Genomic DNA, 56,796 nt, shown 5'->3' with positions numbered 1-56,796 from the left:
GGTGCCGACTTCGACGCCATCCAGCGCGGCGAGGACCGCCAGATGTTCAAGGACATCGTTGCCGCGGTGGGCGGTGAGAGCGCGCGTTCGCGCGTCTGCCACACCATGGACGAGGTCCGCGACACCGTCGCCGAACTCGGATACCCGGTCGTCGTGCGCCCGTCGTTCACGATGGGCGGGCTCGGGTCCGGAATGGCGTACGACGAGCAGGACCTCGACCGAATCGCCGGTGGCGGTCTAGCGGCGTCGCCGACCGCCAACGTCCTCATCGAGGAGTCGATCCTCGGGTGGAAGGAGTACGAACTCGAACTGATGCGGGACCACCGGGACAACGTGGTGGTCGTGTGCTCCATCGAGAATGTCGATCCGGTCGGCGTGCACACCGGCGACTCGGTGACCGTCGCCCCGGCCATGACCCTCACCGACCGCGAATACCAGCGGATGCGCGACCTGTCGATCGCGATCCTGCGCGAGGTCGGCGTCGACACCGGCGGCTGCAACATCCAGTTCGCCCAGGACCCGCGCGACGGCCGGCTCGTCGTGATCGAGATGAACCCGCGCGTATCCCGGTCGTCGGCTCTCGCCTCCAAGGCCACCGGCTTCCCGATCGCCAAGATCGCCGCCAAGCTGGCCATCGGCTACAGCCTCGACGAGATCGTCAACGACATCACCAAGGAGACCCCGGCCTGCTTCGAGCCGACTCTCGACTACGTCGTGGTGAAGGCGCCGCGGTTCGCCTTCGAGAAGTTCCCCGGGGCCGACGACACGCTGACCACGACGATGAAGTCGGTGGGCGAGGCGATGAGCCTCGGGCGCAGTTTCGCCGAGGCGTTCGGGAAGGTGTTGCGATCGCTGGAGACCAAGGCCGGCGGATTCTGGACCGAAGCCGACCGGCCCGATCCGGCCGATGTCGACGTGCCCGCGCTGCTGGATAAGGTCCGTACCCCCAAGGACGGCCGCTTCTACGACATCATGCTGGCGCTCGACGCCGGGGCCAGCATCGAACAGCTCTACGAGGCCACCGCGATCGACCCGTGGTTCCTCGCCGAGATCGCGTGGATCGGCGAGGCGGGCGCTCAGGTGCGCGACGCCGAAACCGTCGACGAGGCTCTGCTGCGGCTGGCCAAGACCACCGGTCTGTCCGACCGTCAGATCGCCGCGCTGCGCGCCGCAGCCGGCGATGCCGAATTGGGCGGGGAGGCGGCCGTCGCGGCGCTGCGGGACCGCCTGGGTGTGCACCCGGTCTACAAGACCGTGGACACCTGTGCGGCCGAGTTCGAAGCGAAGACGCCGTACCACTACTCGACATATGAGCTCGATCCGGCGGCGACCAGCGAGGTCGCGCCCCAGACCGAGCGCCCCAAGGTGCTGATCCTGGGCTCGGGTCCCAACCGCATCGGTCAGGGCATCGAATTCGACTACTCGTGCGTGCACGCCGCGATGACCCTCTCGCAGGCCGGGTACGAGACGGTGATGGTCAACTGCAACCCGGAGACGGTGTCCACCGATTACGACACCGCCGACCGGCTCTACTTCGAGCCCCTCACCTTCGAGGACGTGCTGGAGGTCTACCGCGCCGAGTCCGAGTCGGGCACCGTTGCCGGCGTCATCGTGCAGCTCGGCGGCCAGACCCCGCTCGGGTTGGCGCACCGCCTCGCCGCCGCCGGCGTGCCCATCGTCGGCACCGGCCCCGAAGCGATCGACCTCGCCGAGGATCGCGGCGAGTTCGGCAAGGTCCTCACCTCGGCCGGGCTCCCGGCCCCGGCCTTCGGCACGGCCACCAGCGTCGACGAGGCCCGCGAGGTCGCTGGACGAATCGGCTATCCCGTTCTGGTCCGGCCCTCCTACGTCCTCGGCGGGCGCGGCATGGAGATCGTCTACGACGAGGACTCGCTGCGCGACTACATCTCGCGCGCCACCGAACTGACCCCCGATCATCCGGTGCTCGTCGACCGCTTCCTGGAAGACGCGGTGGAGATCGACGTCGACGCCTTGTGCGACGGCACCGAGGTCTACCTCGGCGGGATCATGGAGCACATCGAGGAAGCCGGAATCCACTCGGGCGACTCGGCCTGCGCGCTCCCGCCCGTCACCCTCGGCCGATCCGATCTGGAGGCGGTGCGCAAGGCCACCGAGGCGTTGGCGCACGGCATCGGCGTGCGCGGCCTCATCAACGTGCAGTACGCGCTCAAGGACGACATCCTCTACGTCCTGGAGGCCAACCCCAGGGCCAGCCGGACCGTGCCCTTCGTCTCGAAGGCCACCGCGGTGCCCCTGGCCAAGGCCTGTGCCCGCGTCATGATGGGGGAGTCCATCGCCGAGTTGCGCAATACCCAGCTGCTGCCGGCCTCGGGGGATGGCGGGAACACCCCGGTCAACGCGCCGATCGCAGTGAAGGAGGCGGTGCTTCCGTTCCACCGGTTCCGTCGCGCCGACGGGACGGGGGTCGATTCGCTGCTGAGCCCGGAGATGAAGTCAACGGGCGAGGTGATGGGCATCGACGCCGATTTCGGCCGCGCGTTCGCCAAATCCCAGACCGCTGCCTACGGTTCGCTGCCGCGCGAAGGGGCGGTCTTCGTCTCGGTCGCCAACAAGGACAAGCGTGCCCTGCTGTTCCCGGTGAAGCGTCTCGCCGACCTCGGTTTCGAGATCTTCGCCACCGAGGGCACCGCAGACATGTTGCGGCGCAACGGAATCGAATGCACGCGGGTCCGCAAGCACTCCGATCCCGAGGTGGCGGCGGGCGAACGCTCGATCGTGGACCAGATCCGCGACGGCGAGGTGGCCATGGTCATCAACACCCCGTTCGGGAACTCCGGGCCGCGCGTCGACGGCTATGAGATCCGGACCGCGGCGGTGAGCGCGACGATCCCGTGCATCACCACCGTGCAGGGCGCGAGCGCGGCGATCCAGGGAATCGAGGCGATCCTCACCGGGGAGCTCGGCGTGAACTCGCTGCAGAATCTGCACGCTGCCCTGGTGAACAGCCCCCGGGTCGGGGCGCGGTGACCGGATTCGCGTCCCGCTATCGCGCGGCGGTCGCCGCGCGGGGGCGGCTGTGTGCGGGCATCGACCCCCATCCGGAGCTTCTGGCCAGTTGGGGGCTGCCCGTGTCCGCGCAGGGGCTCGCCCGCTTCGGCGACATCTGCGTGGAAGCGCTCGGCCCGACCGCGGCGGTGATCAAACCCCAGGTCGCCTTCTTCGAGGCGTTCGGGTCGGCCGGTTTCGCCGCGCTGGAGCGGGTCATCGCGGGTTGCCGCGATGCCGGAGCACTCGTGCTCGCCGACGCAAAACGGGGTGACATCGGCTCGACGATGGCCGCGTACGCCCGGGCGTGGCTCGCCGAGGAATCCCCCCTGTGCGCCGACGCGGTCACGGCGTCGCCCTATCTCGGATTCGGGTCGCTGGAACCCGCGATCGTCCAGGCGCGGACGACCGAGCGCGCGGTGATCGTTCTCGCCCGCACGTCCAACCCCGAGGGTGGGGAGATCCAACTCGCCCAGGAACGGGGGAGGAGCGTCGGACAGGCGATCGTCGATGAGGCCGCGGCGGCCAATCTCGACGGCAGTGCGACCGCGGGCGTCGTGGTGGGCGCGACTCGCGCTCATGGGCTCGACCTGACCGGCTTGGGCGGGGTGATTCTGGCGCCTGGATTGGGCGCACAGGGCGCGACCGCGGCCGAGCTGGCCGAACTGTTCGCCGGCGCCGATCAGCGCTGGCTGTTGCCCGCCAGCTCGCGAGGCGTGTTGCGCTCCGGGCCGGATGTCGCAGCGCTGCGAGCCGCGTGTGAGGCTGTCCGCGACGAGGTCGAGGCCGCGCTGAGGCCGTGAAATGAGGTTGCGCCCATGATCGACGAGACTGATCTGCACCACTTGCGTCGATGCGTCGACCTGGCCGAGGAGGCACTCGAGGCCGGTGACGAACCGTTCGGCTCGATTCTGGTCGGCGGTGATCGCCGAAGACCGCAACCGGATCGTCGGGAACGGCGACCCGACGTATCACCCGGAGTTGACCCTGGCCCAACTCGCCGCGCGCGAACTGGCTCCCGAGGAGCGGGCGGTTGCCACGGTCTACACCTCCGGCGAGCATTGCCCGATGTGTTCGGCCGCGCATGCGTGGGTGGGGTTGGGGCGCATTGTGTTCGCCAGTTCGTCGACTCAGCTGACGGCATGGCTGGCCGAGTTCGCGGCACCGCCCGCGCCGGTGGTCGCGTTGCCGATCACCACCGTCGCTCCTGGAATACCGGTCGACGGTCCTGCTCCCGAGCTGGCCGGCCGGATTCGCGAGCTGCACGCGCGATCTCGACGCTGAAGCTCCCGGACCGAGTTCCCCGCTCGTGGTCAGGCCCGGCGCTCGACGCATGATCCGGGCCGGTCAGGAGCATGTGTGAGCACGACACGCGGACTGTGACAACGAATGTGGGTGAGATGCATTCGGACGAACCTACGTCACATCTGTCACACGCGTGACGCCGACCGCGGCGGCCCGATGTGCTGCGATCTCGCTTTGACCTGCGACAATGGTCGTCGCAGCGGGACGTCATCGGCTCCTCGCACGCGGGCAAACCTGCCGCACGCTACCCCATGCCCGGTCGGGACCTAAGGTGGGGTACCCCTCGAAATGCCTGCTCAGGTTGGGTACCGTCAACGCTGCGCCGCAGGTAAACCGGCGGCCCGCCGGTCATCACCATGGCTGAGCGGCGGATACGAAAGAACGATCTACGGAGGATCACGTGGCCCTTCCCCAGTTGACCGATGAGCAGCGCGCAGCAGCGCTGGAAAAGGCTGCGGCCGCCCGCCGGGCCCGCGCCGAGCTCAAGGAGCGCCTCAAGCGAGGCGGCACCGACCTCAAGCAGGTCCTCAAGGACGCCGAGAACGACGAGATCCTCGGCAAGATGAAGGTCTCGGCGCTGCTGGAAGCCCTGCCGAAGGTGGGCAAGGTCAAGGCCGCCGAGATCATGGAAGAGCTGGAGATCGCCCCGACCCGCCGCGTGCGCGGCCTGGGCGACCGTCAGCGCAAGGCTTTGCTGGAGAAGTTTGACCTTGCCTGATCGCTCACCTGAGCTTTCGACGCCGAGGGGCCGACTGGTTGTACTGGTCGGCCCCTCGGCTGTCGGTAAGTCCACCGTCGTCAACGCTGTCCGCGAGCGCCTACCGCAGCTGTTCTTCAGCGTCTCGGCGACGACGCGCGGACCCAGGCCGGGCGAAGTCGACGGCCGCGACTACCACTTCGTCTCGCCGGAACGGTTCGCCGAGATGATCGAAGGCGGCGAGTTGCTCGAGTGGGCCGAGATCCACGGCGGGCTGCAGCGGTCGGGCACTCCCGCCGCGCCGGTGCTCGCCGCGCTCGACTCCGGAGTCCCGGTGCTGATCGAGGTGGACATCCAGGGCGCGAACAACCTCGTCGCCCGCCTCCCGGAGGCGCGCACGGTGTTCCTCGCTCCGCCGACGTGGGACGATCTCGTGTCCCGGCTCACCGGCCGCGGCACCGAATCCGCCGACGTCGTGACGCGACGACTGGAGACCGCGCGCGCCGAGATGGCGCTCGCCGACACGTTCGACCACGTGCTGGTGAACCACGAAGTCGACTCGACCGCCGATCAGTTGGTATCCTTGCTGGTCGGACCAGATCACTAGCGGCCCCGCCAAATCTTTCACCATCGATTCGTAAGCCTTTGAAGCAGGAGTTTGTGTGAGCACCCAGAACCTTGATGTCACCGAGATCGCCGACGCGCCGGCGTACGACACCCCGCTGGGCATCACCAACCCGCCGATCGACGACCTGCTCGACCGCGTGTCGTCGAAGTACGCCCTGGTGATCTTCGCCGCCAAGCGCGCACGCCAGATCAACGACTACTACAACCAGCTCGGCGACGGCATTCTCGAGTTCGTCGGTCCGCTGGTCGAGCCGGGCATGCACGAGAAGCCGCTGTCGATCGCCCTGCGCGAGATCCACTCCGACCTCCTCGAGCACACCGAGGGCGAGTAACCGCTCCCGGCCGCAGGTCATGACCTCTCCGGCGCGCAAGCGCATCCTCGTCGGCGTTGGCGGGGGGATCGCCGCCTACAAGGTGTGTTCGGTCCTCCGCCATTTCACCGAGTCGGGTCACGACGTCCACGTCGTCCCGACGCCGGCGGCCCTGAAGTTCGTCGGCGCCGCCACGTTCGAGGCGCTGTCCGGACATCCGGTGTCGACCAGCGTCTTCGAGAACGTCGACGAGGTCGCGCATGTGCGGCTCGGCCAGGAGGCCGACCTGGTCGTCATCGCTCCGGCCACCGCCGACCTCCTCTCCCGGGCAGCCGCCGGCCGCGCCGACGATCTGCTGACGGCCTCGCTGCTGACCGCCCGCTGTCCGGTGCTGTACGCGCCCGCCATGCACACGGAGATGTGGGAGCATCCGGCCACCCAGGACAACGTCGCCCTTCTGCGACGTCGCGGCGCGACCGTCATGCCGCCGGCCAGCGGCCGGCTGACGGGGCGGGACAGCGGTGCCGGCCGCCTGCCCGACCCGGGAGAGATCGGCTTGCTCGGCGACCTCCTGCTCGACGAGCCCGACGCGCTGCCCTACGACTTGGCCGGCGTCCGCATCGTGATCAGCGCCGGCGGCACACGGGAGCCGTTGGACCCTGTTCGCTATCTCGGCAACCACAGCTCGGGCAAGCAGGGTTTCGCCTTGGCCAGGGCGGCGGCGGCCCGCGGAGCCGACGTCACGCTCGTCGCCGGATCAACGTCGAATGCCGGCGATCCCGCCGGTGTGGACATCGTGCCCATTTCCAGCGCCGTCGAACTCGCCGACGAGATGACGAAGCGGGCCGCGGAGGCCGACGTGATCATCATGGCCGCGGCCGTAGCCGACTTCCGGCCCGTCGCCGTGTCCGACGCGAAGATCAAGAAGAGTTCCGCCGGGCCGGCACCGATCGAACTGGAGACCAACCCGGACATCCTCGCGGGTCTGGTGCAAGCGCGCGGACGAGGGGAGATCGGCGCCGATACCGTCATCGTGGGCTTCGCCGCGGAGACCGGAGACGAGAACGGCGGGGTATTGGAACACGGGCGAGCAAAATTCGCCCGCAAGGGGTGCGATCTGCTCGTCGTGAATCCGGTGGGCTCGGGCAAGGCGTTCGGCACCGAGGACAACACCGGCTGGTTGCTCAGCGCGGCAGGAACCGAGACGGCGCTTCCCCTCACGTCGAAGACGTTGCTGGCGAGCCGTATCCTGGACTCCCTCGCACCGCTGCTTTCGCAGCGCTGAGCGACGACCGTCACCCGCTGCGGTCCGCGCGGGCATGTAGGTTGGACTTGTTTTGAGCCGATCGGCAGGCGATCGGCGCGAGAAGGCTCGAGAGGGAACCGATGACAATCTCGTCGCGACTGTTCACCAGTGAATCCGTCACCGAGGGACACCCCGACAAGATTTGCGACGCGATCAGCGACTCCATCCTCGACGCGCTGCTCTCCAAGGATCCGAACGCGAAGGTGGCGGTCGAGACCTTGGTGACGACCGGCCAGGTGCATGTCGCCGGCGAGGTGAACACGATCGCCTACGCCGATATCCCCACCATCGTGCGCGAGCGCATCCTCGACATCGGCTACGACTCGTCGACGAAGGGTTTCGACGGCGCGTCGTGCGGGGTCAATGTCGCGATCGGCGCGCAGTCCCCGGAGATCAACCAGGGCCTCACCGATTCGCACGAGACACAGACCGGCTCCGACGGTGACGACCTGGACAAGCAGGGCGCGGGCGACCAGGGCCTGATGTTCGGTTACGCCACCGACGAGACCCCCGAGTACATGCCCGTCCCCATCGCGCTGGCCCATCGCCTTTCGCGCAAGCTGACCGAGGTCCGCAAGAGCGGCGAGCTGGACTACCTGCGGCCCGACGGCAAGACGCAGGTCACCATCGAATACGCCGGTGACAAGCCGGTCCGGCTGGACACCGTGGTGATCTCCACGCAGCACAGTGAAGGCATCGACCGCGATACCGTTCTGGCGCCCGCGCTCCGCGACAAGGTGCTGGCGCCGGTGCTGGCGGAGTTCACCGTCGACGGACTCGACACCTCCGCGCCGCGGTTGCTGGTCAACCCGACCGGCAGCTTCGTGCTGGGCGGCCCCATGGGCGACGCGGGTCTGACCGGCCGCAAGATCATCGTCGACACCTACGGCGGGATGGCCCGCCACGGGGGCGGTGCGTTCTCCGGCAAGGACCCGTCAAAGGTCGACCGCAGCGCCGCCTACGCGATGCGCTGGGTGGCCAAGAACGCGGTCGCCGCCGGATTGGCCAGCCGGATCGAGGTGCAGGTCGCCTACGCGATCGGCAAGGCCGCCCCGGTCGGTCTCTTCGTGGAGACCTTCGGCACCGAGAAGGTCGATCCCGAGCTGATCCAGAAGGCGATCACCCAGGTCTTCGACCTGCGCCCGGGTGCGATCGTGCGCGACCTGGATCTGCTGCACACGACCTACGCGCCGACGGCCGCCTACGGCCATTTCGGGCGTACCGACCTCGACCTGCCGTGGGAGCGGACGAACAAGGCCGCGGAGCTGAAGGCCGCGGCCGGGCTCTGAGCCGGGCCGAACGCCCTCGTGTGAGGCCTCGCGTGGAGTCCGGGTCGCGCACACCCGCACCGAAGCTGCCGGTCGCGCAGGTGCTCCCGATGCTCGGGCTCGCCCACCTGGACCGACCGTTCGACTACCTCGTCGACGCCGAACAGGACGCCGATGCGGTGCCCGGCGCTCGCCTGCGCGTCCGTTTCTCCGGCCGGCTCGTCGATGCCTTCCTGCTGTCGCGCCACGGGACGAGCGAACACGACGGCAAGCTCGGCTGGATCGATCGCGTCGTGTCGCCGGAGCCCGTGCTGGCCCCGGAGGTCGCGACCCTGTGCCGGGCCGTCGCCGACCGCTATGCCGGGACGATGTCGGACGTCGTGCGGCTCGCCGTACCGCCGAGGCACGCGCGGACCGAGAAGGAAGATCCGTCGTCTGCCGACCCCGCGCCCTTTCTCGACCCGTGCCCGGAGCTGCCGGACTGGGCCGACTACCGGGGAGGGCACGCCTTCGCGACCGCGGTCGCCGAGGGCCGGGCTCCGCGCGCCGCATGGCAGGCGGCACCGGGCGAGAACTGGCCCCTGCGCCTGGCCGAGATGATCGGCCACGCCGTGGCGTCCGGTCGGGGGGTGATCGCGGTCGTTCCGGATCAGCGCGACCTGGACCGGCTGGAGCTCGCGTGTGCGCCGTTGGGGGATCGCTGCGTGACGCTCGCGGCCGGGCTCGGCCCGACGGCACGGTACCGGCGCTGGCTCGCGGCGCTGCGCGGTACGGCCCGCGTCGTGCTGGGCACGCGCAGCGCGGTCTTCGCGCCGGTCCACGACCTGGGGCTGGTGATCGTCTGGGACGACGGCGACCCGAGCCTCGACGAGCCCCGCGCCCCGTACCCCCACCCCCGCGAAGTGGCCGTGCTGCGCAGCCACCAGCAGCAGTGCGGCCTGCTCCTCGGTGGCTACGGCAGGACCACCGAGGCACAGGCGCTCGTCGCCGCGGGCTGGGCGCACGGCATCACCGCCGATCGCGCCGCCGTGCGCCGCCGCGGGCCGCGCGTCCAGGGCATCGCCGACGAGAATCGGGCGATCGGCAACGATCCGCTGGTCCGGCTGGCGCGGGTGCCCGAGTTCGCCTTTCGCCTGGCGCGCACCAGCCTCGACGCGGGCCAACCCGTTCTCATCAGCGTCCCGCGTCGCGGGTACCTGCCGTCACTCGCCTGCGCGAAATGCCGCACGCACGCGCGCTGCCGGTCCTGCCACGGGCCGCTCGCCATGGCTGAAGATCGGGTCGTCGCGTGCCGCTGGTGCGGCCGAGTCGACCCGGCGCCCCGATGCGCCGCGTGCGGTTCCACCGAGATCCGCGCCCGGTCGATCGGGGCCGCCCGCACGGCCGAGGAGCTGGGCCGCGCCTTCCGCGGGGTACCGGTGGTGACCAGCGACGGCTCCAGACTCGTCGACTCGGTGTCCGACGAAGCGCGGCTCGTCGTCGCGACACCCGGTGCCGAACCCGTCGTCGCCGCGACGGGGGACGGGGCCGTCAGCGGCTACGGCACGGTGATCGCCGTCGACACCTGGGCGCATCTGGATCGCGAGGACCTGCGTGCGGACGAGGACGCGGCCCGGCACTGGTTCGCCATCGCGGCGCTGGCACGCCCAGCGGCCGACGGTGGGAACGTCGTGTTGCTGGCGGACAACGATCTCCCGCCGGTGCAGGCGCTCGTGCGCTGGGACCCGGTGACCTTCGCCGAAGAACAGTTGTCCCAGCGCGCGGAACTCGGTTTTCCGCCCGCGGTGACGATGGCCTCGGTCGACGGCACCCCGGCGGCTATCAGGCAGTTCCTCGATCTGCTCGAGCTGCCCGAGGACACCGGTGTGCTCGGCCCGGTGCCGCTCCCGCGCGGAGTCCGCGCCCCCGCCGGCGAACTCGGCGCGGGGGAGGAGGTCGAGCGGGTGCTGCTGCGCGTCGATCGGCGGCACGGCCGTGCGTTGGCCGGGGCGTTGGGCCGGGCCCAGGCCCGTCGTGCGGGCGCCCACGACGGCGGGCCGCTCAGGGTTCAAGTCGACCCGCCTACTATTGGCTGAATGCGCGTCATCTTCGCCGGCACACCAGCAGTCGCGGTGCCCTCGCTGAACGCCCTGCACGAATCTTCCGATCACGAGGTCGTCGGTGTCCTGTCCCGCCCGGACGCGGTGTCCGGCCGCGGGCGCAAGGTCGTCCGCAGCGAGGTCGCACGACGCGCGGACGAGCTGGGCATCGAGGTGCTGACACCGGAGCGATTGTCCCGCGACGGCGAAGCCGATCCCACGGTGCTGGCCGCGCTCGAACGCTGGGCGCCCGACTGCGCGGCCGTGGTGGCCTACGGCGCGCTGGTGCCGCCAGCCCTTCTGGACGTGCCGGCACACGGCTGGATCAACCTGCACTTCTCGCTGTTGCCGGCGTGGCGCGGCGCCGCGCCGGTGCAGGCGGCCGTCGCCGCGGGCGACACAACCACCGGCGCCACCACGTTCCGGCTCGAGGCCGGACTCGACACCGGGCCGGTCTACGGCACCCTGACCACCGACATCGAGCCGACCGAGACGAGCGGTGAACTGCTGGACCGCCTCGCCGAGTCCGGGTCCCGCCTACTGGTCGCCACCCTCGACGGCATCGAGGCCGGCGAGCTCTCGCCGGTGCCCCAGCCGGATCACGACGTCTCCTACGCCCCGAAGATCAGCGTCGAGGACGCCCGCATCGTGTGGGGACGACCGGCCCACATCGTCGATCGCCTGATCCGGGCCCACACGCCGGAGCCGGGAGCTTGGGCAGTCATCGACGCGCGCGACGGCGAACTGCGCCTGCGCGTCGGACCGCTGCGCCGCGGCGTGGCCGGTGAACCCGGTGCGCCGGAATCGCTGGCACCGGGGGAGCTGGCCGTCGCGAAGAAGGCCCTCTACGTCGGAACCGCCGACGACGTGGTCGCCCTGACCTGGGTGGTGCCGCCGGGCAAGAAACAGATGCCGGCGGCGGACTGGGCGCGCGGTGCGCGTCTCGCACCCGGGCAGGTGCTCCGATGACCACGGACCGCCGCGGGGGCGGGAAGCTCCGCGACAAGGCGGCCGACGCCGCCAGGGAGGCTGCCCGCGACGTGCTGCGGGCCGTGCGCGAGCGCGACGCGTACGCGAACCTCCTGCTGCCCTCCCTGCTGCGCGAGCGGGGGATCACCGGGCGCGACGCCGCGCTCGCCACCGAATTGGCCTACGGCACCGCCCGCGCGCAAGGCACGCTCGACGCCGTGATCGCCGCGGCCGCCGGCCGCCCGGTTGCCGAGATCGACGGCCGCCTGCTCGACGTGTTGCGGCTGGGCGCCTACCAGCTCCTGCGAACCAGGATCGGCTCCCACGCCGCCGTCTCGACGTCGGTCGACCTGGTCCGCGCCGAGGACGGCCAAGGTCCCGCGGGCTTCGTCAACGCCGTGCTGCGCAAGGTCTCCCAGCGGGACGAGGATCTGTGGGCCGACGAGCTCGCCCCGTCGATCGCCGAGGACCCCGTCGGGCATCTGGCCTTCCGCTACTCGCATCCGCGATGGATCGCCGACGTCTTCACCGAGGCGCTCGGCGGTTCGGTCGGCTCGCTGCAGGCAGCGCTGGCCGCGGATGACGCCCGGCCCGAGGTGCACTTGGTGGCGCGGCCCGGCCAGGTCAGCGCCGCCGAGCTGGCGGCCATGTGCGGCGGTGACGAGGGCAGATGGTCGCCCTACTGCGTCTACCTGCCAGGGGGCGATCCCGGTCAGCTGGACGCCGTGCGCGAAGGCCTCGCCGGTGTCCAGGACGAAGGCAGCCAACTCGTCGCCCTGGCCCTCACCCGTGCCGAGCTCAACGGCCCCGATCGCGGCCGTTGGCTCGACCTGTGTGCCGGACCCGGCGGCAAGGCCGCGCTCATCGGATCACTGGCACAGATCAGCGGTGCCCACCTCGATGCCGTGGAGATCTCCGAGCACCGCGCCGAGCTGATTCGTTCGCTCACCGCGGACCTGCCGGTGACGGTCATCGTCGGCGACGGCCGCGATCCCGGTCTGACGCCGGGCTACGACCGCGTGCTGGTCGACGCCCCGTGCAGCGGTCTCGGTTCGTTGCGCAGGCGGCCCGAGGCCCGGTGGCGGCGCCGGCCGTCCGACGTCGACGAGCTGGTGCCGCTGCAGCGCGCCCTGCTGACCGAAGCGTTGGCGCTGGTCCGGCCGGGCGGAGCCGTCGTCTACTCGACCTGCTCGCCGCATCCTGCGGAGACCGTCGGGGTGGTCGACGCGGTGTGCGCGACGACCGGCGCGACGGTCATCGACGCCCGCGGATTCGTCCAGACCGATGGGATGGCCGTCCCCGACCTCGGACCCGGACCGCACGTGCAGCTGTGGCCTCATCTCCACGGCACGGACGCGATGTACCTCGCGGCACTGCGCCGCCCCGGCGAAGCGCAGACATAGACTGATCGGCATGTGCCAGCGTCCCAGCGTCCCGATGATCGCTCCGTCCATCCTGTCCGCGGACTTCGCCAATCTGGCGGCGGAGGCGGAAGCGGTGACGGGTTCCGACTGGCTGCACGTGGACGTCATGGACGCGCATTTCGTGCCCAATCTGACTCTCGGCCTACCCGTCGTCGAGAGCCTGCTCAACGCGACCGATATCCCGCTCGACTGCCACCTGATGATCGAGGACCCCGGTCGGTGGGCACCGCCCTACGCCGAAGCGGGGGCCTACAACGTCACCTTCCACGCCGAGGCGACCGACGACCCGCTCGCCGTCGCACGCGACATCCGCGCGGCCGGGGGGAAGGCCGGCCTCGCTATCAAGCCGGGCACCGACCTCGAGCCGTATCTGGAGATCCTGCGCGACGTCGACACGTTGCTGGTGATGAGCGTCGAGCCCGGCTTCGGAGGCCAGAGCTTCATCCCCGAGGTGCTGTCCAAGGTGCGCACCGTGCGGGCCCTCGTCGACGCGGGCGACCTGAGCGTCCTGGTGGAGATCGACGGCGGCATCAACGCCGACACCATCGAACAGGCCGCGGAGGCCGGCGTCGACTGTTTCGTCGCCGGCTCGGCCGTCTACAGCGCCGACGACCCCGGGCGGGCCGTCGCGGCGCTCCGCGCGCAGGCGGCCGCCCACTGGCCGACCACCGTCGCCGACTAGGCCGCGCCGATGGCACCGGATCAGCTTCTCGTCGACGCGATGACCCGCGCCATCGCCGAGTCCCGTGCGGCGGCGGGCTCGTCGACCCCGAATCCGCCGGTGGGCGCCGTGATCGTCGGCGAACGCGGAGAGGTCATCGCGTCCGGATACACCCGTCCGGCCGGCGGACCCCACGCCGAAGTCGTCGCGCTGGAGGCGGCGGGGGAGCAGGCCCGCGGGTCGACCGTCGTCGTGACCCTCGAGCCCTGCAACCACCAGGGCCGCACCGGGCCGTGTGCGCAGGCACTCGTCGACGCCGGGGTCGCGCGGGTCGTGTACGCGCTCGGCGATCCGAATCCGCAGGCTTCAGGCGGTGCGCAAACCCTCCGGGACGCCGGTCTGGAGGTCGTGTCGGGCGTCGGCGCCGCCGCGGCCGCCGACGGGCCCCTGCGGGCCTGGCTGCACCGTCAGCGCACCGGGCGCCCGCTCGTGATCGCGAAGGTCGCCGCGACCGTCGACGGCCGTACGGCTGCTCCGGACGGAACCAGCAGGTGGATCACCGGTGAGCAGGCGCGCGCCGACGCCCACGACGTGCGCGCCGGTCTCGACGCCATCGTCGTCGGCACCGGCACGGTACTTGCCGACGACCCCGCGCTCACCGCCCGCGAGCCCGACGGGTCACCGCGCCCGCACCAGCCGACGCGGATCATCATGGGCAACCGCACGATCCCGGAATCCGCGCGGATCCTCGACGACGCGGCTCCGACCGTCGTCGTCGACTCCCACGACCCGGCCGACGTGCTGGCGGCGGTTCCGGACGCGCTGTCGGTCCTCGTCGAAGGCGGGCCCCGGATCATCGGCGCCTTCCTCGCCGCCGGCCTGGTCGACGAGGTGCACGCCTACGTCGCGCCGGTGCTGCTCGGCGCCGGGGCCAACGCCGTCGACGATTCGACCGTCGCCACGCTGGCGCAGGCGCACCGGTTCATGACGGTCGACGTCCGCCGGCTCGGCGACGACGTGCGGATGACGCTGCGCCCGAGCCCCGATGCCTGATCGGGGAGCGACGGGTGATCGAGCTACTTGCGCGCAACGAACAGCCCGACGATCAGGCCCAGTACGGACGCGACCGTGAGGGCGAGCCACAGCGCGATGTCGACCCGGAAGAACAGGAAGTTGACTTCCGCCGGTACCCGGTTGAGCGCGATGAAGGCGATCGCGATGATCGCCACCGCGAGCGGGAACCAGTGCTTCTTGACCAGGTTGAGGACGGAACCGAGGAAGCTCGTGCCTTGCGTGTTGTTCGCCATGACCGAAAGCATGGCACAGCCCTACCGCACGCAGGCGAGGGTCGCGAACTTGCGTTCGGCGTGATCGGAAGCCGGTCGCGGCTGCAGCGGATTTGCCTCGCGTGCTAGCGTTTTCTACAGAGTTCTCGGGGCAGGGTGCAATTCCCTACCGGCGGTGATGATCGAATTTCGATCGAGCCCGCGAGCGCCCGCATAGGCCACGGCTGATTGCGGGGACAGCAGATCCGGTGTGAATCCGGAGCCGACGGTCATAGTCCGGATGTGAGAGAACACCGCGGCGGCGCGTCAGCCGTCCCGCCTCGGCGCCCTCGCGCCCCTCCCCGCAGACTCGCCATGGCAGCGCTGTGGAGCGCAGGAGAGGAGTCGACGTGTTCACCGGAATCGTCGAAGAACGCGGGACCATCACCGCCAAGACGGAGCTGACCGAGGCCGCGCGGCTGACCGTCCGCGGTCCCACCGTCACCAGCGACGCCGCGTTCGGCGATTCCATCGCCGTCAACGGTGTCTGTCTGACCGTCACCGAGCTGACCGCCGACGGCGAGTTCGCGGTCGACGTGATGGCCGAGACCCTGCGGCGCAGCTCGTTGGCCGACCTCGGCGTCGGGGCGTCGGTGAACCTGGAACGGGCCATGCGCGCCGACGGGCGATTCGGCGGGCACATCGTGCAGGGACACGTCGACGGGGTCGGGACGATCGCCGAGATCGCTCCGGCCCAGAACTGGACCGTCATCCGCATCGCGCTGCCCGAGCATCTGGACCGGTACGTCGTCGAGAAGGGCTCGATCACGGTCGACGGCGTTTCCCTGACCGTGTCCGCGGTCGGCGAGGACTGGTTCGAGGTCTCGCTGATCCCGACGACACTGCAGCACACCAACCTAGGCCAGGCGCAGGTCGGCACACCGGTGAATCTGGAAGCCGACGTGATCGCCAAGTACGTCGAGCGGTTGACCGGAGGCAAGAATGACTGAGCAGACCAGCGAACCGATCCGGTTCGATTCCGTCGAACAGGCGATCGCCGACATCAAGGCGGGCAAGGCGGTCGTGGTCGTCGACGACGAGGACCGCGAGAACGAGGGCGACCTGATCTTCGCCGCCGAGATGGCGACGCCGGAACTCGTGGCGTTCATGGTCCGCTACACCTCGGGCTACCTGTGCGTCCCGCTGGCCGGCGACGACTGCGACCGTCTCGGCCTGCCGCCGATGTACACGACCAACCAGGACAAGCACGGCACCGCGTACACGGTCACCGTCGATGCGCGGGAGGGGATCGGCACCGGGATCAGCGCCGCCGACCGTGCCACGACGATGCGGCTGCTGGCGGATCCGACGAGCAAGGCCACCGACTTCACCCGGCCTGGCCATGTCGTCCCGCTGCGGGCCAAGGAGGGCGGTGTACTGCGCCGTCCGGGCCACACCGAGGCCGCCGTCGACCTGGCCACCCTCGCCGGATTGTCGCCGGCGGGCGTGATCTGCGAGATCGTCAGCCAGAAGGACGAGGGCTCGATGGCCCGAGCCGACGAACTGCGCGTCTTCGCCGACGACCACGGCCTCGCGCTGATCTCGATCGCCGACCTCATCGCGTGGCGCAGGCGCAACGAGAAGCACGTCGTCCGCGTCGCCGACGCCCGGATCCCGACCGGTCACGGAACCTTCCGTGCCGTCGGCTACACCTCGGACTTCGACGATGTCGAGCACGTCGCCCTCGTCATGGGCGACGTGGCGGCGAACCACGGTGACGACGTGCTCGTACGGGTGCACTCCGAATGTCTCACCGGAGACGTATTCGGTTCGTTGCGCTGCGACTGCGGGCCGCAGCTGGACGCCGCGCTGCGCATGGTCGCCGACGAGGGCCGCGGAATCGTGCTCTACATGCGCGGCCACGAGGGCCGCGGAATCGGGCTGCTGCACAAACTGCAGGCCTATCAGCTGCAGGACGCCGGCGAGGACACCGTCGACGCCAACTTATCGCTCGGCTTGCCCGCCGATTCGCGCGACTACGGCATCGGCGCCCAGATTCTCGTCGACCTCGGCGTGCGGTCGATGCGACTGTTGACCAACAACCCGGCCAAACGGGTCGGGCTGGACGGATATGGTTTGGCCATCACCGAGCGCGTGCCAATGCCGGTCCGCGCCAACAAGGAGAACCTGCGGTACCTGCGCACCAAGCGCGACCGGATGGGCCACGAGCTGGAAGGCCTCGACGAATACGACCTCGAGCTTCCGGACGGACTGCCCGGTCGCTCGGCGGGGACGGCCGCCGGGGCGGCCGAAGGAGGAGACGGAGCATGAGCGGTGCCGGCGAACCGACACTGGATCTGGAACGCGCCGACGAGGTGCGGCTGGCGATCGTCGCGGCACAGTGGCACGAGACCATCTGCACCGCGCTGCTCAACGGCGCGACGGGTGCCGCGACCGCCGCCGGGGTCGCGGACCTGACCATCATCCGTGTGGCCGGCGCGATCGAGTTGCCCGTGGTCGTGCAGGCGCTCGCCCGCACCCACGACGCCGTCGTCGCGCTCGGCGTCGTCATCCGGGGCGAGACGCCGCATTTCGACTACGTCTGCGACGCCGTGACCGCCGGATTGACGCGCGTCTCCCTCGATGAGTCCACCCCGGTGGGCAACGGCGTCCTGACGGTGGACACCGAGGCGCAGGCCCTGGCCCGCGCCGGTCTGCCCGAATCGAAGGAGGACAAGGGCGCCCAGGCCGTCAACGCCGCGCTCGTCTCCGCGCTCATCCTGCGGTCGCTGGCATGAGTGCCGACGCGGACTGGGATTTCGTTTACCGGCCGCGCCGGCTGGTGATCTGGAGCTGCGTGGCCGCGGCCGTGGTGCTCGTGATCCACGCGACTTTCGCCTATCTCCTCCCCAAATCGCATCTCGACCTGTTCGGGCGCACGTTCACGTTCGGCGACAACGGCGTGAAGAACCTCGGGGCGTCCGACCAATGGGCGATCATGCTGATCGGCGTGGTCGTGGCCGGCGCGATCCTCCTGTTGACCCGGCCGCGGCTGCGGGTGGGGCGTCACGGCGTCGGCGTGCGAAACCTGGTGGGGGAGCGCCAATACCGTTGGGACGAGTTCACCGGCGTCGTGTACCCCGACCGCGGATCCTCCGCGTGGCTGGAACTGCCGATGGACGAGCACATTCCCGTCCTCGCCATCCGGATCGGCGACGGCGAGGCCGCCGTCGAGGCGATGGAGCGCGTCCGCGAACTCCAGCGCCGGTACACCGAGAGCTCCGCCGAACACGGATCGTGACCGGTCACCCGCGCGGATCGAGGCGGGCAAACACTGTCGGCACCGGCGACTAACCTGGGACCCGTGCCCGATCCCTCGACCTACCGACCCGCGCCAGGGTCGATCCCCACCCAGCCAGGGGTGTACAAGTTCCGGGATCCCCACGGCCGGGTCATCTACGTCGGCAAGGCCAAGAGCCTGCGCTCCCGCCTGACCTCGTACTTCGCCGACGTCGCGTCGTTGCACCCGCGCACCCACCAGATGGTCACGACCGCCGCTTCGGTCGAGTGGACCGTGGTGACCACGGAGGTCGAAGCGCTCCAGCTCGAATACAACTGGATCAAAGAGTTCGATCCGCGGTTCAACGTCCGCTACCGCGACGACAAGTCGTATCCGATGCTGGCAGTCACCCTCAACGAGGAGTACCCGCGTCTGTTCGTCTACCGCGGTCCCCGACGCAAAGGTGTGCGCTACTTCGGGCCCTACTCCCACGCGTGGGCCATCCGGGAAACCCTCGACCTGCTGACCCGGGTGTTCCCGGCCCGGACCTGCTCGGCCGGAGTCTTCAAGCGGCACAATCAGATCGGGCGGCCCTGCCTGCTCGGTTACATCGACAAATGCTCGGCGCCCTGCATCGGGCGGGTCACGGCCGACGAGCACCGGGAGATCGTCGACGACTTCTGCGATTTCCTGTCCGGGCGCACCGACAAGATGATCGCCGACGTCGAGCGGCAGATGCGCAAGGCCTCCGACGACCTGGACTTCGAACGCGCCGCCCGGCTGCGCGACGACGCCACCGCACTGCGTCGGGCGATGGAGAAGCAGACGGTCGTTCTCGGCGACGGGACCGACGCCGACGTCGTGGCGATGGTCGGCGATGAACTGGAGACGTCGGTGCAGGTCTTCCAGGTCCGGGACGGGCGGGTGCGCGGTCAGCGGGGATGGGTCGTCGAACGGCCCGACGACGACACCCTCGGCAGCCAGGTCGAGCAGTTCCTCACCCAGTTCTACGGTGCGCAGGCCGACCAGGACGCGACCGTCGCCATGTCGGCCAGCCGCGAGCTGGGCGAGTCGGTTCCCCGGGAAGTCCTCGTTCCCGAACTGCCCGAGGACGCGGACGAATTGGCCGAGTGGCTCACCGGGCTCCGCGGTTCGCGGGTCCGGCTGCGCGTCCCGCAGCGCGGCGACAAGCGCGACCTGTTGGAGACGGTCGAGCGCAATGCCAGCGAGGCGCTGGCCCTGCACAAGCTGCGCCGGGCCGGCGATCTCACCTCTCGTTCTGCGGCACTCACCGAGATCCAGGAGTATCTGGGGATGGACTCGGCACCGCTGCGGATCGAATGCGTCGACATTTCGCACGTCCAGGGCACCGACGTGGTCGCCTCGCTCGTCGTCTTCGAAGACGGGCTGCCGCGCAAATCCGACTACCGCCACTACTCGATCAAAGAGGCGGCGGGCGACGGTCGCTCCGACGACGTCGCCTCGATCGCCGAGATCACCAGGCGCCGCTTCCTGCGCCATCGATCCGAAGCGGATGCTCCCGTCTCGGCCGTTGATCCGGAAACCGGCAAACCTCGCCGCTTCGCCTATCCGCCAAACCTTTTCGTCGTCGACGGCGGTGCGCCGCAGACGCACGCCGCCGCGGCGGTCCTCGACGAACTCGGGATCACCGACGTCACCGTCGTCGGCCTGGCCAAGCGGATGGAGGAGATCTGGGCGCCCGGCGACGACGAACCGATCATCATGCCGCGCACCAGCGAGGGGCTGTTCATGCTGCAACGCGTGCGCGACGAGGCGCACCGGTTCGCCATCACCTTCCACCGGAGCAAGCGGAGCAAGCGGATGACCACCTCGGCCCTGGATGCCGTCCCGGGCCTAGGGCCGACGCGCCGGACGGCCCTGGTCACCGCCTTCGGTTCGGTGGCGAATCTCCGGGCCGCCAGCGTCGACGAGATCGCCGCGGTTCCTGGAATCGGCCCAACAACGGCAAAGACGGTCCACGAGGCGCTAGCAGTGGGTAGACAGGAGAACGATGACTGAGATCACGGTTGTCTTCATCGCCGGCATGTCCGGTGCGGGTCGCTCCGCCGCGGCCGACGTCTTCGAGGACGACGGCTGGTACGTCGCCGACAACGTCCCGGTCACGCTGATCGGCAAGCTCGTCGAACTCGCGCGAACGGGTGGCGACCAGACGTCGCGCCTGGCGATGGTCGTGCGCGGCACCGACGAACACTTCAGCGCCGAATTGGCCGCGCTACGGGCCGATTTGGAGGCAGCGGGCACCTCGGTGTGGCAGGTCTTCCTCGATGCCAGCGACGAGGTCTTGGTCCGCCGGTTCGAGCAGGTCCGCCGCCGGCATCCGCTGCAGACCGACGACACCCTCGTCGAGGCGATCGGCCGGGAACGCGACTATCTCGCCGGCGTCAAGGAACAGTCGGATCTGGTCGTCGACACATCGTCGCTCTCGGTGGCGCGGCTGCGCGAGGTCCTCGCCAACGCCTCGGAGGACACCGCCAGCAACACCGGGCTGTCGGTGTCGATCCAGTCCTTCGGGTTCAAGTACGGGCTGCCGATCGACTCCGACCTGGTGACCGACGTGCGCTTCTTGCCGAACCCATTCTGGATCCCGGAACTGCGCGAACACAATGGCACCGACGCGCCCGTGCGCGACTACGTCCTCGGTCAAGAGGGCGCCGACGAGTTCGCCCGCCTCTACGCCGACATCATCCGGCTGGTGGCCGACGGCTATCTGCGCGAGGGCAAGCGCTACATGAGCGTCGGCATCGGCTGCACCGGCGGCAAGCACCGCAGCGTCGCGATGGCCGAAGAACTCGCCCGCCGCCTGACCGAGGGCCAGCGCGCCGACGGGACGAAGTTCGACGTGCGGGTGATGCACCGCGATCTGGGGCGCGAATGACCGCCGAGCCGGATACCCCTCGCGTCGTCGCCCTCGGCGGCGGGCACGGGCTGTACGCGACGCTCACCGCGATGCGCTACCTCAGTCCGGATATCACCGCGATCGTCACCGTCGCCGATGACGGTGGGTCGTCGGGCCGGCTGCGCAGCGAACTCGACCTGATTCCTCCCGGCGACCTCCGCATGGCGCTGGCGGCGCTCCTCGTCGCACCGGCCGCGCTCGACGACGCGGCCGCCGACGGGCGCAGCGTCGAGGACGCCCAGCTGTGGGGCCGGTTGCTCCAGCACCGATTCGGCGGCCACGGCGCACTGGCCGGGCACCCGATCGGGAATCTGCTGCTGATCGGTCTAACCGAACTGCTCGGCGACGCCGTGGAGGCACTGGACCGCCTTCGCGAACTGTTCGAAGTCACGGGCAGGGTGTTGCCGATGTCGACGGCGCCGCTCACGATCGAGGCCGACGTCACCGGGCTCGAGGCCGATCCGAGACTGAGTCGCTGCATTCAAGGGCAAGTGGCGGTCGCCACAACTCCGGGCAAGGTGCGCCGCGTGCGTCTGCTTCCGGAATCGCCGCCCGCCAGCGCCGATGCGGTCAACGCGATCAAGCAGGCGGATCTGGTCGTACTCGGACCGGGGTCGTGGTTCTCCAGCGTGATCCCGCACGTCCTGGTGCCGGATCAGCTCGACGCGCTCATTTCGACATCTGCACGTAAGATGCTGATAGTCAATCTCGCGCCGGAGCCGGGGGAGACGCCCGGCTTCTCGGTCGAGCGCCACCTCCACGTCCTGCACGCACATGCGGACAGGCTCCGGATCGACGATGTGATCGTCGACGAGAGTTCTGTCCCGGCCGGCCGGGAACGTGAGCATCTCGCGCGTGCGGCCGCGCTGTTCGGCGCTCAGCTACACGTCGGGGATCTCGCGTTGCCCGGGCAACACGTCCACGATCCGTCGCGGGTCGCCGAGGCGGTGGCCGGGCTGGTTCAAACGAACCCACCACCGTCGGGGAAGCGCTCGCCCCGCCGGGAATTGGCATAGAGAGCGGGAGACGACACGTGAGTGGAGGATCGACAGCGGTGGCCATGACAGCGGCGGTCAAGGACGAACTCAGTCGTCTGACGGTGACACAACAGAGCTGTCGCCGCGCTGAAGTCGCGGCGTTGCTGCGCTTCGCCGGCGGGCTGCACATCGTCGGCGGGCGCGTCGTCGTCGAAGCAGAGGTCGACACCGGCAACGTCGCGCGGCGTCTGCGGCGCGAGATCCACGACTTGTACGGATATCCGTCCGATGTTCACGTGCTGCGCAGCGGAGGCATCCGCAAGAGCGCGCGCTACATCGTCCGCGTCGTCAAGGACGGCGAGGCGCTCGCCAGGCAGACCGGGCTGCTCGACCAGCGGGGCCGACCGGTGCGCGGCCTGCCCGCGATGGTGGTCGGCGGCAGCATCGCCGATGCCGAAGCGGCCTGGCGCGGAGCGTTTCTGGCGCACGGCTCACTGACCGAACCGGGTCGGTCGTCGGCACTGGAAGTCAGCTGTCCGGGCCCGGAGGCCGCCCTCGCGCTGGTCGGCGCCGCGCGGCGCTTGGGGGTCTCGGCGAAAGCCCGCGAGGTTCGCGGCGCCGATCGCGTCGCGATCCGCGACGGCGAGGCCATCGGCGCGCTGCTCACCCGGATGGGCGCCCAGGACACGCGGCTGGACTGGGAGGAGCGGCGGATGCGCCGCGAGGTCCGGGCCACGGCCAATCGGCTGGCCAACTTCGACGACGCCAATCTGCGGCGGTCCGCCCGGGCCGCGGTCGCGGCGGCTGCTCGGGTCGAGCGGGCGCTGGAGATTCTCGGCGACGAGGTGCCCGATCATTTGATCGCGGCCGGCCAGCTGCGCGTGACCCACCGCCAGGCCTCCCTGGAGGAGCTGGGCAAGCTCGCCGACCCGCCGATGACCAAGGACGCGGTGGCGGGCCGAATCCGGCGGCTGCTGTCCATGGCGGACAAGAAGGCGCGCACCGACGGCATCCCCGACACCGAGTCCGTCGTCACTTCCGAACTGCTCGACGAGGCGTGAGACCCGGACAGTGCCCGGCCGGGGCGCACCGACTACGCTAAGGCGCATACCAACAGCAGGATCCGCCCCAACCCCCGGCGCGAGGAATCGACACGCGCCGACCCACGAAGGAGAAAGCACGTGACTGTTCGCGTAGGCGTCAACGGATTCGGCCGGATCGGCCGTAACTTCTTCCGCGCCGTCGAGGCGCAGAAGGCGCTGGGCACCACCGACATCGAGATCGTCGCGGTCAACGACCTGACCGACAACGCCACGCTGGCCCACCTGCTGAAGTTCGACTCGATCCTGGGCCGTCTGCCCGAGGATGTCCGCCTGGAGGGCGAGGACACCATCGTCGTCGGCGACAAGAAGATCAAGGCCCTCGAGGTCAAGGAAGGCCCGGCGGCGCTTCCGTGGGGCGACCTGGGCGTGGACGTCGTCGTCGAGTCGACCGGCATTTTCACCGCCCGCGACAAGGCCCAGGGCCACCTCGATGCCGGCGCCAAGAAGGTCATCATCTCCGCACCGGCCTCCGACGAGGACATCACCATCGTGCTGGGCGTCAACGACGACCAGTACGACGGCAGCCAGAACATCATCTCGAACGCTTCGTGCACCACGAACTGCCTCGGCCCGCTGGCCAAGGTCCTCAACGACGAGTTCGGCATCGTCAAGGGCCTCATGACCACCGTGCACGCCTACACGCAGGACCAGAACCTGCAGGACGGCCCGCACAAGGATCTGCGTCGCGCCCGCGCCGCCGCGATCAACGTCGTGCCGACCTCGACCGGCGCGGCCAAGGCGATCGGCCTGGTCCTGCCGGAGCTGAAGGGCAAGCTCGACGGCTACGCGTTGCGCGTGCCGATCCCGACCGGTTCGGTCACCGACCTGACCGCGCAGCTCGCCAAGACGGCGTCCGTGGAAGACATCAACGCCGCGATGAAGGCGGCTGCCGAGGGCAAGCTCAAGGGCATCCTGAAGTACTACGACGCGCCCATCGTCTCGAGCGACATCGTCACCGACCCGCACAGCTCGCTGTTCGACGCCGGTCTGACCAAGGTCATCGACGACCAGGCCAAGGTCGTCTCGTGGTACGACAACGAGTGGGGCTACTCGAACCGCCTGGTCGACCTGATCGGCCTCGTCGGCAAGTCGCTGTAACCCGCCCGTCGATCCAGTTCGTCAAGGAGTCCTCGCATGGCAGTGCCCTCCCTCGCCGACCTGTTGGAGACCGGGGTCGCCGGCCGCATCGTCCTGGTGCGCTCGGATCTGAACGTCCCGCTCGACGACGGCGCCATCACCGATCCGGGCCGGATCGTGGCGTCGGCGCCGACGATCCGCAAGCTCGCCGAGGCCGGTGCCGGCGTCATCGTCACCGCCCACCTGGGGCGGCCCAAGGGGGAGCCGGATCCGAAGCTGTCGTTGGCGCCGGTCGCCGAGCGGCTCGGCGAGGAGCTGGGCCGCAACGTCCAGCTTGCCGCCGACGTCGTCGGGACCGATGCGCTGGCGCGCGCCGAAGGGCTCACCGACGGCGACGTGCTGCTGCTGGAGAACGTGCGGTTCGACCCGCGCGAGACCAGCAAGGATGACGCCGAGCGGGAGGCGCTGGCCGAAGCGCTGGCCGAATTGACCGGTCCCGACGGCGCCTTCGTCTCCGACGGCTTCGGCGTCGTCCACCGCAAGCAGGCCTCGGTCTACGACGTCGCCAAACTGCTGCCGCACTATGCAGGCGACCTGGTGACCGCCGAGGTCGACGTGCTGTCACGGCTCACCGAGGACCCGGCGCGCCCCTACGCGGTCGTGCTCGGCGGCTCGAAGGTCTCCGACAAGCTCGGCGTCATCGAAGCGCTCGCCCCGAAGGTCGACACGCTGGTCATCGGCGGCGGCATGGCGTTCACCTTCTTGGCCGCACAGGGACTCGGCGTGGGCACCTCGCTGCTGCAGGAGGACCAGATCGACGTCTGCAAGGATCTGCTCGATCGATTCGCCGACGTGATCCGCCTGCCGGTCGACGTCGTGGTCGCCGACAAGTTCGCCGCCGACGCGGAGGCGAAGACGGTGCCGGCCGACGAGATCCCGGACGGCTGGATGGGCCTCGACATCGGGCCGGAGTCGGTCAAGCGGTTCGCCGCCGTGCTGTCGGCGGCGAAGACCGTGTTCTGGAACGGCCCGTCGGGTGTGTTCGAGTTCGACAAGTTCGCCGCGGGCACCAAGGGCGTCGCGGAAGCCATCGCCGCGACGACCGCGGACGGCGCCTTCACGGTGGTCGGCGGTGGCGACTCGGCGGCCGCGGTGCGTGCGCTCGGGATCCCGGACGGCGACTTCTCGCACATCTCGACCGGCGGTGGAGCATCGTTGGAGTACCTCGAGGGCAAACAACTGCCCGGGCTCACCGTTTTGGAGGCGTGAGGATCGTGTCGACCACCCGCAAGCCGCTCATCGCCGGCAACTGGAAGATGAACATGACGCACCTGGAGGCGATCGCCCTGGTGCAGAACATCGACTTCCGGCTGCCGAACAAGTACTACGACAAGGTCGACGTGACGGTCATCCCGCCGTTCACCGACATCCGCAGCGTCCAGACCATCGTCGACGGGGACAAGCTGCTGCTCACCTACGGCGCGCAGGACCTCTCCGAGCACGACTCGGGTGCCTACACCGGCGAGATCAGCGGCGCTTTCCTCGCCAAGCTCGGGTGCACGTTCGTCGTCGTCGGCCATTCCGAGCGCCGGACCTATCACAACGAGACCGACGAGGTCGTGCTCGCCAAGACGAAGGCCGCGCTGCGGCACGAGCTGACCCCGATCGTCTGCATCGGCGAAGGCCTCGACGTGCGTGAAGCCGGCGAGCACCTGTCCTTCAACACCGAACAGCTCAAAGGTTCGCTGGCCGGATTGTCGGCCGGCGAGATCGCCAAGACGGTCATCGCCTACGAGCCCGTGTGGGCGATTGGAACCGGTCGGGTGGCCAGCGCCGACGACGCGCAGGAAGTGTGTGCCGCGGTGCGCGCCACAATCGCCGAGCTCGCCGACGATTCGGTCGCGGAGAAGATCCGGGTGCTCTACGGCGGCTCGGTGAACGCGAAGAACATCGGCGACCTCATCGCCCAGGCCGACGTCGACGGCGCACTCGTGGGGGGCGCCTCCCTCAAAGCCGAGGAGTTCGCGACACTCTCCGCGATCGCCGCCGGCGGGCCGCTGCCGTAGCCGGCGATCGTCGTCGCGTACACTTTTCGGTGGCCCTGCGGCCCCGGAACCGATTTAGAGCAAGGACCTGACCACCGTGAAACTCGCACTCCAGATCGCAATCGTCGTCACCAGCTTGTTGTTGGTGGTGCTGGTGCTGCTGCATCGGGGTAAGGGTGGCGGCCTGTCGTCGCTGTTCGGCGGCGGTGTGCAGTCGAGCCTGTCCGGGTCGAGCGTCGTCGAGCGCAACCTCGACTATCTGACCATCATCGTCGGATTCCTGTGGGTCGTGCTGATCATCGGCATGGAGCTCTACATCAAGCTCGTCGCGGAGTAACCGGCGCAACACCGCTACCGGTAGCCGGGTCACCGGCCTTCGGCAATACTCGACGCATGGGTGATCCTGCGTCCGGTCCAGCTGTTCCCGTCCACTCCGCGCAATGGCGCCCGAGCGGCACCATCGTCAGCCATCTCGAGGTCGACAAGACCGACAGGGCTCTCACCGAACCGCTGCGCGAGGACATCCGGCTCTTGGGCGGGATGCTCGGCGACATCATCCGCGAGCACTCGGGCACCTCGACGTTCAACCTGGTCGAGGGCTCCCGGCAAGCGGCCTTCGACATCCGTGAGAACGAGATCGATCGCGACGATCTGGTGGAACGATTCGTGCCGGAGCCGGCGACCGAACTGCTGCCCGTCGCCCGCGCCTTTTCACTGTTCGCACTCCTGGCCAACCTCGCCGAAGACCTGCATCGGGAACGGCGGCGCGCGATTCACCTCCGCGCCGGCGATACCCCGCAGAACAGCAGTCTGGCGGCCACCTACGCCAAACTCGGCGCCGCCGGTCTCAGCGACGAGCAGGTGGGTGAGAAGCTCGCCGACGCCACCGTGGTGCCGGTCATCACCGCCCACCCGACGGAGACCAGGCGGCGGACGATCTTCGAGGCGCAGAATCGCATCACCGAGCTGATGCGCCTGCGCCGCCGCACCGAACTCACCCCGGCCGAGGAGGCGGCCTCACTCGAGGGCATCCGACGCCAGATCCTCACGATGTGGCAGACCGCGCTGATCCGGCTGGAGCGGCTCACCATCGTCGACGAGATCGCTGCGGGGCTGCGGTACTACGACGCCACCTTCTTCGAGGTGGTGCCCCGCATCAACACCGAGACCCGCGCGGCACTGTGCTCGGCCTATCCCGCCGCGGGTCTGGAGCGCGCCCCGATGGTCCGGATGGGATCGTGGATCGGCGGCGACCGCGACGGCAATCCGTTCGTCACCGGCGAGGTGGTGGGCATCGCGACGTCGTCGGCTGCCCGCTTGGCCTTCGCCCATCACCTCGAACAGCTCGAGATCCTCGCTCGGGAGTTGAGCATGTCGGCCCGGTTGGTCACCGTTCCCGATGCGTTGTCGGCGCTCGCTTCCGCGCAGCCGGGCGAGGCGGCGTCACCCGACGAGCCGTTCCGCGGCGCGCTGCAGACTATCCGCGCACGATTGTCCGCCACCGCGCTGTCCCGGTTGGGTTCGTCGGCGTCGGCCCTTTCGCACCTGGTGGGCGTCGATTCCAGTGGCCGCGCCGCGGCCGCGCCGTATGCCGACAAGGACGAGCTGCGCGCCGACCTCGACGTGCTCGACGAGGCGTTGCGCGAGAACGCCGACCAGACGATCGCCGACGACCGGCTGCTCCGCGTCCGCGAGAGTGCGCTGACGTTCGGGTTCAACCTGTCCGGCCTGGACATGCGCCAGAACTCCGAGGTGCACGAGACGGTGGTGGCCGAACTGCTGGCGTGGGCCGGCGTCCACGACGACTACCTCTCGCTTTCCGAACCCGAGCGCGTCGATCTGCTGGTTGCCGAATTGCAGTCGCGACGCCCGCTGACCGGTGCCGATGCGGCGCTGAGCGATTTGGCGGTGAAGGAACTCGCCATCGTGCACGCGGCCGCCAAAGCCGTCGCGACCTTCGGACCCGAGGCCGTACCGAACTACGTGATCAGCATGTGCACGTCGGTCAGCGACATGCTCGAGGCGATGATCCTCCTGAAAGAGGCCGGACTGTACGACGCCGGCGCGGCAGGGGAGGGCGCCCGCAGCCGGCTGCGGGTGGTGCCGTTGTTCGAGACGATCGAGGACCTGCAGCAGGGCGCCCGGACGATTCTCGACGCGCTCGACGTCCCGCTCTACCGGCAGGTGGTGCAGGCGCAGCAGAACACCCAGGAGGTCATGCTCGGCTACTCCGACTCCAACAAGGACGGGGGATACCTCGCGGCGAACTGGGCGCTGTATCGGGCCGAACTCGACCTGGTGGACGCGGCGAAGCGCGCGGGCATTCGTCTGCGCCTGTTTCACGGTCGTGGAGGGACGGTCGGTCGCGGCGGCGGGCCGAGCTACGAGGCGATCCTGGCGCAGCCGCCGGGCGCGGTGCAGGGTTCGCTCCGCATCACCGAGCAAGGGGAGATCATCGCGGCCAAGTACGCCGAACCGGTGTCGGCGCACCGGAACCTGGAAACCATTCTGGCCGCGACCATCGAGTCGTCGCTGCTCGACGTCGAGGGGCTGGGCGACGAATCGGAGCGCGCCTACGCGATCCTCGACGATCTCGCCGCCCGTGGCCGCCGGGCCTATAGCGAACTCGTGCACGAGACCGACGGCTTCGTCGAATACTTCACCACGTCGACTCCGCTGTCGGAGATCGGTGAGCTCAACATCGGCAGCCGGCCGGCGTCGCGGAAGCAGACGCAGCAGATCTCCGACCTGCGTGCGATTCCGTGGGTGTTGTCGTGGAGCCAATCACGCGTGATGTTGCCGGGCTGGTACGGGACGGGTTCGGCATTCGCCGAATGGATCGGCGACGACGACGGGTCTGCCGAGCGTCTCGCGACACTGCGGGACTACAACGACCGGTGGCCGTTCTTCGCCAGCGTCATGTCGAACATGGCCCAGGTGCTCGCGAAGTCGGATATGGGTGTGGCACATCGGTATTCGCAACTCGTGCCCGACGAACAACTGCGCGAGCGCGTATTCGGCAAGATAGTCGCGGAGCACGAACTCACGATCGCGATGCACGCCGCCATCACCGGCAACGACGACCTGCTCGCCGACAACCCGGCGCTCAAACGGTCGGTGTACAACCGCTATCCGTACCTCGAGCCGCTGAATCTGCTGCAGGTCGAGCTCCTGCGCCGGTACCGCGCGGGGGACGACAGCCGTGAAGTGAGGCGGGGCATCCTGATCACGATGAACGGGCTCGCGACCGCACTGCGCAACAGCGGGTAGACACGGTCGCCTCTCAGCTCGGTGGCATGCGCCTCGGGTGAGCCGGCGCCGGCGTGGCTAAGCTCGCTTCTAACACATCGGGGCGAGTCGAGGAGTATGTAGTGGCAGCGAACAAGGACAAGCGGACCGCGTTGGTGACCGGGGCATCGTCGGGCATCGGGCTCGAGGTCGCGCGGCAGCTGGCCGATCGTGGATACCGGGTCATCGGGACGAGTCGAAACCCTGACGCGCTTCCCGACGACAAGCGGATCCCCGGTGTCGAGTACGTCGCGCTCGACCTGTCCGACCGGCAGTCGATCGGATCGTGCGCGAAGGCCGTCGGCGACGTCGACATCGTCGTGCACAACGCGGGGGAGAGCCAGTCCGGGCCGGTCGAGGAGCTCCCCGACGACGCGGTGGATCGGCTGTTCCAGACCAACGTCTTCGGTGCGGTGCAGCTGACGCAGCCGTTGCTGCCGCACATGCGGGAGCAGGGATACGGCCGGGTGATCACCGTCGGGTCGATGCTCGCCAGCTTCCCGCTGGCCCATCGCGGGTCCTACTGTGCGGCCAAGGCGGCCCTCAAGGGCTTCGCCATGTCGGCCCGGCAGGAGTTGTCGCCGTTCGGGGTGTGGGTGAGCCACGTCGAGCCCGGCTCGATCGCGACCGGTATCGGCGAGCGGCGCACCCACTACATCGCCGAGGACTCGGTGTACCGCGACGACTACGACACGATGATCGCCCACCTCGACGCGAACGAGCAGGCGGGCATCGCACCGGCGAAGGTGGCCACGACGATCGTCAAGGCCATCGAGGCCGACAAGCCGCGCGAGTTCTACGCCGTCGGTTCCAACGCGCCGCTGGTCTTCACGCTCAGGCGGCTCGTCCCGCGCAGTGTCGTCACCACGATGGTCGCCCGCCGCCACGGTCTCAAGCGCTAGCGCCGACTGGGCACCTCACCTGCGCCGAGTGGGCACCCCACCTGCGCCGAGTGGGCAGTCGACCTACGCCGAGTGGGCACCCCACCTGCGCCGAGTGGGCAGTCGCCGAGCGCACGGACCCCCACTTCGGCCCGTATTGGTGCCCAGTCGACGAGGTTGAGGTGCCCAGTCGACGGGGTTGAGGTGCCCACTCGGCGAGAGCGCGTCTACTCGTTCGCGTCGCCGGTCGGGGCGGCCGATTGGCCGTTACCGCCGGATCCTACGACCTTGCCGCCGGCAGATCCGACGACCTTGTCGCCGAGGTCGTTGAGCAGCCCCGCGATGTCGAGGCCCGTGGTCCCGCGGATGACCTCTAGCCCTCCGGCAAGACCCGAGCCGGCGCCGCGGGTCAGCGGATCGACGGAGTCGCCGACGAGCGTGATGTTGGCGTCGCCGAGCGGCTCGGCCGCCGCACGCACGATGTCGGGCAGCTTGGACAGCACGAGTTCCAGCTGACCGACCTGATCGAGCTTGCCCAGCGCCTCGGCGCGCATCTCCAGCGCCTGCGCCTCGGCCTCACCGGTGATCCGGATACCCGCCGCACGAGCCTCCGCCTCCGCGGTGATCTCGGCCTTCTTCGCTTCCGCCCGCTGCTGGGCCGCGTACAGCTCGGCCTCGGCCGGGCGACGAACCTCGGCGTCGAGTTCGGTATCGCGCAGACGCGCCTGCTGCTCGGCGACCTCATTGTCCTTCTCGACCTGGACGCGGCGGCGCTCCGCCTCGACGAGGGGGCGCACGGCGTCAGCCTCGGCTGACGCCCGGTCGGTGGCCTGACGAGCCGCTTCGCGCTCGATATCGAGTTCGCGCTGTTGCTCGATGACCGCCTGCTCGTTCGCGATCCGGCTCTCCTCGGCCACGCGGTGCGCGACCGCCCGCGACTGGGCCGCGATCGCCGCCTGATCCGACCGCTCCTTGGCCGCCAGGTCGCTGAAGTACTGGCCGTCGGAGTCTTGCACGTCGTTGATCGAGAAGCTGTCGAGCACAAGACCCTGGTTGGAGAGGATCTCCTTGATCGACTGGGCGACCTGGTCGACGAGCTGCTGACGGTCGACGAGGATGCTCTTGGCGGTCATGGTGCCGACGATGGACCGCAGCTCACCGGAGAGCTGTTCGGTGACGAGGATCTTCACGCGATCGAGGTCGTCGCCGAAACGCGGACCCGCCTTGAGGATGTCCTCCGGGGTGTCGCCGACCTTCACGACGGCCACGCCGCGGACCTTGAGCTCGATGCCGTCGTTGGCCGGCGTCGAGGTGTCCAGGTCGGCCTTGACCGACGACAGCTGCACGCGGCTGGAGCGCTGCACGACGGGCAGCACGAAAGTGCCGGTTCCCCGGTACACCTTGCCCTGATGGCCCTTGCCCGTGCCGGTGACGATGAACGCCTCTTCGGCACCGGGAACCCGGTAGCGGGAGAGGAGCAGCAGGATGAACAGGATGACGAGTACCGCGGCGGCCCCGATGACGGGGATCAGCGTCGACATGTGGGTGGTCCTTTCTGAGGAAACCGGTCTGGTTAGGAAAGCTGGTCGTAGGGCAACTGCTGCACGTGGTAGACGTTGCGGTCTTCGAGCTTGGAGGTGATGCGGACGAAGTCGCCCAGTACGTAGTCCTCGTCAGCGGTGATCGAGATCTGCCGCGCCCCGGTTTCGGTTTGCACCTCGCCGGTGCCGAGGTGCGTGGGGCCGACCGGTTCGACGACGCGCACCCGCGCACCGACCAGGTCGATGCTGGGCAGTTCGGCACCCGACTTCAGCAGGTAGGCGAGTAGCACCCCGGCGACGCCGGCGAGCACGAGTCCCGTCAACGCCCCGGCACCGAGTGCGGGGGCGGCCGACGTATCGCGGAACGTCATCAAGCCGCCCGAGATCAACCCGAAGCCGGTGACGAACGGTGTGAGAAGCGACAGCAGCCCGACGCCCGAGTCACCGACATCGAAATCGAAGTCGACGGCCGCGTCGATATCGAGCCCGACGAGCGAGAGGATGGTCAGGACGAGTCCGATAAGTCCGATTGTCAACAGGACAATGCCCAGCACGCGCCACCTCCCCGGTCCGTTTTGTGCGTACTTCCAACCTATCCGACGTAGGCGGCCAGGTGTCGGGCGGTCAACGTACTGTTCGCGTCGACCATCGCCTGCGGAGTGCCCTCGAAGATGATCGAGCCGCCGTCGTGTCCCGCGCCCGGCCCGAGATCGATGATCCAGTCCGCGTGCGCCATGACCGCCTGGTGGTGCTCGATAACGATGACTGACTTGCCCGCGTCGACGAGACGATCGAGGAGCCGAAGCAGATTCTCGACGTCGGCGAGGTGCAGGCCGGTCGTCGGTTCGTCGAGGATGTAGACGTTGGCTTTTTCGCCCATCTGCGTCGCTAGCTTGAGGCGCTGGCGTTCACCGCCGGACAATGTCGTCAGCGGCTGACCGATGCGCAGGTATCCGAGCCCGACATCGGCGAGCCGAACCAGGATCCGGTGTGCGGCCGGGGTCTTCGCGTCCTCGCTTCCCTCGACCTCGCCACCGAAGAATGACGACGCCTGTGCCACCGACATCGCCAGCACTTCGCTGATGTCGCGGCCGCCGAGTTTGTATTCGAGGACCTCGGGGCGGAATCGGCGTCCTTCGCATTCTTCGCAGCGCGTGACGACGCCGGCCATCGTGGCCAGATCGGTGTAGATCACGCCGTTGCCCTTGCAGGTCGGGCAGGCGCCCTCCGAGTTCGCGCTGAACAACGCCGGTTTCACGCCGTTGGCCTTGGCGAACGCCTTGCGGATCGGTTCGAGAAGACCGGTGTAGGTCGCCGGGTTGCTGCGCCGGGACCCTCGGATCGCCGACTGGTCAATGGTGACGACCTCGTCGCGAGTGGCCACCGATCCGTGGATCAGCGAACTCTTGCCCGACCCGGCTACCCCGGTCACCACGACGAGAACGCCGAGCGGGATATCGACGTCGACGTCGCGCAGATTGTTCGTCGACGCACCGCGAACCTCCAAGGCGCCGTTGGACTCTCGCAGCGTTGTCTTCAGCGACGCGCGGTCGCCGAGGTGGCGCCCGGTGAGCGTGTCGCTGTCGCGCAACCCCTCGACCGTCCCTTCGAAGCAGATCGTGCCGCCATCGGTACCGGCTCCGGGACCGAGGTCGACCACATGGTCGGCGATGAGGATCGTCTCCGGCTTGTGCTCGACGACGAGCACCGTGTTGCCCTTGTCGCGCAGTCGAAGCAGCAGGTTGTTCATGCGGGCGATGTCGTGGGGGTGCAGCCCGACGGTCGGCTCGTCGAACACATAGGTGATGTCGGTCAGCGACGAGCCGAGGTGCCGGATCATCTTGGTGCGCTGCGCCTCACCGCCGGACAGCGTGCCGGTCGGCCGTTCGAGGGTCAGATAGCCGAGGCCGATCTCGACGAAGGATTCCAGCGTGTGGACCAGATTGGCGAGCAGCGGGGCGACCGTCGGCTCGTCGAGTGCCGCGACCCATTCCGCGAGGTCGCTGATCTGCATGCGGCACGCGTCGGCGATGCTGACGTCGCCGATCTTGGCATTGCGGGCGTGCTCGGCCAGCCGCGTACCGTCGCACTCCGGGCAGGTCATGCCCGTGACGGCACGCTCGATGAAGGCGCGGATGTGCGGTTGCACCGAGTCGATGTCCTTGGACAGCATGGACTTCTGGATACGGGGGATGATGCCCTCGTAGGTGATGTTGATGCCGTCAACCTTGATCTTCGTCGCCTCTTTGTAGAGCAGGGCGTCGAGTTCTTTCGCGGTGAACTCCTTGATCGGCTTGTCCGGGTCGAAGAAGCCGGAGCCCCCGTACACACGGCCGTACCAGCCGTCTGGAGTGATACCGGGAACTTTGATGGACCCCTCGCTGAACGACTTGTCCTCGTCGTAGATCTCGGTGAGGTCGACGTCGGACACGACCCCCATCCCTTCGCATCGGGGGCACATGCCACCGAGGCTCTCGAAGGTGGCCTTCTTGGCCTGCTTGTCGCCGACCTTGATGGCACCGCTGCCGCTGACCGTCGGAACGTTGAACGAGAATGCCGTCGACGGCCCGACGTACGGGTCGCTGCAGCGGCTGAACAGGATGCGCAGCATCGCGTTGGCGTCGGTGATCGTGCCGACCGTCGAGCGGGGGTTGCCGCCGATGCGTTCCTGGTCGACGATGATCGCCGTCGTCAGGCCGTCGAGAACGTCGACGTCCGGCCGGCTGAGGGAGGGCATGAATCCCTGGACGAAGGCGCTGTACGTCTCGTTGACGAGCCGTTGCGATTCCGCCGCAATGGTTCCGAAGACGAGCGAACTCTTGCCGGAACCCGACACGCCGGTGAAGACCGTCAGCCGGCGTTTGGGCAACTCGACGCTGACGTCGCGCAGGTTGTTCGCGCGGGCGCCGACGACGCGGATCAGGTCGTGGGAATCGGCCGGATGGAGTTCGGGGGAGCTGGTGGCTGACATATTCAGGGACTCTAATCTTTCCGTCGGACATCCGGCTGGGCGGCAAGCTTCGCGGCGATCCCGTCGAGGATGACCTGAAGCCCGAACTCGTAGGCAGTTACGGCGTTTCGTGCGGCGCCCTGCGCCTCGCCCGCGGCGGCGCCGATGCGGGACGCGAGGGGGAACCGCGCCTCGATCCCCAGCACGGCCAGCTTCGCGCCTTCACGCTCCCACCATTGGGCCGGGTCCTCCTCCTCGCGTTCGACCTGCGCGTGGGCCATCGACCGTGCGCCCGAGCGCACGAAATCGAGGATGAGCGTCAGCACGGAGTCTTTGGCCGAATCCGGCAGGTCGAGGGGTTCGACGGCGTCTAGTTCGCGCTCGTACTTCGCCAACGTGCCCGGGCCCAGAATGGCTCGCTCGGACTCGATGTCGGCCAGCCAGGGGTGCTGGGCGAGGAGGCGGCGATTGTCTTCGGCGACCACGGTGAGGCGTTCTCGCCAATCGCCGGTCGGCTCTCGATAGCGCATGGCCGCGTACACGTCGTCGATCATTAGCGCGACGAGCTGCTCGCGGTTGGCGGCGTAGGAGTACAGCGACATGACCGGAATGCCCAGTTCACCCGCGACATCGCGCAAAGTGAAGAACGAGCCTTCCCGGTCGGCGACGGCGATCGCCGCCTCGACGATCTGATCGGTCGTGTACTTCGGCGGACGTCCGCGACGCGAACTCGGCAGTTCGTTGCGCCACAGCAGATCGATGCTGTCCACGAATCCTCCTTGATTCACGTACTTAGTACGGTTAACATTAACGGTACAAGATACGGGAAAGGCTTGAATGTGAATATTACCGCCACGGCGATCTCGCTCAACGTCGACGAACCAGGCGCGTCGGCAACGTTTCTGACCACCCACCTCGGTTTTCGGGTCGAGATGGAAGCCGACGGCTTCGTGTCCCTCGCCAGCCCGGTCGAGGGCGGGCCGAATGTCATCTTCTTGCGCACCGGACTGGAGACGTTCAAGCCGGTCGACCGAGCGGGAAGCGCGGGGGAGGGGCTGCTGCTCGTCTTCATCGTCGACGACATCGATGCGGCGTTCACGGCCATGAAGAACGCCGGCGCACCGGTGGTGACCGAACCGGAAACCGAACCGTGGGGTGAGCGCTACTGCCAGTTCGCCGATCCGAACGGGATCGTCGTACAACTGGTGCAGTGGGTGTCGTAACCGAGCCGCTCGACGGGAATTCGGCAACGACCAGCACCGTTGCCATGGTCATGACGACGACTGATTACGACCCGCGCTCGCTCATCTCCGAAACCAAGATCGGCATCCTCGCGACGATCAAATCCTCCGGCCTGCCGCAGCTGTCACCGGTAACCGCGGTCTACGACCGAGGCGCCGATGTGATTCACGTGTCGATGACCGAAGGGCGCGCCAAGACGGCCAATCTTCGACGGGATCCACGGGCGGCGATCGAGTTCACCAGTCCCGACGGCTACACCTGGGCGACGGCCGAGGGCGATGTCACGCTCACCGGCCCCGGTACGGATCCGAACGGGCCGGAGGTGGAGGCCCTCGTCGACTACTACCGGCTGGGCGCCGGTGAACACCCCGACTGGGCGGAGTACCGAAAGGTCATGGTGGACGACCGCCGCGTTCTGATGTCGTTGCACGTCAAACGGGTCTACGGGGCAAAGCTCCGATAGCACTTCCGCCCGCACCGGATAGCCGGCGCGGGCGGAAGTCGTGTCGTAGCTACGCCTTTCTGGAACCCGTCACGAAGCTAAGGATCCACAGCAGCAGCACGGAGCCGAGAATGGCGGTGAACAGGGTGAACCACCACCCGCCGCTCGCGGTATCGACGAAGAAGCTGAGCAGGAAACCGCCGAGAAGTGCGCCGACGATTCCGGTAATGATGTTGATCAGAATGCCTGATCCACCGCCCTTGACGATCTTGCCTGCGAGCCAGCCGGCGATCGCGCCGATGAAGATGTAGCCGACCCATCCGACTTGCTGGGACAACGTGGTCGACCGGGCAAGCACCTCGGTCGCCGCTTCGATTGATGTCGCTTCAATGATGGTCATGGTGTCTCCTGAACGGTTACACCCCGACGATCGGGGGGTACTTCACACCGTGCCACACCGTCGTCGACTTGTCCGGATAAGAATCATGTCCGTTCTTGCCCCCTGCTGCACTCCCGCTCGGCACGCCGACGACCCCAATCGTCGCCATTGACAAATGACACAGTCATTGATGTAGTGATGACGAGGGCGTCCTCCGCAGAGCTCGACCGAGTGGCAGCAGGACCAGTTCGGAGGCATTGAGATGTTCGGCATCGACCGCATTCTCCACAAGCTGGTGCGGGATCCGGTCTCGGCCGACGCGAAGGCGGTCGTCACCGGCGCCGGAAGCGGGATCGGCCGGGCCTTCGCCCTCGAGCTGGCTCGTCGTAGCGGTCAAGTGATCTGCGCCGACATCGACGCCGATCGCGCCGCGGAGACCGTCGCACAGATCAAGTCCGAGACCGGCCGGACCGCGTACGCCGTGACCTGCGACGTCGCCAACAGATCCAACGTCGAAGAGCTCGCGGAGTTCGCCACGGCAACGTTTGGCGGACCGCCCACCGTGGTGATCAACAACGCCGGGGTGGGCATCGGCGGGCGCACAGTCGGCGACGTCGGATTCGACGACTGGGACTGGGCCGTGGGCATCAACCTGTGGGGAGTGGTGCACGGCTGTGAACTGTTCGCGCCCATGCTCCGCGAGGCGGGACGCGGCGGCATCATCAACGTCGCCTCGGCGGCGGGCTTCGCCGCAGCCCCGTCGATGGGGCCCTACAACGTGACCAAGGCGGGCGTCATGTCGCTGTCGGAGACGCTCGCCGCCGAGTTCGCCGGCACCGGCGTCCGCGTGACCGTACTGTGTCCCACCTTCGTCAAGACCAACGTCGCCCGCGACGGCCGGATCACTGACGCCAGCCGCGACCTGGCGGGACGCCTGATGCGGTTGACGGGCATCTCGCCGGGGAGCGTGGCGACGTCGACGCTCGACGCCCTCGACCTCGGACGTCTCTACGTCGTACCGCAGTTCGACGCGAACGTCATCTGGCACCTCAAGCGCCACTTCCCGGCCCAGTACGCCCGCGGTCTCGGGTTGGTCAACCGCGTCCTGCCTTCAGGCTGACGACATCTCGATCGCGGAGCCGGCGCCAGCCGGACACCGCAGCCCACCGGAAAGGATCCCGACCATGGCCATCAATCTCGACGACATGCTGCAGAAGATCAAGGACCGCCAGTGGGCGCTGACCGATATCGACTGGGACGCGCCGGGTGCGGAGCTGATCGATCCCGAACTCCACGCCAAGCTCAAGCCGTTCATGTCCGACCTGATGTGGATCGAGAACGTCGGGGCCCGCGGTTTCGCCGCCATGGCGAAGAAGGCGCCGACGCCGACGCTCAAGAGCATCTACGAGCATTTCCACGCCGAGGAGCAGAAGCATGCGAACGCCGAGCTCGCGCTGATGCGACGCTGGGGGATGCTCGACGACGACGAGATCCCCTCGCCGAACGTCAACGTGCAGTTGGTGATCAACTGGCTCGACCAGTACTCCGACGGCATGTCGCTCTCGTTTCTCGGCACCGTGATCCCCATGCTCGAAGTGGCGCTCGACGGCGCGCTGATCAAGTTCATCACCGACGAGGTCAAGGACCCGATCGCCCAGGAGGCGTTCAAGCGGATCAACGCCGACGAGTCGAGGCATTTGGCGGTCGATTTCGAGGTGATGGACCTGCTCGGCCATGCGGACCTGCGCAAGCGAACGATCGACTTCGTCGGCGGGTGGGTCAAACCGTCGCTGCTGGTGGGCACGCTGAGCTACATCCCGCTGCTGAACAAGATGCGCGACAACATCGTCGAAATGGGTGTCAACGAGGAGAAGCTGTACGGCGCGATGAAGCGCTACAGCTCGGTCGGCGACCGCAGCAAGTACGTGCGGCGGCTTCCCATGTATCGAGTCGTCTCCCTGCACGGCCGCTGGGTGATCAACCGGCGCAATCTGCCGTACCACGCGTTCGCCGATTCGCTGGTCAAGGCGACGAGTCTGATTCCGGTCCCGTTGGTCCACCGCACTCCGACGTGGTCGCAGGAACTCACCTACGAACCGACCGCCTGACGATGGGAAAGCAGGAATCGATGACCATCTCGGTAGCCATCATCGGCGCCGGCTTCGCCGGCATAGGCGCCGCGATCCGCCTGAAAGACAAGGGCATCGCCGACTTCACGATCTTCGAGCGCGATTCCCGCGTTGGCGGCACGTGGCGCGACAACACCTATCCCGGTGCTGCCTGCGACATCCCGTCGCAGCTCTACTCCTACAGTTTCGCCCGCAATCCGGGCTGGTCGCGGACCTACTCCGGCAGCGACGAGATCCTCGGCTACATCGATCGCATGGTGGAGTCGTCGGGGATCGGGCCGCATATCCGGTTCGGGCACTGCGTGTCCGGGCTGGAATATCACGCCGACGACGGGGAGTGGTCGATCTCGTTCGCCGGGAAACGCAAACCGGTGCGCGCACGGTCGGTGATCGTGGCGTCGGGCCCGCTCGCCAACCCGTCCTTTCCCGATATTCCTGGGCTGGACGACTACGCCGGGCACAAGATTCACAGCGCGCGCTGGGACCACGACTACGACTTCACCGGCAAGAAGGTGGCCGTCGTCGGCACCGGCGCCAGCGCGGTGCAGATCGTGCCGGAGCTGGTCGACCGGGCCGGGTCCGTCAAGGTTTTCCAGCGCACGCCGGGATGGGTGTTGCCCAGGATTGACACCGAGACCGGGAGATTCACCAAACGGATCTACCGGACCGTTCCCGGCGCGCAGCAGCTGGTCCGCGCGCTCTGGTTCTGGGGCCACGAGTCGGTGGCGCTGGGAGTCGTGTGGAACACGCCGCTCACCCGGGTCGTGGAGGCGATCAGCAAGCTTCACCTGCGCACGCAGGTCGCCGACCCATGGCTGCGCCGGCAGCTCACCCCGGACTTCGCGGCCGGGTGCAAACGTCTGCTGATGACGAACGACTACTACCCGGCGCTGCAGCGCGACAACTGCAAGCTGGTCACCTGGCCGATCGCGCGGATCGCCGAGCGAGGCATCCGGACCGTCGAAGGCGTCGAGCACCAATTCGACTGCATCGTGTTCGCCACCGGTTTCGACGTCTCCAAAGCCGGCACACCCATGCCCATCGTCGGATCCGACGGTCGTGTACTCGCCGACGAATGGCGCGGGGGAGCGTACGCGTTCCGGAGCGTCGCGGTCTCGGGCTACCCGAACCTGTACTTCACCTTCGGACCCAATTCCGGGCCCGGACACAACTCGGCCCTGGTGTACATGGAAGCCCAGATCGACTACATCACCGATCTGGTCGCGCAGCTGCTCGCCAACGATTGGAAGGCGCTCGACGTCCGGACGGAGGTACAGGACGAGTACAACCGCGACCTGCAGCGCCGCCTCACCTCGACGACCTGGAACTCGGGTTGCCAGAGCTGGTACCTGACCGACGACGGCTTCAACGCCACGATGTTCCCCGGGTTCGCTACCCAGTACGTCAACCAGCTCCGCCGCGTCGACCTGCGCGACTACCGGATCTTCGTGCACGAGACGGCCAGGCGGCCCGTCGCGGTGGGGTAGCGGTGCGGTCGGGGCGACAATCGGACTTGGAGGACGTCCAGTCGCCGCGACCACCGACCCCGAAGGGACCGCGATGAAACGCAGACCGGTCTCGAGTTCCAGTCTCGCGTCGGTGGGCTATGACGAGCCGACTTCGACGCTGGAGATCGAGTTCACGAGCGGCAGCGTCTATCAGTACTTCGACGTGCCCGCCGAGGTCTATTCCGACCTGATGAGCGCGAGTTGTCTCGGCCGATTCTTCTCCCGGAGGGTCCGCGGCCGGTACCGCTACCTGCCCCTGTAGCCGCGGCTAACGCGCCTTCCACACCGGGGCACGCTTCTCCGCGAACGCCCGGGGACCCTCCATCGCGTCTTCGCTGCTGAAGACGACGGCCAGTTCGCGGGAGTTGGCGGCCCACAGCTGGTCGTCGCCGGCGACCTCGCCGTCGTTGATCCGCTGCGCCAGGCGTTTGGACGCCTGCACGGCCAGGGGAGCGTTGCCGGCGATCTCGGCAGCCAGGTCGAGGGCGGCGCTGCGCAGCTGGTCGTCGGGCACGACGCGATTGATCAGGCCGTAGCCCAGTGCTTGTTCAGCGGTGATGGGGCGGCCGGTGAGCAGGAGTTCCATGGCAACCTTCTGCGGCACCGCGTCGACGATCCGGAACGCTCCGCCTGCCGCGGCGAAGAGGCCCCGCTTGACTTCCGGCAGTCCGAAGCTGGCCGACTCGGCCGACACGGCCAGGTCGCAGGCGAGGACGAGTTCGGTTCCTCCGCCGAGTGCCGTGCCGTTCACCGCGGCGATGAGGGGAGTGCTGACGGGATGGCTGACGACGCCCGCGAAGCCCCACCTATGGTGGGCCGGGTCGCTGGGTCCGATGTTCTCGCCGCGCGAGAGCGCCTTCAGATCGGCGCCGGCACAGAAGGACTTGTCGCCGGCACCGGTCAGGACGATGGCGCGGATCTCGGGGTCGGCGTCGGCTTCATCGAGTGCCACGCCCAAGGCGTCGGTGACCGGTCCGTTGATCGCGTTCCGGGCTTCCGGGCGGTTGATGGTGAGGACGCACACGTGCTCGATTCGTTCGACCAGAACAGGTGCGGCTGCGGCGTTGTCGTCAATCGGTGTCATAGCCGAAGTATGCGCTATCGGACGAAAGTCGGTGGCGACCGCCGTGGCGGGTCGGGAGAATGAACGTCGATGAGAAACACTCCTCGGTACTTGCTGACCGACGTCGACGAGATCAAGCGGTTGATCCGCCAGCACCCGTGGGCGACCTTCGTGTCGTCGACGACGAACGGCCTCGTCGCCTCGCACTATCCGGTCCTGCTGGATGAGAGTCGCGACGAGCTGACGCTCGTCAGTCATTTCGGTCGTCCCGACGACCTGCTTCACGAGCTCGCGTTACTCGCTCGCCTGACCGACCACTTCGAGCAGAACTATCCGCGGGGACGCAGCCTCTTGGAGGATGAAGCCGGCACCCGGCGGGCGGCGAAGGGGGCAGTCGGATTGCGAGTACCGATCACCCGGTTCGACGCTCGGGCCAAACTGAGTCAGAACAAGTCGCCGGAGGTGCGTGAACGGATCGCGGAAGAATTCGCCACCCGAAACCCAGACCTGGCCGAGCAGATGCGCCGCGCGACTGGGGACGGAGAGCCATACTCGGATTGAGCACCCCCGCACATCTCCGAGAGGACGCCTTATGTGGAAGACCGCCTGCCGTCGCCCGGCGAGCATCGTCGCAGGATTAGCCGCCGTCACGTTGATCGCGACGGCCTGCGGCAGCGATGGAGGGGAGGGGCGAGAGGACGCCTCGCCGCCGGCCACGACCACCACCGAGACCGTCTCGCCGACCGCGTCTCCCACGTCCTCGACCGCTGATTCGTCCGCGGCCGCACCGGTGGGGGACGTCAAGCTCAGAGGCGCCGACGGCAGCATGGTGACGCTGACGGGCCCCATCGCCGCCAAGTACTCGACGGCGACCGCCGCGCAGAAGAAGTCCCTGGGCGTCCCGCTGACCGGGGACCGCAACGCCGGAGAGCGCGACAGCGGCGTCGTGTACCAGCAATTCCGGGGCGGCGTCATCACCGCGAAGAACGACGATCCCGGAACGCCGGCCTTCATCACCTGGGGCAAGATCCGCGATGCGTGGAACATCGAGCGAGCGCCGGACGGGACGCCGTCGATCACCGGAAAGAACGGCTCCGCAGGGCCGCTCGGGGTCGCCACCAGCGACGAGACCACGAACGGGGACCTGCGAGAATCGACCTTCGAGCACGGCAAGATCTCCTTCAACACCAAGACCGGCAAGGTCACGGTGACGGTCAACGACAAGGTCGTGCCGGCAGAGTAGCCATCCCACAGGTGTCTCACCGGTGATACAGTTGAGTTATGAACGAGGTGGTGAGCGTCCGGGACCTACGCAACGCCGGTGGGGAAGTGCTACGGCGGGTCGAACGTGGAGAACGGATCATAGTGACCCGGGACGGCGATCCAGTCGCCATGCTCAACCCACTGCCGCGGCGCGCGGCAAGTGCTGCCGAGCTAATCCGCCGCCGCCGCCATCTGCCGCACGTTGATCCTGACGCGCTGCGCTCGGACATCGACAGCGTGTTGGATTCCTCGCTATGAGCGAGGAATCCAACAGCAGGGGAATGCTCGATACGTCCACCGTGATTCTGCTTGGACGTCTGTCCGACCCAGACAACTTGCCTGACGAATCGGTGATTAGCGCCATCACTCTCGCTGAATTGTCAGTGGGACCGAACGTCGCATCGACTGACTCAGAAAGGAGCGCACGTCAGCAACATCTACAGCAGGCAGAGGCTGATTTCGACGTCGTTCCGTTCGATGCGGAGAGCGCGCGAGCATTCGGCGCGGTAGCAGCCTCGCTTCGGGCAGCAGGTCGGAAGCCCGCCGCACGCGCCTACGATGCGCTCATCGCGGCAACCGCCATCTCACACGGCTTGTCGTTGTACACGTGCAGCCCCGGAGATTTTGCGGGAATCCCTCAACTGCAGGTGCGGCCAGTCCCACACCCGGACTCCGTCGGCGGCGGCGGAGACGGGGACTAGTCCGATTTCGTAGGGGCGGGGCGCACCGAACGTTACTTGACATAATGTATCTTATCGGCATAAAAAGGAGACGAGTTCAAACAGATGAGAAGACCCGTCCCACCGGATCTTGAATGAAATCGCAGGCCGCATGGCATGGCGGCATCGCATCGAGGGCTGCCGTGTTGATCGAGTGCGCAGATCAGCATCTGTTTATGCAAACAGATGAGAGATTCTCGCGCTACACTTGTGTTCATGCAGAGTGTTCCGGGTCGGCTACCAGAGTTTCTGTCGAACGGTGTCGTCGGTCTACTGCGGCCCGAGGACCGCGTCTTCGAGGCGATGCTGGATGGCTGGCGAGCGCAAATGCTGGCCCGTGGACTCGGCGTGCCGTTCATCCAGTCATCGTGCAGCCTGGTGTCTCGTTTTCAGGAGCACTCGAACGAGTACCCGTGGGCGTGGCAGCCTATCCATGTCGATGAGTTTCTGGCAGATCGACGCACCGGCCCCAAGGCGGTTTCGGTGTCGACGCTGCGCGCGAACGCCGGCACGATCAGGGCCTTCTGCTATTACGTCACTGACGAAAGGTATGGTTGGGCTGCGTTCTGCAGCAAAGCATTTGACGACGTTCCCGCCCAAGTCGTGTTCGAGTGGAACACGCCGCGTCACAAGACCGATGACGCCATTCCGGCGGACCGGCGCAGCTTCACTCAGACTGAGTTGCAGACATTCTTCGATGCCTGCGATGATCTCGTCGATCGAGAGTTCGCCAAAGGCTCGAAGCGCTGGCTCCCACTGATGCGAGACTCCACTGCGTTCAAGGTGTGCTACGCCTACGGTTTGCGCCGTCGGGAACTTTCCATGCTCGACTACCACGACTTCGGCCCAAATCCGCACGTAGGCAAGTACGGCCGCTATGGCGCTGTTCAGGTTCGCTACGCCAAAGGTATGTCGGGGTCGGGACCGCGCCGTCGCACTGTTCTCACGGTGCCTGAGTTTGACTGGGTGGTCGATCTTCTTGGTCATTGGCTCTCGCCGCAGGGGCGCGAACAGTTCGCCACAGCGGACCGCTCGGCTTCGCTGTGGCCGTCGGAACGCGCCGGCGCCACGGGCATCCGCAACTTCAATCGCACTTTCACTACGGTCCGCGAACTGGCTGGGCTGCCGACAGAGTTGAAGATGCACTGTCTGCGTCACTCCTATGTCACTCATCTCCTCGAGGCCGGGTACGACCCGATGTTTGTCCAGCAACAGGTTGGCCACGCCTACTCATCGACCACTGCGCTCTACACCTCGGTCTCGGCAGACTTTAAACAGAAGACCATCCAACGGATGATCCAGCAACGAATCGTCACACGTGACGAAAAAGATGCAGGGAAGGGCATGTGAGCGAGCAACGTCGGGTTGGCTATCACTGGAATCTGCGCCAGCGGATGGCTGATCACAACCTCTGGAAGACAACGGAACTCATCCCGTTGCTGAAGTCTCGCGGTATCAACCTGTCGAATGCTCAGGTCCACCGACTGGTGACCGGCACACCCGAGCGGATCCCTGCCCGCACGTTCGCCGCGTTATGCGACATCCTTGAATGCACGCCTAACGATCTGTTCGAGCCGTACGTGGAGATGCGTGCTGCAGCTACGGCGGACGCACCAGCCAGCCCAGCGGATCTCGGCATTGGTGAGAAGCGCTCCGTTGCCCGCCGAATCCGCGTCGTCCGTAGCGATGATGGCGATGGCAAGACCACGTAAACCCCAAGACTCACAGCGATGGGAGGTCCCGTGCGACCGATGCGGTGAGCACCGAGAATGTGTCGTCACTTGGCAGGGTCTCGGGGTGTGCGGCTACTGCTACCAAGCAGCCAAACGTACCCGGGGTGTGTGCCCGTGCGGTCACGATGGAGTACTACCAGGAATTATCAATGGCCAACCGGCGTGCCGCAAATGCGCGGGGATCAAACTCAACGTCGACTGCGTTGTGTGCGGCGCCGAGGATGAACTCTACGCACAGGGACGCTGCTGGCGATGCGTCCTGGGGTCGACCGTCGACCGATTGCTGACAAATCCAGAGACCGGTGTCATCAACGAGGAGCTGAACCCCTTTGCAACTGCCCTGAAGTCGATGAAACGAGCCAACAGCGGCCTGACCTGGATCAACCAAGAACATGTCACGGCGTTCCTAGCCGAGCTGGCCCGCACCCCGCTCGTTACCCACGATGCGGTCGACGGACTCCCCCGATCGCGCACCCGAGAATACGTCCGAGAACTCCTTGTCACACACCAGATCCTGCCGCCCAGGGATGGATTGCTCCACCGTTACATCGACTGGTCCAACGACGCCCTCGACCGCCTGAAATCGGCGGAACATCGCGACATCGCTAACCGCTACATTCGTTGGCACCACCTGCGGCAGATGCACTCGATGAAGTCGGTGTCGCACGGCACGTTCCTACGATCTAAGCAAACTGTCACCGTCACAATCGAATTCCTCAATTGGCTCACCGACCGGGACGTCTTGATCGGCGACCTATCCCAACCCGATCTGGACGCATGGCAATCCGAAGGCCCGAGCACACGAGAGTTCGCCATCCGGTTCCTTGCGTGGGCGATCACGACCAAGCTGGTCGCCGTAGACCTAACGATGACACCTCATCGTCGCGGAACCAGCCCGAAGATGAGTGCCGAGGCCCAGCAAGACGCCGTCGACAGCATTACGTCAAACCAACCGGCACTGAATCCACGGGACCGAGCTGCAGCGATCTTGGTGCTCGTCTTCGGCCAGCAGATCGACCGGGTCGTCAAACTCACCTGGGACTGCGTCATCGTTTCCGATGAACTCGTGACCGTCACTCTTGGCGACATCGCCGTCGCTCTACCCGCACCGCTCGACGAACCGTTCCGTTACCTCGCCGGGGAACGGGCGAACACCGCCGCCCACCCGGCCACAAACTGGGTATTCCGCGGCTACGTCCCCGGCCAACACATCAACCCAGGCCACCTACGGAACCGGCTGAAGTCGACGTTCGGCACGCGCGCCGCCCGGCTCGGCACCCTGCACGAACTCACCAAACTCGCGCCCGCCGCGATCCTTGCCGACACACTCGGCTACTCCCCTGCCACCATCGAGCGACACGCTGTGGCGTCAGCAGCGACATATGCCCAGTACATATCAGCGATCGATGGAGATATCAATGTCTAAGGAAGGATGGGCCGCCACGCATTCAGCAAATGTATCGGCGCAGTCGGGGTGTAACCATGTCTAGATCAGGTCCACCTAAGAGTGCTGTTGCACGCTTCAAGATTCACCGGCAGTATGAAGCCCGAAAAGATGCAGCAAACAATGCTGTGATGGGGCTGCTTGCCGGTGCTCAATTATCCGCCCACTTCTTACAGCTCACTCTCGGATCAGAGCGCATGTTGCCTGAGATCTTTTCCGAACGTCGAACATATCAAGCGATTTAATTTACGGTCTGAAAGTGCTGCTGAGATCCTATCTGCGGCAGATTCCCATCTGGGGATGATGTCGGTTCCCTACGTATTGTCACTTCACGAGGACTACCTGCGAACCTGCGCCAAGATGCTACACAACGCCGGGTGCTGTTCCGCCGCAAAGGCGAAGGCCAATCTTAATGAGCTGCATCAGAATATTGCGGATGCCTCCGGTGGTGAGTACACAACCGATATGATCGCCTACATCGACGCGTTGCGTTGGATGCGCAATGATGTGATCCATAATGGTGGAATCGTGCGTCAACAGTTGATTGATGCAGTGCGAGGTTGGACTCGGCCGCTAACAGATGGCTGGATCGCCCTCGCTCATCGAGACCCGACGACGCTATCTGTTGGCGACAGGATCGAGTTTGGGCATGGAGAAATGGTCGCTGTGCTCGCGGTTACCAAGCGCCTCGACCGAGAAACAAATGTGATGCTCCAGTCGGCGCTCCCTCGAACCATGTGGGCTTCGATGGGCCGGTTTGCAAGGCATCCTTGGGCCCGGTGATGGCCCGATCAAGATTGATTTCCCTAATCAGGACAAACGTTTTCGATATCAGAACAACAACGACCTGTACACGAACGGGAAGGCCGCGTTGTTCCGTGCCACCGACATTCGGTACATGAATTATTCGCTGGAGCTGAGCTTTGGTGCAACGATTTTGAGCGAGCGTCTGAGAAAAGCCGCCGAGGACACCGCTCTGGAGCCGGGCAAGAGATTGGGGTCCTTGACGACCCGCCGCCTCGGGCGGGTGCTGAATCAGAGATCAGTGCGGGTCACTGTCAGCGCGCGTTGCGCGGAGCGTGCAGCGAGAAAGTCGTCGACGAGTTGCTGTCGTTCAGCCGGGCCGATCGGCGGGAGTGCAGTGAGTCGGGTGAAGACGATGGGTCCGACGAGTTGGGTCAGGGCGAGATTGGTGTCGAAGCGACCGAGCTCTTGCTGGGCTTCGGGGCTGCCCAGGATCCGGTCGAACGGTTCGCGGTATTGGTTGACCACCCGTGCGCGAAGGGAACTGACCGGGTTGCGGTCTTCTTCGGGATGCGATGTCGCCTCGGCCGTGCCGGATTGGGCGGACCCGAGGGCGAGCCACCCGAGCATCGTCAATTGGGCGGGGGCTTCCTCGATGAGCTTGGCCTGACGGTCCAGCAGTTTGATCAACTGTTCACGGATCGTTCCGGACGCCGGCGGCGCGGTGACCGGGGGAAGCAGACGCTCGAACGCCGCGGCCAGGAGCTGGGTGCTGTCGGTGAAGTGCCGGTAGAGGGTAGTCCGCGCGACCTTGGACGCCTTGGTGACCGCGTCGATCGTGACGGCCTCGATACCGCCGGTCGAGAGCAGGGACGTCGCCGCGTCGAGCAGTCGTGCGCGTGAGCGTGCCTTCCGGGGATCCACGAGCCGGTCCTCGTCGTCGTCGGAGTTCTGGTTGATCATCTCTTCGCCCACCTCGTAATTGTGCCCTCGGATCAGTCGCAGGCACTATCCCCGCACCCCGCATTGTGGTACTCATAGTAGTGGAACGCTACCAACTGTAGCGTTAAGTGGAGGTGGCTGCATGACCGCCGATGATCGAGTGCTGCTGTCGCGGGCGCAGAAGTGGACGTTGGTGGTCTCGTGCCTGTCGGTGGCCCTGGTGGTCGCCTCAATGGCGGCCCTGTACACCGCGCTTCCGAACATTGCGGTGGCCACCGGGGCGACGCAAACCCAGCTCACCTGGGTGGTCGACGGGTACACGCTGGTGCTGGCGTGTCTGGTGTTGCCCGCCGGGGCCCTGGGTGACCGCTACGGCCGACGGGCGGTGCTGATCGTGGGGTTGGCGCTGTTTTCGCTGGCCTCGGCGGTGCCACTGTTGGTATCGACACCGTGGTGGTTGATCGCGGCGCGGGCAGCGGCCGGGGTGGGTGCGGCGTTCATGATGCCGTCCACGCTGTCGATCCTGACTGCGGGATTCCCCGAGCAGCAGCGGGGGCGTGCGGTCGGGATCTGGGCGGGGGTCGCCGGGTCCGGGGGTCTGCTGGGGATTCTCGGGTCGGGGCTGCTGCTCAACTACTGGTCGTGGCAGTCAATCTTCGTCGGCCTGACCGCGGTGGGGGTGTTTCTGCTGTTGTGTGCCTTCACCATTCCCGAATCCCGCCAGGAAAATCCGCCACTGATGGATGTGATCGGATCGGTCGCGGTGGTGTTCGCGGTCGGACTAGTGGTGCTCGCCATCATCGAAGCCCCAGTACGCGGCTGGTCGGATCCCGTGGTGGTCACCGGGTTCGGGCTGGGGGTGGTGGCCACAGGGGTGTTCGTGGTGTGGGAGTTGCGGGCGGATCATCCACTGCTCGATGTGCGGTTCTTCGCCCGTCGTGGCTTCGGGAGCGGATCGTTCTCCATCACCATCCAGTTCCTGGTGACGTTCGGTGTCTTCCTGGTCCTCGTCCAATACCTGCAGTTGATCTTTGGATACAGCCCGTTGGGTTCAGCGCTGGCCTTGGCGCCGATGATGGTGCCATTGGTGCTCTTGTCGGCGGTCGCACCGTGGATGACGACCCGGCTGGGGTTGCGGTTGATGACGGTGACCGGTCTGCTCGCCATCGCCGCGGGGTTCTACTTCATCAGCCGGCTGGATTTGGACTCCACCTACCTCGACGTGATGTGGCCGACGCTGATCATGAGCTCGGGTCTGGGCCTGACCGCGGCGCCGGCGACGGCGGCTATCGTCGCGGACACCGCGGTCGAAAAGCACGGGGTCGCTGCGGCGGTCAACGACGCCACCCGCGAGGTCGGCGCGGCGATCGGCATCGCGGTCGCCGGCAGTGTCCTGGCCGCCGGGTACAGCCACAACATCGCCCCCGCGGTCACGCGGCTCCCACCGGAGGCGCGGGGCCCGGTCGCCGACTCACTCGCCGGTGCCCTCGAGGTCGCCGACCGGGCGGGACCGGCCGGCCAGCAACTCGCCGACTTCGCCAAGTCCGCGTTCCTGCACGGCGTCGAGCAGTCCGCGATCGTCCTCGCACTCATCGCGGCGGCGGGTGCCGCGATCCTGCTGGTCTGGGCGCCCGGCCGCGCTTCCCCGGACGCAGGCGCATCGAGGAGCCCGGCTGAACCGGCCCAGCGCAGGTCGATCCCGCGCCCGCCGCTAGCCAGCACCGTCGAGAAGGAACGCCCGTGACCCAGCTACCGCTGCCGCCGCACTCGCCGACCTGCATGGGGTGCGGGCCAGACAATCCCGCCGGCCTGCAACTGGTGGTGTTCCGCTCCGGCGACGAGGTCTACACCGATGTGACGTTCGGCGAACGCCACATCGGTGCGCCCGGCCTCGCGCACGGCGGAGCAGTGGCCGCCGCCTGCGACGACCTGTTCGGCTTCGGCCTCTGGATCGCCCGCACCCCGGCAGTGACCCGGAGCCTCACCGTCGACTACCTCGCCCCCGTCCCGCTGCACCGGCCCCTGCGCATCAGCGCCCACGTCCGGGAGATTGACGGCCGCAAACTGCACCTTAAGGCGACCGCCACCGCCGATGACGGCACCGCCTTGTTCACCGCCCACGCGGTGTTCATCGCCGTGTCGATCGAGCACTTCGCCCAACAGGGCGGCACCCTCGGAGATTGTGGATGCCCTCGCTCCGGATGCGAGCTTGCCCGCTTCGTTAACTGCGTAGCTGTAGTACACGAGGAACTCGTTGAGCTGGTCGCGCAGCTCGTCGAAACGAGCTGGCTGAGCGGCATACCGGCCAGGACTCATCGCCTTTGCGATAAATCCGCCAACGACGTTGCCGGCTTGCTGTCGAACCTGGACGTTGTAGAGAGTGACGTACAGGCTGTCGCGCTTGTTGCCGCCCGGTTCACGCTGCCTGACTCCCACCATCTGGAGCAGGGAGTCGATCTCGGAACCGGTCAGTCCCGGATGGTCTGTCTGCGCAAGCACGTCGCACACGCCCTTGACGAAATCCGGGGTGAAGGGCGCAATCTTCGGGGGCGTCTGTGTGGGCATAGTCGTCGACATCGAGTGGCTCTGTTCTCAGAGGCGACTGACCGAGGTCTGGCGCCTTGCGATTAGGTGTTATGGCGTTCTTATCATTTCGGGCGTGGGTCGGACTCGGAGACTTGGCCTACTCGTTCTCCATAACCGGTTCAGGTTGCTTACCGTGCCGTCGACGCCACAAGTCGCCCATGTCGTCGGCGAACTGGAGATCGACCCGTACGTCGGCTGCTCCGGGGGCGCTGTACATCACCTCAGCTGACTGATCACGCGCGATCACGTCAGGGTATTTGTCGACCATCTGCTTCTGCGCGTTCTGAAGAAGCGAGGAGAGGCCAGGCGCACCCATGAGGTGATCCGAGAACATCCCCCCGTAGGAACCGAGGTTCGCCGGAACACCGAACATCCCCGGCGGGTATATCGAGTTGGCGCGGGAGCCGATGGCATCAAGCGTTCCGCTCATCCCACCCGCCAAACCCTCACGGAAGAGTTCCTGTAGCGAGATCTTGCCCTTCGCCGGATGACATACACCCTCCAGCCGGTTGCCGTCCCCATCAACGGCGTACACATCGACTGCGAGGTCCGTGATCGGACCCGAACTCGCGTTGTTCACAGTGACGGTCCACAAACCTCGACCGATAGGCACCGGCTTGGCCGACGCCGTTACTGCCCGGATGCGGCCACCACTGTTGCCCGTCTCCGTCGCGCCGACCGAATAGTACGTGTTGTTATCCCGCCCAGCGATAACGTTGCGCTGGTTCGAGGTGAAGTTGTGCGCGGAAGCAGACGGACTGTCTACTGCTCCCGCGCCTGGGTAGGGTGGGGCGGCTCCTGCGGGGCACGCGCTGCGACTTTGCCGATCCGCAGATCGCCACCAGCCGCCACGTCCTCGGCGACAACTCCACTCCCGCCGTCGACAGCCACATCTACGACCTCGATATCACCCCCAACCGACGCGCGGCGGATCACCACGCCGACGGTGGCCGGCAACTCGGGAGCCTGCTCCTCAACGGCTGTCAACACCGACTGAGCAAGCCCCAGCAGCTCGACGTCGTCGCCAGCACCCGCCTGTTCGAGCTTCTTCGCGAGAAGTGCGCGGCGGAGCTCTTCCTCTGGCTCCTGCTCTAGCCCCTCGACCTCCGCGGTCACGGAGCTGTACCGGTTCGTGATCCAGCCCTTCACGGCCGCGTAGGCGTCGCCGATTGCCAGTTTCGTGGTCTCACGCGCACCGTCCGTCGCGCCGAGCGCGATCGCCGCGACAATCAGGGTTACGGGTTCCATCGACACCTCCCTGGGATGTGGTCCTGCACGGTGCGGGACCACATCCAAATCTAGCGAACGGTGCCGACAATCACGGGCGACGTACGTCCAGAGTCCAGGGTCGGCAGGGCTCCCTCGGCCGCGGTCTGGACGGGGCCAGCTACTCGTCCCACTTCAACACGTCTCGTTACCAGTTGTCTGACCACGATGAACGCAGGGTTTTCCTGGCAGCCGACCGATTGATTGTCCAATCCACACAGCTGCGGCTTCCGCGACGGCCCCGACGTCTCGCCGACCTATATGGCGGCGCGCTTCCGCGATTACCTGACGGCGTCACGTCTGCCGCGCGGGCCGTCGGCCTGTTCCTGCCAGGCTCGGCCGCCGACGCCGGCGCTCGCCACGGTTGCATCGGACCATTCGACGCCCGCCCCGCCGCTCCGGTATAACCAGCTAGCCTTGCTCATTGCGTCACAGTGACGTAACAGGGTCAACGTCGGGTTCCGGGCTGTACTGCCGGGACAGTCTGCGCGGCTTGAATTGCTGCAGTTGCGAGACGACCCACTAGTGCTTGGTCGGCATGTTCTCGGGTGAGCAAATGCCGGAAATGGATCGGTGCGATGAGGAGTTCGATGAGGGCTCGGCCGTCGACGTCTGGCGGCAACTCGCCGCGTTCGATCGCTCGTGTGATCATCGGCAGGACCGCTTGGAGGCGGCTGGCCCAGAATGTCTCCCGGGCGGACCGGGTCTCCTCTGAGTCCGGAACGAATGCGAGTTCAATCGATGCCACGTGAGTTCACGGCGTCCAGGCTCAGCGGCTACAGCAGTCGCAATCGTCGTCGACGTCCGCCTGGCCTCTCACGGGAGGGCAGCAGGTTTCACCCTTCCACGCATTGACGCCCTCCCGGACCGCGATCGCGGCGATCACCAAGGCGGCGATCGGGTCGGCCCACGACCAGCCGAATGAGCTGTTGAGCACCAAGCCGACCAACAGCACCGCCGACAGATAGGTGCACAGCAGCGTCTGCTTGGAGTCGGCCACCGCACTCAGCGAACCGAGTTCACGGCCGGCGCGGCGTTCGGCCCATGACAGCACGGGCATGATCGCCAGACTCGCGGCCGCCAACGCGATTCCGATCGACGAGTGCCGAGCGTCTTCAGCGAAGCCCAGCAACGTCCGGATCGAATTGACGCCGACGTAGAGAGCCAACGCGAAGAACGAGAATGCGATGATCCGCAGCGCCACCTTCTCGCGCCGCTCGGGATCCTTGCCCGCGAATTGCCACGCGACAGCGGCCGCCGAGGAAACCTCGATCACCGAGTCCAACCCGAACCCGATCAGCGCTGTCGACGAGACCCGGGCGCCCTCGGTGATCGCGACCACGGCCTCGATCACGTTGTAGGTAATCGTCGCTGCGACGAACCACCGGATACGACGCTGCAATATCGCCCGTCGTTCGGGCGTGAGCCGTGCTCGCGCCGACGAGACGATCCCCAACTCGGTGGCCATCAGCAGCAGCCCTGATCGGCCGAATCGGCGCAGCACTCCGGGTCGACGGCGAGCACCAAACCGAGCAGATCGTCGAGCGCATGCCCGATGCGCGGATCGGCCAGCTCGTAGCGGGTGCGCCGGCCTTCTGGGACCGCAACAACCAAGCCGCACCCCCGCAGACAGGCCAGATGATTCGACAGCGCCTGCCGGGAAACGCCGATCGCGTCGGCCAGCTCCGACGGGTACGCTCCCCCGCTCCGCAGGCGCAAAAGCACCTGAGTCCGCGTCGAATCGGACAACGCGTAGCCGAATCTCGTCAACGCATCACGCTGGGTGGCGACCATCTCCATGACTCATAACAGTACATAGATTTATGTATTCAGAAAATAGTGAATAGACCGTTCACTTCCCAACGTGGTGAATCCCGAGGTCAGACCTGCCAGCCCTCCGACTCGCGCCAGCGGGTCCACAGGTCGGCGAAGACGCCACCGCGGTCGAGGAGTTCGTCCACCTTGCCGGAGTCCACGATCTTGCCGTCGTCGAGCACGATCACGCGATCAGCGAGCGAAACGAGAGCGGGACGGTGCGTCACGATCACGGCGGTCCGCTCCCCTCGCGTCTCCTCCAAGGCATCGACGACCGCCCGCTCGGTGATGGCGTCGAGCGCCGAGGTGGCCTCGTCCACGAGTAGCAGCCCGGAGGGCTTCGCGAGCGCTCGGGCCAGGCCCACCCGTTGACGTTCGCCGCCGGAGAGCGCGTTGCCGCCCTCGCCGACCCGTGAGTCCCACCCGGACGGGAGTGTTTCGAGAACCTCCCCCAGCTGAGCGCGGTCGGCAAGTGTGGCCAGTGCCGTGACGTCGTCGGTGCCGACGTTCTCCCTGAGCGTGCCGGGACGCAGCTGGGTGGTCTGGAAGACCACCGAGGCGCCGGCGAGACGCTCCGCGGCAGACGCGGGCGAATCGCCGACGATTACCTGCCCCTCGGTCGGCTCGCAGAGTCCGGCCACCACGTCCAGCAGGGTCGACTTGCCCGACCCCGATCGACCCACGATCACCGTGATCCCACCGGCCGGCACCACGGTGTCGACACCGCTGAGCGCTCGCGTGCCGTCCGGGTAGGTGAAGTTCACATCGCGCAGCGCGATCTCGGGGGCACCGGAGACCGGCTCGGCCGCGGCCGTAGCCTGGGCCGCCGCCACCTTCTCCTCGTCGACGAGTCCGGCGACCTCACCGAAGACGCGTGATGCGTTCGCGACCGCGGGCCCCAGGAGCGACAGGGAACCGACGACTTCCACGATCCGCAAGAGCACCACGATCATCGCGGCCGCGGTGACACCGGAGATCTCGCCGGACAGGTACAGCGACGCGGTGGTGAGGCCGAAGGCCAGTAGCGTCAACTGCAGGACCACGCTGAACATCAGCTCACCGGGCACGGTCCACGCAAGCAGCTTCAGCCCCCGGTTCCGGGTCTCGCTCAACACGTCGTTCACCGTGCCGGTCCCGGCCCCCGAGCCGCGCAACGTCGGCTGCGCCCAGGCGAACTCGAGTACGCGATTGTCGAGGACGCGATTGGTCTCGGAGAACGCCGCCTCGGATCGGGTGACGACGCGCTGCGAGGCGAGCAGCGCCAGGAACATCACGATGCCGCCGACCAGCGCGACGAGCGCCAGCTTCCACGACACGAACAGCAACATCAGCGCGATCAGCGGTGTCAACAGCACGGCGCGGATCAGTGGTGACCCGAGGAGCACCACGGCCGAGATCGACTCGGGCGCCGACACCGAGACGAGGTCGCGAAGTTTGGAGGCCCGCTCGGAATGCAGCGATCCGGGATCGAGGCGCCGGATGCCGGACAGACCCGTTTCGGTGATGGTGTCGATGATGCGGAAGCCGAGCTTCAGCCCGGCGCGAATGGCCAGCCGGTCGGCGATCCACGCCAGCAGCAGCTGCAGGACGAGCAGCCCCACCCACGGCCAGGCGTCGGCGGGACGATCGCCGAACAGGGCGTGCAGCACCGGAACCAGCGTGACCACCGACGCCGCCTGCAGCAGGGTGGAGAACACGGTCAGGGCTACGAAGCGGATCCGTTCACCGCGGCCCTCGGGGCCGGTGACGGTCACCAAATCGGAGTAGATCATGCGAGTGCCTCCATCGCCTGGTTGTGCATTCGCGCGAACAATCCGCCCAGCGCGATCAGCTCGTCGCGGGTGCCCTGTTCGACGATGCTGCCGTCGTCGAGGACGACGATCTGCTCGGCATGCGCCACGGTGTGCAACCGATGGGCGATCACCAGAACGGTCCGCCCCTCAAGGAGTTTCGTCAGGCCCTGCCGGACCTCCCACTCGGAGTCGGGATCGGCAGCAGCGGTGGCCTCGTCGAGGATCACCAGACGCGGATTCCCGAGCAGCGCGCGGGCGATCGCGATGCGCTGGCGCTGACCGCCCGACAGGCTGTCACGGTCCACGACCGTGTCGTAGCCGTCGGGCAGCGCCTCGATCTCGTTCGCGATGTAGGCGGTGCGCGCGGCGTCGGCGATCTGCTCGCGAGTCGCGTCGGGAGTACCCAGGGCGATGTTCTCGGCGATCGTGCCGTGCACCAGCTGGACGTCCTGCAGGACGACCGCGACATGGCGACGGAGATCGTCTTCGTCGATAGTGCGCAGGTCGGCGCCGTCCAGAGTGACAGCCCCCAGGTCCGGGTCCCACAGGCGTGCGGCCAGGGCGGCCACGGTGGACTTGCCCGCGCCGGACGGGCCGACGATCGCGGTTGTGCCGCCCGCCGGAAGCGTGAGCGTGAAGTCGCGCAACACGTAACGACCGCGGACGTATCCGAAGGAGACGTTGTCGAAGGCCAGCGCCGCCGGACCGGT

The 56,796-nt window shown here is 67.4% G+C and carries 56 protein-coding genes, 2 pseudogenes and 1 riboswitch (1 of these 59 only partly in view); of the genes and pseudogenes, 43 read left to right on the top strand and 15 right to left on the bottom strand.

Features of this window, described 5'->3' with window-relative positions; translation table 11 throughout:
* The 13 genes and pseudogenes from carB to ribD all read left to right on the top strand — a co-directional run.
* A protein-coding gene (carB, locus tag GOARA_RS14365) for a carbamoyl-phosphate synthase large subunit (RefSeq protein ID WP_007323131.1) crosses the window boundary here: on the top strand, window positions 1–3,009 show its 3' portion. Its footprint begins 363 nt before the window's first position; 3,009 of the gene's 3,372 nt are visible here — the last part of the coding sequence; its start codon lies beyond the left edge, outside the window; the stop codon is at window positions 3,007–3,009.
* Complete coding sequence (gene pyrF, locus GOARA_RS14360) at window positions 3,006–3,830, top strand: orotidine-5'-phosphate decarboxylase (RefSeq protein WP_007323130.1); 825 nt, start codon at window positions 3,006–3,008, stop codon at window positions 3,828–3,830. The genes carB and pyrF overlap by 4 nt, the downstream gene beginning before the upstream one ends.
* 15 nt (window positions 3,831–3,845) lie before the next feature.
* A pseudogene (locus tag GOARA_RS14355) lies at window positions 3,846–4,311 on the top strand (nucleoside deaminase).
* A gap of 421 nt (window positions 4,312–4,732) precedes the next feature.
* Window positions 4,733–5,050 carry an integration host factor, actinobacterial type gene (gene mihF / locus GOARA_RS14350; protein ID WP_007323128.1) on the top strand — a complete coding sequence of 106 codons (318 nt, stop codon included), beginning with the start codon at window positions 4,733–4,735 and terminating at the stop codon, window positions 5,048–5,050.
* The gene (gmk, locus tag GOARA_RS14345; protein ID WP_007323127.1) at window positions 5,043–5,636 is read left to right on the top strand and encodes a guanylate kinase; all 594 of its coding nucleotides are present in this window, start codon (window positions 5,043–5,045) and stop codon (window positions 5,634–5,636) included. Before mihF ends, gmk begins: the two co-directional genes overlap by 8 nt.
* Window positions 5,637–5,691: 55 nt before the next feature.
* Complete coding sequence (rpoZ, locus tag GOARA_RS14340; RefSeq protein WP_007323126.1) at window positions 5,692–5,988, top strand: DNA-directed RNA polymerase subunit omega; 297 nt, start codon at window positions 5,692–5,694, stop codon at window positions 5,986–5,988.
* A 19-nt stretch (window positions 5,989–6,007) separates the two neighbouring features.
* On the top strand, window positions 6,008–7,252 hold the full coding sequence (coaBC, locus tag GOARA_RS14335) for a bifunctional phosphopantothenoylcysteine decarboxylase/phosphopantothenate--cysteine ligase CoaBC (protein ID WP_007323125.1): 1,245 nt from the start codon (window positions 6,008–6,010) through the stop codon (window positions 7,250–7,252).
* 101 nt (window positions 7,253–7,353) lie between these two features.
* Window positions 7,354–8,562, top strand: coding sequence for a methionine adenosyltransferase (gene metK, locus GOARA_RS14330; protein ID WP_007323124.1), 1,209 nt, complete (start codon window positions 7,354–7,356; stop codon window positions 8,560–8,562).
* Between the two features lie 32 nt (window positions 8,563–8,594).
* Complete coding sequence (locus GOARA_RS14325) at window positions 8,595–10,616, top strand: primosomal protein N' (protein WP_007323123.1); 2,022 nt, start codon at window positions 8,595–8,597, stop codon at window positions 10,614–10,616.
* The gene (fmt, locus tag GOARA_RS14320) at window positions 10,617–11,588 is read left to right on the top strand and encodes a methionyl-tRNA formyltransferase (RefSeq protein ID WP_007323122.1); all 972 of its coding nucleotides are present in this window, start codon (window positions 10,617–10,619) and stop codon (window positions 11,586–11,588) included.
* Complete coding sequence (locus tag GOARA_RS14315) at window positions 11,585–12,991, top strand: RsmB/NOP family class I SAM-dependent RNA methyltransferase (protein ID WP_007323121.1); 1,407 nt, start codon at window positions 11,585–11,587, stop codon at window positions 12,989–12,991. The genes fmt and GOARA_RS14315 overlap by 4 nt, the downstream gene beginning before the upstream one ends.
* A gap of 10 nt (window positions 12,992–13,001) precedes the next feature.
* The gene (gene rpe, locus GOARA_RS14310) at window positions 13,002–13,694 is read left to right on the top strand and encodes a ribulose-phosphate 3-epimerase (protein ID WP_007323120.1); all 693 of its coding nucleotides are present in this window, start codon (window positions 13,002–13,004) and stop codon (window positions 13,692–13,694) included.
* A 9-nt stretch (window positions 13,695–13,703) separates the two neighbouring features.
* Complete coding sequence (ribD, locus tag GOARA_RS14305; RefSeq protein WP_007323119.1) at window positions 13,704–14,726, top strand: bifunctional diaminohydroxyphosphoribosylaminopyrimidine deaminase/5-amino-6-(5-phosphoribosylamino)uracil reductase RibD; 1,023 nt, start codon at window positions 13,704–13,706, stop codon at window positions 14,724–14,726.
* A 23-nt stretch (window positions 14,727–14,749) separates the two neighbouring features.
* On the opposite strand, the gene GOARA_RS14300 is transcribed toward ribD, so the two are convergent.
* A complete protein-coding gene (locus GOARA_RS14300) occupies window positions 14,750–14,980 on the bottom strand; it encodes a LapA family protein (protein ID WP_050947297.1) in 231 nt (76 codons plus the stop codon).
* Between the two features lie 117 nt (window positions 14,981–15,097).
* Window positions 15,098–15,255: riboswitch (FMN riboswitch) on the top strand.
* Window positions 15,256–15,348: 93 nt separating this feature from the next.
* On the opposite strand from GOARA_RS14300, the gene GOARA_RS14295 reads away from it, so the two are divergent.
* From GOARA_RS14295 to GOARA_RS14230, 14 genes are all read left to right on the top strand, one after another.
* Window positions 15,349–15,948: a riboflavin synthase gene (locus GOARA_RS14295; protein ID WP_007323117.1), complete on the top strand. Its 600-nt coding sequence runs from the start codon at window positions 15,349–15,351 to the stop codon at window positions 15,946–15,948.
* Window positions 15,941–17,269, top strand: coding sequence for a bifunctional 3,4-dihydroxy-2-butanone-4-phosphate synthase/GTP cyclohydrolase II (locus tag GOARA_RS14290; protein ID WP_007323116.1), 1,329 nt, complete (start codon window positions 15,941–15,943; stop codon window positions 17,267–17,269). Before GOARA_RS14295 ends, GOARA_RS14290 begins: the two co-directional genes overlap by 8 nt.
* The gene (gene ribH / locus GOARA_RS14285; protein WP_007323115.1) at window positions 17,266–17,736 is read left to right on the top strand and encodes a 6,7-dimethyl-8-ribityllumazine synthase; all 471 of its coding nucleotides are present in this window, start codon (window positions 17,266–17,268) and stop codon (window positions 17,734–17,736) included. The genes GOARA_RS14290 and ribH overlap by 4 nt, the downstream gene beginning before the upstream one ends.
* Entirely contained in the window at window positions 17,733–18,239 is a 507-nt protein-coding gene (locus tag GOARA_RS14280) for a PH domain-containing protein (RefSeq protein WP_007323114.1), read from the top strand. Before ribH ends, GOARA_RS14280 begins: the two co-directional genes overlap by 4 nt.
* A 63-nt stretch (window positions 18,240–18,302) precedes the next feature.
* Window positions 18,303–20,258 (top strand): excinuclease ABC subunit UvrC, encoded by a 1,956-nt coding sequence (gene uvrC, locus GOARA_RS14275; protein ID WP_040523434.1) that lies wholly within the window; start codon window positions 18,303–18,305, stop codon window positions 20,256–20,258.
* Window positions 20,251–21,135, top strand: coding sequence for an RNase adapter RapZ (rapZ, locus tag GOARA_RS14270; RefSeq protein WP_007323112.1), 885 nt, complete (start codon window positions 20,251–20,253; stop codon window positions 21,133–21,135). The genes uvrC and rapZ overlap by 8 nt, the downstream gene beginning before the upstream one ends.
* The gene (locus GOARA_RS14265; RefSeq protein ID WP_007323111.1) at window positions 21,132–22,172 is read left to right on the top strand and encodes a gluconeogenesis factor YvcK family protein; all 1,041 of its coding nucleotides are present in this window, start codon (window positions 21,132–21,134) and stop codon (window positions 22,170–22,172) included. The genes rapZ and GOARA_RS14265 overlap by 4 nt, the downstream gene beginning before the upstream one ends.
* A gap of 44 nt (window positions 22,173–22,216) precedes the next feature.
* Window positions 22,217–23,194, top strand: coding sequence for a DNA-binding protein WhiA (gene whiA, locus GOARA_RS14260; RefSeq protein ID WP_211599508.1), 978 nt, complete (start codon window positions 22,217–22,219; stop codon window positions 23,192–23,194).
* A 120-nt stretch (window positions 23,195–23,314) separates the two neighbouring features.
* Window positions 23,315–24,334 carry a type I glyceraldehyde-3-phosphate dehydrogenase gene (gap, locus tag GOARA_RS14255; protein WP_007323109.1) on the top strand — a complete coding sequence of 340 codons (1,020 nt, stop codon included), beginning with the start codon at window positions 23,315–23,317 and terminating at the stop codon, window positions 24,332–24,334.
* A gap of 36 nt (window positions 24,335–24,370) precedes the next feature.
* Window positions 24,371–25,582 carry a phosphoglycerate kinase gene (locus GOARA_RS14250; protein ID WP_007323108.1) on the top strand — a complete coding sequence of 404 codons (1,212 nt, stop codon included), beginning with the start codon at window positions 24,371–24,373 and terminating at the stop codon, window positions 25,580–25,582.
* A gap of 5 nt (window positions 25,583–25,587) precedes the next feature.
* Window positions 25,588–26,379, top strand: a complete 792-nt coding sequence (gene tpiA, locus GOARA_RS14245) for a triose-phosphate isomerase (protein WP_007323107.1) — start codon at window positions 25,588–25,590, stop codon at window positions 26,377–26,379.
* A gap of 76 nt (window positions 26,380–26,455) precedes the next feature.
* Complete coding sequence (gene secG / locus GOARA_RS14240; RefSeq protein WP_007323106.1) at window positions 26,456–26,695, top strand: preprotein translocase subunit SecG; 240 nt, start codon at window positions 26,456–26,458, stop codon at window positions 26,693–26,695.
* A gap of 56 nt (window positions 26,696–26,751) precedes the next feature.
* The gene (gene ppc, locus GOARA_RS14235; protein WP_007323105.1) at window positions 26,752–29,628 is read left to right on the top strand and encodes a phosphoenolpyruvate carboxylase; all 2,877 of its coding nucleotides are present in this window, start codon (window positions 26,752–26,754) and stop codon (window positions 29,626–29,628) included.
* Window positions 29,629–29,729: 101 nt separating this feature from the next.
* Window positions 29,730–30,548 carry an SDR family oxidoreductase gene (locus GOARA_RS14230; RefSeq protein ID WP_007323104.1) on the top strand — a complete coding sequence of 273 codons (819 nt, stop codon included), beginning with the start codon at window positions 29,730–29,732 and terminating at the stop codon, window positions 30,546–30,548.
* Window positions 30,549–30,754: 206 nt separating this feature from the next.
* Here the strand turns inward: GOARA_RS14230 and GOARA_RS14225 are convergent, their stop codons facing one another.
* From GOARA_RS14225 to GOARA_RS14210, 4 genes are read right to left on the bottom strand one after another with little or no spacing between them, the layout of a single operon-like run.
* On the bottom strand, window positions 30,755–32,068 hold the full coding sequence (locus GOARA_RS14225; protein ID WP_007323103.1) for a flotillin family protein: 1,314 nt from the start codon (window positions 32,066–32,068) through the stop codon (window positions 30,755–30,757).
* Window positions 32,069–32,100: 32 nt separating this feature from the next.
* The gene (locus tag GOARA_RS14220) at window positions 32,101–32,604 is read right to left on the bottom strand and encodes a hypothetical protein (protein ID WP_245548432.1); all 504 of its coding nucleotides are present in this window, start codon (window positions 32,602–32,604) and stop codon (window positions 32,101–32,103) included.
* Between the two features lie 56 nt (window positions 32,605–32,660).
* A complete protein-coding gene (locus tag GOARA_RS14215; protein ID WP_007323101.1) occupies window positions 32,661–35,039 on the bottom strand; it encodes an ATP-binding cassette domain-containing protein in 2,379 nt (792 codons plus the stop codon).
* Window positions 35,040–35,050: 11 nt separating this feature from the next.
* On the bottom strand, window positions 35,051–35,788 hold the full coding sequence (locus GOARA_RS14210) for a TetR/AcrR family transcriptional regulator (protein ID WP_007323100.1): 738 nt from the start codon (window positions 35,786–35,788) through the stop codon (window positions 35,051–35,053).
* A gap of 69 nt (window positions 35,789–35,857) precedes the next feature.
* Here GOARA_RS14210 and GOARA_RS14205 point away from each other — a divergent pair, with 69 nt between their 5' ends.
* Both GOARA_RS14205 and GOARA_RS14200 read left to right on the top strand, forming a co-directional pair.
* Window positions 35,858–36,241, top strand: a complete 384-nt coding sequence (locus tag GOARA_RS14205) for a VOC family protein (protein WP_007323099.1) — start codon at window positions 35,858–35,860, stop codon at window positions 36,239–36,241.
* A gap of 50 nt (window positions 36,242–36,291) precedes the next feature.
* Window positions 36,292–36,723: a PPOX class F420-dependent oxidoreductase gene (locus GOARA_RS14200; RefSeq protein WP_040523483.1), complete on the top strand. Its 432-nt coding sequence runs from the start codon at window positions 36,292–36,294 to the stop codon at window positions 36,721–36,723.
* Between the two features lie 49 nt (window positions 36,724–36,772).
* Here the strand turns inward: GOARA_RS14200 and GOARA_RS14195 are convergent, their stop codons facing one another.
* Window positions 36,773–37,102, bottom strand: a complete 330-nt coding sequence (locus tag GOARA_RS14195) for a GlsB/YeaQ/YmgE family stress response membrane protein (protein WP_007323097.1) — start codon at window positions 37,100–37,102, stop codon at window positions 36,773–36,775.
* A 241-nt stretch (window positions 37,103–37,343) separates the two neighbouring features.
* Here GOARA_RS14195 and GOARA_RS14190 point away from each other — a divergent pair, with 241 nt between their 5' ends.
* The 4 genes from GOARA_RS14190 to GOARA_RS14175 all read left to right on the top strand — a co-directional run bounded on the left by GOARA_RS14190 (window position 37,344) and on the right by GOARA_RS14175 (window position 40,980).
* The gene (locus GOARA_RS14190; protein ID WP_007323096.1) at window positions 37,344–38,201 is read left to right on the top strand and encodes an SDR family NAD(P)-dependent oxidoreductase; all 858 of its coding nucleotides are present in this window, start codon (window positions 37,344–37,346) and stop codon (window positions 38,199–38,201) included.
* 64 nt (window positions 38,202–38,265) lie between these two features.
* On the top strand, window positions 38,266–39,189 hold the full coding sequence (locus GOARA_RS14185; protein ID WP_007323095.1) for a hypothetical protein: 924 nt from the start codon (window positions 38,266–38,268) through the stop codon (window positions 39,187–39,189).
* Between the two features lie 20 nt (window positions 39,190–39,209).
* Window positions 39,210–40,697, top strand: coding sequence for a flavin-containing monooxygenase (locus GOARA_RS14180; protein WP_040523480.1), 1,488 nt, complete (start codon window positions 39,210–39,212; stop codon window positions 40,695–40,697).
* A 73-nt stretch (window positions 40,698–40,770) separates the two neighbouring features.
* Window positions 40,771–40,980 carry a KTSC domain-containing protein gene (locus GOARA_RS14175; RefSeq protein WP_007323093.1) on the top strand — a complete coding sequence of 70 codons (210 nt, stop codon included), beginning with the start codon at window positions 40,771–40,773 and terminating at the stop codon, window positions 40,978–40,980.
* A gap of 6 nt (window positions 40,981–40,986) precedes the next feature.
* Here the strand turns inward: GOARA_RS14175 and GOARA_RS14170 are convergent, their stop codons facing one another.
* Entirely contained in the window at window positions 40,987–41,802 is an 816-nt protein-coding gene (locus tag GOARA_RS14170) for a crotonase/enoyl-CoA hydratase family protein (protein ID WP_040523429.1), read from the bottom strand.
* 69 nt (window positions 41,803–41,871) lie between these two features.
* On the opposite strand from GOARA_RS14170, the gene GOARA_RS14165 reads away from it, so the two are divergent.
* The 8 genes from GOARA_RS14165 to GOARA_RS19930 all read left to right on the top strand — a co-directional run bounded on the left by GOARA_RS14165 (window position 41,872) and on the right by GOARA_RS19930 (window position 47,723).
* Complete coding sequence (locus tag GOARA_RS14165) at window positions 41,872–42,342, top strand: FMN-binding negative transcriptional regulator (protein ID WP_007323091.1); 471 nt, start codon at window positions 41,872–41,874, stop codon at window positions 42,340–42,342.
* A gap of 31 nt (window positions 42,343–42,373) precedes the next feature.
* On the top strand, window positions 42,374–43,024 hold the full coding sequence (locus tag GOARA_RS14160; RefSeq protein WP_007323090.1) for an LGFP repeat-containing protein: 651 nt from the start codon (window positions 42,374–42,376) through the stop codon (window positions 43,022–43,024).
* Between the two features lie 38 nt (window positions 43,025–43,062).
* Entirely contained in the window at window positions 43,063–43,302 is a 240-nt protein-coding gene (locus GOARA_RS19480; protein ID WP_007323089.1) for a type II toxin-antitoxin system Phd/YefM family antitoxin, read from the top strand.
* Window positions 43,299–43,745, top strand: coding sequence for a type II toxin-antitoxin system VapC family toxin (locus GOARA_RS19475; protein WP_007323088.1), 447 nt, complete (start codon window positions 43,299–43,301; stop codon window positions 43,743–43,745). The genes GOARA_RS19480 and GOARA_RS19475 overlap by 4 nt, the downstream gene beginning before the upstream one ends.
* Before the next feature lie 234 nt (window positions 43,746–43,979).
* Window positions 43,980–45,113: a tyrosine-type recombinase/integrase gene (locus GOARA_RS14155; RefSeq protein WP_040523478.1), complete on the top strand. Its 1,134-nt coding sequence runs from the start codon at window positions 43,980–43,982 to the stop codon at window positions 45,111–45,113.
* Window positions 45,110–45,475, top strand: a complete 366-nt coding sequence (locus GOARA_RS14150; protein WP_007323086.1) for a helix-turn-helix domain-containing protein — start codon at window positions 45,110–45,112, stop codon at window positions 45,473–45,475. Before GOARA_RS14155 ends, GOARA_RS14150 begins: the two co-directional genes overlap by 4 nt.
* A 301-nt stretch (window positions 45,476–45,776) precedes the next feature.
* Window positions 45,777–46,922, top strand: a complete 1,146-nt coding sequence (locus GOARA_RS14145; protein ID WP_228461556.1) for a Fis family transcriptional regulator — start codon at window positions 45,777–45,779, stop codon at window positions 46,920–46,922.
* 165 nt (window positions 46,923–47,087) lie between these two features.
* The gene (locus tag GOARA_RS19930) at window positions 47,088–47,723 is read left to right on the top strand and encodes a hypothetical protein (RefSeq protein ID WP_138947711.1); all 636 of its coding nucleotides are present in this window, start codon (window positions 47,088–47,090) and stop codon (window positions 47,721–47,723) included.
* A gap of 252 nt (window positions 47,724–47,975) precedes the next feature.
* Here the strand turns inward: GOARA_RS19930 and GOARA_RS14140 are convergent, their stop codons facing one another.
* Window positions 47,976–48,647 (bottom strand): TetR/AcrR family transcriptional regulator, encoded by a 672-nt coding sequence (locus GOARA_RS14140; RefSeq protein ID WP_007323083.1) that lies wholly within the window; start codon window positions 48,645–48,647, stop codon window positions 47,976–47,978.
* Window positions 48,648–48,768: 121 nt separating this feature from the next.
* Here GOARA_RS14140 and GOARA_RS14135 point away from each other — a divergent pair, with 121 nt between their 5' ends.
* Together GOARA_RS14135 and GOARA_RS19470 are read left to right on the top strand one after the other, a co-directional pair.
* Window positions 48,769–50,370: an MFS transporter gene (locus GOARA_RS14135; protein WP_007323082.1), complete on the top strand. Its 1,602-nt coding sequence runs from the start codon at window positions 48,769–48,771 to the stop codon at window positions 50,368–50,370.
* A pseudogene (locus GOARA_RS19470) lies at window positions 50,367–50,792 on the top strand (PaaI family thioesterase); the annotation flags it as partial. The gene GOARA_RS14135 and the pseudogene GOARA_RS19470, both read left to right, overlap by 4 nt.
* 517 nt (window positions 50,793–51,309) lie before the next feature.
* Here the strand turns inward: GOARA_RS19470 and GOARA_RS14125 are convergent.
* From GOARA_RS14125 to GOARA_RS14100, 7 genes are all read right to left on the bottom strand, one after another.
* Window positions 51,310–51,792, bottom strand: coding sequence for a hypothetical protein (locus GOARA_RS14125; RefSeq protein ID WP_228461554.1), 483 nt, complete (start codon window positions 51,790–51,792; stop codon window positions 51,310–51,312).
* Window positions 51,793–51,974: 182 nt separating this feature from the next.
* Window positions 51,975–52,460 carry a Het-E N-terminal domain-containing protein gene (locus GOARA_RS14120; protein ID WP_007323079.1) on the bottom strand — a complete coding sequence of 162 codons (486 nt, stop codon included), beginning with the start codon at window positions 52,458–52,460 and terminating at the stop codon, window positions 51,975–51,977.
* Window positions 52,461–52,926: 466 nt separating this feature from the next.
* Window positions 52,927–53,226, bottom strand: coding sequence for a TetR-like C-terminal domain-containing protein (locus GOARA_RS19465; protein WP_007323078.1), 300 nt, complete (start codon window positions 53,224–53,226; stop codon window positions 52,927–52,929).
* Window positions 53,227–53,247: 21 nt separating this feature from the next.
* The gene (locus tag GOARA_RS14115) at window positions 53,248–53,946 is read right to left on the bottom strand and encodes a cation efflux transmembrane domain-containing protein (RefSeq protein ID WP_007323077.1); all 699 of its coding nucleotides are present in this window, start codon (window positions 53,944–53,946) and stop codon (window positions 53,248–53,250) included.
* Complete coding sequence (locus GOARA_RS14110) at window positions 53,946–54,278, bottom strand: ArsR/SmtB family transcription factor (RefSeq protein WP_007323076.1); 333 nt, start codon at window positions 54,276–54,278, stop codon at window positions 53,946–53,948. Before GOARA_RS14110 ends, GOARA_RS14115 begins: the two co-directional genes overlap by 1 nt.
* Window positions 54,279–54,358: 80 nt before the next feature.
* Window positions 54,359–56,065, bottom strand: a complete 1,707-nt coding sequence (locus GOARA_RS14105) for an ABC transporter ATP-binding protein (RefSeq protein WP_007323075.1) — start codon at window positions 56,063–56,065, stop codon at window positions 54,359–54,361.
* Window positions 56,062–56,796: ABC transporter ATP-binding protein (locus GOARA_RS14100; protein WP_007323074.1), on the bottom strand; the 735-nt coding region annotated here is incomplete at its 5' end. The genes GOARA_RS14105 and GOARA_RS14100, both read right to left, overlap by 4 nt.

The organism is Gordonia araii NBRC 100433, assembly GCF_000241265.1.
Lineage (GTDB): Bacteria > Actinomycetota > Actinomycetes > Mycobacteriales > Mycobacteriaceae > Gordonia > Gordonia araii.
The sequence above is the reverse complement of the archived record's forward strand: the minus strand, read 5'-3'. Positions and strand labels throughout refer to the sequence as shown.

Excerpts from the sequence above, each read along its gene's own strand:
- GOARA_RS14280 (WP_007323114.1), top strand. The coding sequence starts at position 17,733 with ATGAGTGCCGACGCGGACTGGGATTTCGTTTACCGGCCGCGCCGGCTG.
- GOARA_RS14115 (WP_007323077.1), bottom strand. The coding sequence starts at position 53,946 with ATGGCCACCGAGTTGGGGATCGTCTCGTCGGCGCGAGCACGGCTCACG.
- ribH (WP_007323115.1), top strand. The coding sequence starts at position 17,266 with ATGAGCGGTGCCGGCGAACCGACACTGGATCTGGAACGCGCCGACGAG.
- GOARA_RS14215 (WP_007323101.1), bottom strand. The coding sequence starts at position 35,039 with ATGTCAGCCACCAGCTCCCCCGAACTCCATCCGGCCGATTCCCACGAC.
- GOARA_RS14250 (WP_007323108.1), top strand. The coding sequence starts at position 24,371 with ATGGCAGTGCCCTCCCTCGCCGACCTGTTGGAGACCGGGGTCGCCGGC.
- GOARA_RS14315 (WP_007323121.1), top strand. The coding sequence starts at position 11,585 with ATGACCACGGACCGCCGCGGGGGCGGGAAGCTCCGCGACAAGGCGGCC.
- GOARA_RS14140 (WP_007323083.1), bottom strand. The coding sequence starts at position 48,647 with ATGATCAACCAGAACTCCGACGACGACGAGGACCGGCTCGTGGATCCC.
- rapZ (WP_007323112.1), top strand. The coding sequence starts at position 20,251 with ATGACTGAGATCACGGTTGTCTTCATCGCCGGCATGTCCGGTGCGGGT.
- GOARA_RS14200 (WP_040523483.1), top strand. The coding sequence starts at position 36,292 with ATGACGACGACTGATTACGACCCGCGCTCGCTCATCTCCGAAACCAAG.
- whiA (WP_211599508.1), top strand. The coding sequence starts at position 22,217 with ATGACAGCGGCGGTCAAGGACGAACTCAGTCGTCTGACGGTGACACAA.
- GOARA_RS14190 (WP_007323096.1), top strand. The coding sequence starts at position 37,344 with ATGTTCGGCATCGACCGCATTCTCCACAAGCTGGTGCGGGATCCGGTC.
- rpe (WP_007323120.1), top strand. The coding sequence starts at position 13,002 with ATGTGCCAGCGTCCCAGCGTCCCGATGATCGCTCCGTCCATCCTGTCC.
- GOARA_RS14290 (WP_007323116.1), top strand. The coding sequence starts at position 15,941 with ATGACTGAGCAGACCAGCGAACCGATCCGGTTCGATTCCGTCGAACAG.
- GOARA_RS14180 (WP_040523480.1), top strand. The coding sequence starts at position 39,210 with ATGACCATCTCGGTAGCCATCATCGGCGCCGGCTTCGCCGGCATAGGC.
- GOARA_RS14110 (WP_007323076.1), bottom strand. The coding sequence starts at position 54,278 with ATGGAGATGGTCGCCACCCAGCGTGATGCGTTGACGAGATTCGGCTAC.
- metK (WP_007323124.1), top strand. The coding sequence starts at position 7,354 with ATGACAATCTCGTCGCGACTGTTCACCAGTGAATCCGTCACCGAGGGA.
- GOARA_RS14185 (WP_007323095.1), top strand. The coding sequence starts at position 38,266 with ATGGCCATCAATCTCGACGACATGCTGCAGAAGATCAAGGACCGCCAG.
- fmt (WP_007323122.1), top strand. The coding sequence starts at position 10,617 with ATGCGCGTCATCTTCGCCGGCACACCAGCAGTCGCGGTGCCCTCGCTG.
- GOARA_RS14265 (WP_007323111.1), top strand. The coding sequence starts at position 21,132 with ATGACCGCCGAGCCGGATACCCCTCGCGTCGTCGCCCTCGGCGGCGGG.
- GOARA_RS14155 (WP_040523478.1), top strand. The coding sequence starts at position 43,980 with ATGCAGAGTGTTCCGGGTCGGCTACCAGAGTTTCTGTCGAACGGTGTC.
- ribD (WP_007323119.1), top strand. The coding sequence starts at position 13,704 with ATGGCACCGGATCAGCTTCTCGTCGACGCGATGACCCGCGCCATCGCC.
- GOARA_RS14300 (WP_050947297.1), bottom strand. The coding sequence starts at position 14,980 with ATGGCGAACAACACGCAAGGCACGAGCTTCCTCGGTTCCGTCCTCAAC.
- GOARA_RS14135 (WP_007323082.1), top strand. The coding sequence starts at position 48,769 with ATGACCGCCGATGATCGAGTGCTGCTGTCGCGGGCGCAGAAGTGGACG.
- GOARA_RS19480 (WP_007323089.1), top strand. The coding sequence starts at position 43,063 with ATGAACGAGGTGGTGAGCGTCCGGGACCTACGCAACGCCGGTGGGGAA.
- GOARA_RS14195 (WP_007323097.1), bottom strand. The coding sequence starts at position 37,102 with ATGACCATCATTGAAGCGACATCAATCGAAGCGGCGACCGAGGTGCTT.
- GOARA_RS14170 (WP_040523429.1), bottom strand. The coding sequence starts at position 41,802 with ATGACACCGATTGACGACAACGCCGCAGCCGCACCTGTTCTGGTCGAA.
- coaBC (WP_007323125.1), top strand. The coding sequence starts at position 6,008 with ATGACCTCTCCGGCGCGCAAGCGCATCCTCGTCGGCGTTGGCGGGGGG.
- GOARA_RS14105 (WP_007323075.1), bottom strand. The coding sequence starts at position 56,065 with ATGATCTACTCCGATTTGGTGACCGTCACCGGCCCCGAGGGCCGCGGT.
- GOARA_RS19475 (WP_007323088.1), top strand. The coding sequence starts at position 43,299 with ATGAGCGAGGAATCCAACAGCAGGGGAATGCTCGATACGTCCACCGTG.
- GOARA_RS14120 (WP_007323079.1), bottom strand. The coding sequence starts at position 52,460 with ATGGAACCCGTAACCCTGATTGTCGCGGCGATCGCGCTCGGCGCGACG.
- GOARA_RS14165 (WP_007323091.1), top strand. The coding sequence starts at position 41,872 with ATGAGAAACACTCCTCGGTACTTGCTGACCGACGTCGACGAGATCAAG.
- GOARA_RS14160 (WP_007323090.1), top strand. The coding sequence starts at position 42,374 with ATGTGGAAGACCGCCTGCCGTCGCCCGGCGAGCATCGTCGCAGGATTA.
- ppc (WP_007323105.1), top strand. The coding sequence starts at position 26,752 with ATGGGTGATCCTGCGTCCGGTCCAGCTGTTCCCGTCCACTCCGCGCAA.
- GOARA_RS14225 (WP_007323103.1), bottom strand. The coding sequence starts at position 32,068 with ATGTCGACGCTGATCCCCGTCATCGGGGCCGCCGCGGTACTCGTCATC.
- GOARA_RS14175 (WP_007323093.1), top strand. The coding sequence starts at position 40,771 with ATGAAACGCAGACCGGTCTCGAGTTCCAGTCTCGCGTCGGTGGGCTAT.